This is a genomic window from Mesorhizobium loti CJ3sym (assembly GCF_000472785.1).
In the GTDB taxonomy this organism is placed as follows: Bacteria; Pseudomonadota; Alphaproteobacteria; order Rhizobiales; family Rhizobiaceae; genus Mesorhizobium; species Mesorhizobium loti_E.
In genome coordinates this window covers 113,483-160,060 of the sequence record NZ_AXAL01000018.1, presented here as the reverse complement: position 1 = coordinate 160,060, position 46,578 = coordinate 113,483, and the positions used below count along the sequence as shown (strand labels likewise).

Sequence of the window (46,578 nt, the reverse complement as noted above, 5' to 3'; positions counted from 1 at the left end):
CGGATGAAGCGGTTGTAGATCGTCTTGTGGGGACCATACTCGCTGGGCGCGTCGCGCCACCGAAGGCCGTTCCTGATCACGAAGATGATGCCACTGACGATCCGCCGATCATCGACCCTGGGCACTCCGTGAGACAGCGGGAAATGCCGCTCGATCCGGCGCATCTGCGCCTCCGACAGCCAGATCAAATCACTCATTGCAGCGCCTCCTCGCACCGCCAATGAATCAGCCGTTTGCTGTCTCCGCAAGAACTTTAATAGGTCCTGACCCTAGCTGGACCAGCTAATATCCTGCCTTGCGATCCACCAGATTATCGAGCTTTTCGCCACGCTCGAAGGCGTCCATCTGGCGCAGCATGATCGGCGCCAGGTGCATGGGATCGGAGGTCGCCGCTGCGTGCGGCGTCACGAACACTTTTGGATGGTTCCACAGCGGGCTGGTCTTCGGCAACGGTTCAACCTCGAACACGTCGAGGCTCGCCTCCTTCAACGTGCCGTCATCCAGCGCCCGCACGATGTCGGCGTCCTTCTGCAGGCGGCCGCGTCCGGCATTGATCAGCACCGAGCCGCCGAGGCCGTTGCGCTTCCGCAATTCCTTCAGCACGCCGTAGTTGATGATGCCTTGCGTGTCCGGCGTCAGCGGCAACAGCACGACAAGGATATCGGTCGCCTTGAGGAAGGGGATCAACCCGGCCTCGCCGGCATAGGTCGCAACGCCTTGCATCGGCCGTTCGCTGCGCGACCAGCCATTGACCGCAAAGCCGAGCGACAGCAGCACCGAAGCCGCTGCACGGCCGAGATTGCCAAGCCCCATAATGCCGACGGAAATGTCGCCGGCCGGCCTCTGCGGCGGCTCGTGCCAGGTCTTCTTCGGCTGCTGCTGTCGGTAGAGCAGGCCCTGGCGATGGTGATCGAGCACCCGCCAGACGACATATTCGGTCATGTATTGGGTGAGGTTGTCGGCAACGACCCGGACGATCGGCACGTCAGGCAGGCCAGGGTCGGCGAAGACATGGTCGACGCCGGCGCCGATCGAGAAGATGGCGCGCAGATTGGGCAGCGACGACAACAGGTTCGGCTTCTGCTTCCACACCACCGCATAGGTGATCGACGGATCCTTCGCGCCGTCCGGCTCCAGCACCACCTCGCGCTCGGCCGACAAAAGGTCGCGCCAGCGCTGCGGATGAAAGCCGGTAACGGCAAGCAGGATGCGGCCTTTTTCCATCGCGATGTTCTGGTCCCTCTTTAAATGGATTACTCGCTGACGATGCCGACCGGTGCCGTCTCTATCTTGAACGCGGCCGAGATCAGCGCCCTGGTGTAGTCGGTTTGCGGATTTTCAAAAATCTGCTGGGAAGGCCCGGCTTCGACAATCCTGCCATTGCGCATGACGATGACGTCGTTGGCAAGCGCCCGGATGACCTTGAGGTCATGGCTGATAAAGAGATAGGCGAGGTCGTGCTTGGCCTGCAGACTGCGCAGCAGGTCGACGACCTGCGCCTGCACGCTCATGTCGAGCGCCGATGTCGGCTCGTCCAGCATGACGAAGCGCGGGTTGAGCACCATGGCGCGCGCGATCGCGACACGCTGGCGCTGGCCACCGGAAAACTCGTGCGGATAACGGTTGCGGGTCGCTGGATCAAGACCGACCTCCTTCAGCACGGCGGCCACCTTGTCATCGCGCTCGTCCGGCGACAGCTTCGGCTCGTGAATCTTGAGCCCTTCCTCGATGATCTCGGCAATCGACATGCGCGGGCTGAGCGATCCGAACGGATCCTGGAAGACGATCTGCAATTCGCGCCTGAGCGGCCGCATGGCGTTGAAGGTGAGCTGGTTGATGTCACGCCCATTGAACTGGATGGTTCCGGTCGACGAGATCATGCGCGCCAGCGCCAGGCCGAGTGTCGTCTTGCCGGAACCGGATTCGCCGACCACGCCCAGCGTCTGGCCGGCGCGTACGGTGACATCGATGCCGTCGACCGCCTTCACATTGTCGACGGTGGTTCGGAAAAACCCCTTCTTGATCGGGAACCAGACCTTGATGTCCTTGCCGGTCATGACCGGCTTGGCATCGGCGTTGGCGGCCGGCGGCTTCCCCTTCGGTTCGGCCGCCAGCAGATGCTTGGTATAGGCGTGCTGCGGGTTGGCGAAGATGTCCTTGGTCGGGCCGGTCTCGACGATCTTGCCCTTGGTCATCACGCAGACCCGGTCGGCGATCTTGCGCACGATGCCGAGATCGTGGGTGATGAACAGCATCGACATGCCTTTGCGGCTTTTCAATCCCGCCAGCAGTTCGAGGATCTGCGCCTGCACGGTGACGTCGAGCGCCGTCGTCGGCTCGTCGGCGATCAGCAGTTCAGGTTCGTTGGCCAGCGCCATGGCGATCATCACGCGCTGGCGCTGACCGCCGGAGAGCTGGTGCGGATAGGCATCGAGACGTTTTTCGGGCTCGCGGATACCGACCTCGTTCAGCAGGGCAAGCGTGCGTGCCTTTGCCGGCCGGTCGGCCATGCCCTGATGGAGTTTCAGGATCTCGACGATCTGGTGCTCGATCGTGTGCAGCGGGTTGAGCGAGGTCATCGGCTCCTGGAAGATCATGGTGATCTTGTTGCCGCGCACCTGCCGCAACTGCTTCTCGTTCATGGCCAAGAGGTCGGCGCCCTGGAACAGCATCTTGCCTGAGGGATGGCTGGCGCTGGGATAGGGCAGCAGCTTGAGCACCGACAGCGCCGACACAGATTTGCCGGAACCGGATTCGCCGACCAGCGCCACCGTCTCACCCTTGGCGATATCGAAGGAGATATGGTCGACGGCAATGGACTGGCCGCCGCCCTGGCTGAAGGCGACGCTGAGGTCCTGTACGCTGAGCAGAGGGGCTTCGCTCATCGGAATGTCTTGCGCGGATCGAAGGCGTCGCGCGTCGCCTCGCCGACAAACACCAGCAGCGACAGCATCAGCGAGATGACGATGAAGCCGGAAATGCCGAGCCACGGCGCATTGAGGTTGCGCTGCGCCTGCTTGAGCAGTTCGCCGAGCGAAGCCGAGCCCGGCGGCAGGCCGAAGCCGAGATAGTCGAGCGAGGTCAGTGTCGAGATCGAGCCGCTCAGCAGGAACGGCAGGAAGGTCAATGTCGCCACCATTGCGTTGGGCAGCAAATGCCGGAACATGATGGTGCGGTTGGGCACGCCGAGCGCGCGCGCCGCGTTGACATATTCGAAGTTGCGGGCGCGCAGGAACTCGGCCCGCACGACGCCGACCAGCGCTACCCAGGAGAACAACAGCATCAGGCCGAGCAGGATGAAGAAGCCCGGCGGCAGGATGGCGGCGACGATGAGCAGCAGATAGAGCACCGGGATCGCCGACCAGATTTCGATGAAGCGCTGGAACAAGAGATCGGTCCAGCCGCCGAAATAGCCCTGCAAGGCGCCGGCGCCAACGCCGATCAGGGCCGAGCCGGCGGTCAGGATCAGGCCGAACAGCACCGAAATGCGGAAGCCGTAGATGACGCGCGCCAGCACGTCGCGCGCCTGATCGTCGGTGCCGAGCCAGTTCCAGTTGCCGACGATGCAGGCCGGGTCGGCGGCACCCTGCGGATACTGGTTGCAGCGCTTCGTGGCGTCATACTCCCAGGACGGCCTGGCCGGTGCTGCTTCCGGGATGGCGTTGTTGACGGTCTGGTAGGAGTAGCGCACTGGCGGCCAGATCATCCAGCCATGGGCGTTGATCTCGTCCAGGATCACTGGGTCGCGATAGTCGGTGACGGCGTAGAAGCCGCCGAACTTTTCCTCGGGGTAGGCGACCAGCACCGGAAACAGGATCTCGCCCTTGTAAGAGGCGATGATCGGCTTGTCGTTGGCGATGAATTCGGCAAACAGCGACAGCACGAACAGGACGAGGAAAATCCACAACGACCAGAAACCGCGCCGGTTGGCCCGGAAATTCTGCAGGCGGCGCTTGTTGAGCGGCGACAGAAATGGCCGCGCGATTCGCTCCGGCACCACTCCGGCGGTAACGCTTGCCTCCGACATCAGACGTCTCTCCGCTCGAAATCGATGCGCGGATCGACCCAGGTGTAGATGAGGTCGGACAGCAATCCGACGAACAGCCCAAGCAGCGAGAAGATGTAGAGGTTGGCGAACACGACGGGATAGTCGCGCTCGACCACCGAGCGGAAGCCGAGCAGGCCGAGGCCATCGAGCGAAAAGATGTTCTCGATGAGCAGCGAGCCGGTGAAGAAGGCCGAGATGAACGCGCCGGGAAAACCGGCAATGACGATCAGCATGGCATTGCGGAAGACATGGCCATAGAGCACCTGTCGCTCCGACAGGCCCTTGGCGCGCGCGGTCACCACATACTGTTTGCGGATCTCTTCCAGGAACGAGTTCTTGGTCAAAAGCGTCGTCGTGGCGAAGGCCGACAGCACCAGCGCCGTCAACGGCAGGGCCATGTGCCAGAAATAGTCGACAATCTTGGCCGGCCAGGACAACTGGTCCCAATTGTCCGAGACGATGCCGCGCAACGGGAACCAGTCCCAGAACGAGCCGCCGGCAAACAACACCATCAGCATGATGCCGAACAGGAAGCCCGGAATGGCATAGCCGACAATGACGACGCCGCTGGTCCAGATGTCGAAGGGTGTGCCGTCCTTGACCGCCTTACGGATGCCGAGCGGGATGGAAATCAGATAGGACAAAAGCGTGATCCAAAGCCCGATCGAAATCGAAACGGGCATTTTCTCGAGGATCAGGTCGAGCACCGAGATATCGCGGAAATAGCTGTTGCCGAAATCGAAGCGCGCATAGTTCCACAGCATCATGCCGAAGCGCTCGAGCGGCGGCTTGTCGAAGCCGAACTGCTTCTCCAACTTCTTGATGAATTCCGGATCGAGCCCCTGGGCGCCGCGATATTTCGAGCCGACGTCGCCGGCGGCATCAAAATTGGAGCCGCCCGCATCGCCGCCACCACCTCCGAGCCGGTCGCTGCCACCCTGATTGGTCAGCTTGGCGATGATCTGCTCGACCGGACCTCCCGGCGCGAACTGGATGACGGCGAAGGAGATCGCCATGATGCCGAACAGGGTCGGGATCATCAGCAGAATACGGCGCAGGATATAGGCGCCCATCAGGCTTCATGCCCCCTTTGGACTGCTATCTCAGCCTTTACCAATTTTTGCCGCCTTGCCCTTATCGACCCACCACATCGCTTCGACCGGAAAGCCGAAATCGGGTTTTTGCTCGGGAAAGCCGAACATGTCCCAATAGGCGCTTCGGTGATTCGCCAGGAACCAACTAGGAATCCAATCGCACCGCGCACGCAAGACCCGGTCAAGCGCACGCATTGCGACCGTCAGATTTTCGCGATCTTTTGCGGCCCCCACCGCGTCGATCAGCGTATCGATTGCTGGACTTGCGACGCCCGGCAGGTTGCGCGAGCCGGAGATGTCCGCGGTTCTGGAGTGGAAGAAGACTTCAAGATCGTCGCGTGTCGGGGTCGCCGAAAATGAGAAAGCGGCCGAGATAAGGTCAAAGTCGAACGTGCTCTGGCGAAGCTGATACTGCGCTGAATCCACCAGCCGAATCGTGGCGTCGATGCCGATCGCTTTCATATTGGCGACCCAAGGCGAATAGACCTGTACGAAGGTGTCGTCATCGACCATGAATTCGGCCGAGAGCCTGCCGCCCTTGTCGTTGACGACGAAGTCACCTGACCGTTTCCAGCCTGCCGCGTTGAGCAGCTTCACGGCCTGGCCAAGCAGCTTGCGGTCGCGGCCGGTGCCGTCTGATGCAGGCTGGGCGACAGCCTCGCCAAAGACCTCCGCCGGGATCTGGCCGCGCAGCGGCTCCAGAAGAGCCAGCTCTTGCGGCGATGGCAGTCCTTCGGCACGAAAATCCGATTTCTCGAAACACGATTGCGAGCGCTCGTAGGAACCGTAAAAGAAGTTGCGCCGCGTCCATTCGAAATCGAAGCAGAGCGCGATCGCCTGGCGCACCCGCGCATCGCGAAACTGTTCGCGCCTCTGATTGACCGCTGTTCCCTGCATGGTCGGCCGCTTCTCGGCCGGGAATTCGTGCTTGACCACCTTGCCGGCGGTCAATGCAGGGAAGTCGTAGGCGGTTGCCCAGACGCGCGAGGTGAACTCTTCACGGTAGGTGATTTCGCCCTTTTTGAAGGCTTCGAAGCCGGCAGTGCGGTTCTGGTAGAACTCGATGCGGATAATGTCGAAATTGTTCTGGCCGCGATTGACCGGAAGGTCGCGGCCCCAATAGTCCGTCACCCGGTCGTACTCAATCCAGGCCCCTGCCGAGAAGCGCCCGACCTTGTAGGCACCGGAGCCGAGCGGCGGGTTCAATTGGGAGGAGTCGAACGGGTTGGCCGTGTAGAAGGCCTTCGACAGGATGGGGAATTCCACGACGTTGAGTACGGTGCGGGCCGATTGCTTGCCCGAGAAGGTAAGCCGCAGCGTGTGGTCATCGACAGCCACGGCGTCGGCCATGTGTGTCAGCGACAGCGACAGGTCGGGATGGCCCTTTTCCTTGTAAAGCTTGAAGGTGAAGGCGGCGTCCTGCGCCGTCAGCGAAGAGCCGTCGTGGAAGCGGGCTTCGGGGCGAAGCGAAAAGGTGAAGGAGTTGCGGTCATCCGACAACGTCACCCAGTCGGCGATCTGGCCATAGACCGCATCGGGCTCGTCGAGAGCACGCACCATCAGCCCGTCAAAACACATCTCCATGCGCGGTGGCGCATCGCCCTTGTCGGCGAAGGAGTTCAGCGTGTTGAAGGTTTGCGTGTCCTGATTGTAACCCCAGTTCGGCGGCGAGAAGTTAAAAATCCCGCCGGTTGGCGCATCGACATTCACATAGTCGAAATGGGTGAAATCCGGCTTATATTTGAGGTCGCCGAAGGCGGAGAGCCCATGCAGTTTTGTGCCGGTCGCAATGTCGGCGAAGGCCTTGCCCGGCAACAGGGCGGCGGCAACGGCGGCACCACCCAAGGTCAGGAAATCGCGGCGGCGCGTCATCGTGATCGATTGCCGCCCCATCAATTGCCGCCCTTGTACTTGGCCGCCAGCGCCTTCTCCTTGTCGAGGTTGATCCACCAGGAATCGGGATCGTAGCCGGCATAGGCCGGCTGCTTGTCGGGTATGCCGAATTTATCCCAGTAGGCCAGCCAGACCGCCGAGCGATAATATTGCGGCACGATGTAGAAGTTCCACAGCAGCACCCGGTCGAGCGCATGGGTGGCGGCGACGAGGTCCTCGCGGTCGCTGGCGAAGATGACACGGTCGACGAGCGCATCGACGGTTGGGTCCTTGATACCCATCAGATTGCGCGAGCCGGGTTTGTCGGCGGCTTTCGAACCCCAGAAGTCGCGCTGTTCGTTGCCGGCCGAATCCGACTGCTGGAAGAGCGAGGTCGTCACGTCGAAATCGAAATTGTTGATCCGGTTGATGTACTGGCTCTGGTCGACAATACGCAGCGTCGCGTCGATGCCGATCTTGCGCAGATTGGCGATGTAGGGGCTGGAGATTACTTCGTCGGTATCATACCAGCCGAGAATCTCGAACTTGAACGGCGCGCCGGTCTTGGCATTGACCATCTTGCCGCCCTTGATCACCCAGCCGGCCTTGGCGAAAAGGTCGATGGCCGCCTTCAGGTTCTTGCGCTCGGCCAGTGGCGAATCATAGACCGGCAGCTTGAACTCCCGGTTGAAAAGTTCCGGCGGCAGCTTGTCGCGATACTGGTTCAGGATGCCCAGCTCCTTGCCTTGCGGCAGCCCGCTGGAAGCAAGGTCGGAGCCTTGGAAATAGCTTGATGTGCGGGTGTTGTAGCCGAAGAACAGCGTGCGGTTCATCGACTCGAAATCAAAGGGATAGGTCAGCGCCTCGCGCACCAGCCGGTCTTGGAACAGTGGCCGTCGCTGGTTCAGCACAAACCCTTGCATAGGCACCGGTGAGTGGCTCTCGAAGGTCTTCTTGATGACGTCGCCGGCCTTGATGGCGGGGAAATCATAGCCCGTCGCCCATTTGCGCGAACTGTATTCGCGATTGAGATCCTCCAGGCCGCCCTTAGTGAAGGCAAGCCATGCGGCATTGTTGTCGAGGATGTAGGTGAAGCGCTGCGTGTCGAAATTCTCGCGGCCGATCTTCACCGGCAGCTTGGCTGCCCAATAGTCCGGCACGCGCTGCCACACGATTTCCGAGCCCGGCCTGAAGCTGGCGATCTTGTAGGCCGCCGAGCCGAGTGGAATTTCCAGCGTCGGCTTGGTGATGTCGCGCTTCTTGCCGCTTGCATCCGTGCCTTCCCACCAGTGTTTGGGCAGCACGGCAAGGTCGCCGATGATCTTCGGCAGTTCGCGGTTGCCCTTCTGGTTGAAGTGGAACTCGACCTCACGGTCGGAGATCGCGACCGCATCGGTGACATTCTCGAAATAGCGGCTGTATTGCGGGCTGTTCGCCTTCAGCACCTGGAACGACCAGATCACGTCGTCGACGGTGATCGGCTGGCCATCATGCCATTTCGCGCGTGGATCGAGCCGGTAGGTGGCTGAAGAATAGTCGGCTGGGTATTTGTAGGCAGCGGCAACCAGAGGGTGGCTGGTGCTGCCCTCATCGGTCGCCTGCTCCATCAGCGTGTCATAGAGCAGGCCGCCACCGAAGCCGACGAGGCCCGCCGCCGGCGATCCCTGGACTATGTACGGGTTGAAGCTGTCATAGGTGCCAAGCAGCACGGAATTGAACGTGCCGCCCTTGGGCGCATCCGGGTTGACGTAGTCGTAGTGCTGGAAATTGTCGCCGTATTTGGACTCGCCGATCAGCGATGAGGTGGTGCGCCACTCGTCGGCCCTGGTCGTATGCAGCCCCGCAACCAGCAGGACCGCCGCCAGCAGCGACTTGAGAAGCGTTCGGCCAACCGTCATGCATTATCCTTCGCCATGCGTGCCAGATCATCCACAGGGGCGATCCTAGATGATTTGGCGCTCGTGAAAACCGCAATGCGCCGGCTTTGTCGCCGCACCTCATATTTTCGCAACAAAAAAGCCGGGCTGAACCCGGCTTTTTCAAGATCATCGAGATGATATCTGATTATTTGGCCGGAGCCGCGGGAGCTGGTGCTGCGGGAGCCGCAGGCTTGGCCGGGGCTGCGGCGTCAGCCGGCTTGGCCGGGGCAGCCGGCTTCGCGGGCGCGGAGGCGTCCGCGGCGGCGCCCGGTGCCGGCAGCGGCTTGGGATTGTCGGACAGCGTGCGCAGATAGGCGATGACGTTGGCGCGGTCCTCGTCCTTGGGCAGGCCGGCGAAGCCCATGGCCGTGCCCTTCACGAATTTCTTCGGCGAGGTGATGAAGTGGTCGATGTTGTCGTAGGTCCACTTCTCGGCGCCGCCCTTGGAAAACTCCTTCATGCCGGCCGAATAGGCGAAGCCTTCATGCTCGCCGACGGGGCGATCGACGAGATCCCACAGGTCCGGGCCGACCTTGTTTGGACCGCCCTTTTCGCCGGAGTGGCAGGCCTGACACTTCTTGAAGACGGCAGCACCCTGTTCGACATTGGCGGTGGCCAGACGGTCGGCGATCGGCTTGGCTACGGCGGCCGGCGTGGCCGGGCCGCCCTCGGCTGGCTCCGTGGCCTCGATGATGAACCCGGGCTTTTCCGGGGCCGGAGAGGCAAACAGCGCGTCCGACACCAGGCCAACCGAGAAGACGATGAAAACGGTTCCAAGCAATCCGGCGAGCAGTTTGTTGACTTCGTTGGAATCCATTCGCCCCTTGCTCCCTTTTCCGGCGGACCGAACCGTCCACTCCGTCCGTCGGTATCGTGACCCACCCTGCGAAGGCGGTCAAATCGGGCGGAAACTAGGTCTTTTGCTGCGGCGTTGCAACACCTATAAGGGCGCTGCCAGTGAGACCTTTTGCCACTTTTCCTTGTCCTCTTTTCGAATGCCTTGCCATAGCGATGTCCACCTTGATCCTGATCCCGGCCCGCATGGCCTCCACCCGCCTGCCGGGCAAGCCGCTGGCCGACATTGCCGGCGCGCCGATGATCGTCCATGTCGCGCGCCGCGCGGCCGAGGCCGGCCTTGGCCGGGTTGTGGTGGCGACCGATACGCAAAGCGTCGCCGAAGCGGTGCGCGCGCATGGTTTCGAGGCGGTGATGACGCGGATCGATCACGAATCGGGTTCTGACCGCATCCACGAGGCGCTGGTCGCGCTTGATCCCCAGCGCAAGGTCGAAACGATCGTCAACGTGCAGGGCGACCTGCCGACCATCGATCCCGGCATCATCGCGGCCTCACTCAGGCCTTTCGAGGACGAGGCCGTGGATATCGCCACGCTCGGCGTCGAGATCGTCCGCGACGAGGAAAAGACCAATCCGAACGTCGTCAAGATCGTCGGTTCGCCGCTGTCGGCCACCAGGCAGAGGGCGCTCTATTTCACCCGTGCCACGGCACCTTGGGGTGAGGGGCCACTCTATCACCATGTCGGCCTCTACGCCTATCGCCGTGCCGCGCTGGAGCGCTTCGTCGCGCTGAAGCCGTCGCCGCTGGAACGCCGCGAGCGGCTCGAGCAGCTGCGGGCGCTGGAAGCCGGCATGCGCATCGATGCCGAGATCGTCCAGTCGCTGCCGCTGGGCGTCGACACGCCGGAAGACCTTGAGCGCGCCCGGACAATCCTTTCAAACTGAGAAATTCGAACCGAGACACCCGTGAATCGAGACCTGGCCCATGCCTGAAAAAACCAACAGAATATCCTTCCAGGGCGAGCCGGGTGCCAATTCCGACACTGCCTGCCGCAACGTCTATCCGTCGATGGAGCCGTTGCCGTCTCCGACTTTCGAGGATGCCTTCAACGCGGTCGAGACCGGCAAGGCCGATCTCGCCATGATCCCGATCGAGAACACCATCGCCGGGCGCGTCGCCGACATCCACCACCTGTTGCCGGAATCCAAGCTGAACATCATCGGCGAATATTTCCTGCCGATCCACTTCCAGCTGATGGTGCTGCCCGGCGTCAAGCGCGACGAGATCAAGACAGTTCACACGCACATCCATGCGCTCGGCCAGTGCCGCAAATACATCCGCAAGAATGGCTGGAAGGGCGTGGTCGCGGGGGACACGGCGGGCGCCGCCAGGATGGTCTCCGAGGTCAAGGACCGCACCATGGCCGCGTTGTCGCCGGCGCTGGCCGCGACGCTCTACGGGCTCGATATCATTGAAGAAAATGTCGAGGACACCGATTCCAACGTCACCCGCTTCGTCGTCCTGACCAAGCACAAGCAATGGGCCGAGCGTCCGTCAGCCGACGCCAGGATGATGACGACCTTCATCTTCCGCGTCCGCAACGTGCCGGCCGCACTCTACAAGGCCATGGGCGGCTTCGCCACCAACGGCATCAACATGACCAAGCTGGAGAGCTACCAGCTCGGCGCCTTCACGGCGACGCTGTTCTACGCCGACATAGAGGGCCATCCCGACGATCCGCTGGTCAAGCTGGCGCTGGACGAGCTGCGTTTCTTCTCAAAGGAAGTGCGGATTTTGGGCGTCTATCCCGCCAGCGAGTCGCGTGAGCAGTGGAAGGTGGCGGATTAGATCACCGCGCCTAGCGGTATGTAATCAATCTCGAGAAATTTCACGACCTCCGGCACCCAGCGGTCGCGCACAAAGGCGACGTGGTCCGGGTGGTCGTTGTATCTGTTGTAGGCGGCCTGATCGGCGAATTCCATCGAGAAGCCGAACTGATAATCGTTCTTGGGGCTGATCTGCCGCAGCTGTTCGAAATGTGTGACACCGCGGATCGCGGTGAGGATCTTCTTGGCGTCGACGAGGAACCGCTTTTCGTCCAGCGAGTGCGGCGCATGCTTCAGCGTGAAGATGACGGTGTGACGGATCATTTGTCTCTCCTGCAATAACTGTCAGTATCTATTCGCTGTCGACCCAGGCGCGGATCAGGTGATGCGCGATGGCGCCTTTCGGTGGCGTGATCAGATTGTCGGCATGCTCCCGGGCCAGCATAAGGCGGACCTCGTCGCGGCCAAACCAGCGGCAGTCTTCCAACTCGTTGAGATCGGCCTGGATGTCTTCGTTGAGCGGCTCGCCGAAGCAGCCGATCATCAGCGAATAGGGGAACGGCCAGGGCTGGCTGGCATGGTAGACGACACGGCCGAGCCTGATACCGGCTTCTTCCAGCGTTTCGCGGCGCACCGCCGCCTCGATCGTCTCGCCAGGTTCGATGAAGCCGGCAAGGGCCGAATACATGCCGGGCGCGAAATGCCGGCCGCGCCCAAGCAGGCATTTCTCCCGCGTCGCCGTCAGCATGATCGCCACCGGGTCGGTGCGCGGGAAATGCTCGGTCCCGCAATTCGGGCAATGCCGCTTGTAGCCGCCGGCCCGCATCTGCGATTCGGTGCCGCATTTGCTGCAGAAACGATGGCTGGCATGCCAGGCGAGCAGGGCGGCGCCTTGCGCCATCGCGCCGGCGGCCGCTTCGTCGATCAGCCCTTGCATGTAGACCGACCGGTAGTCGATCGCCTTGACGGTCTCGGGCAGCTGTTCGGCGTCGATTCCGACGGGCATCGCCAGCACCGGTCCCTGCTCGGAAAAGCCGAGCAGGACACCTTGGGCCAAGGAGGGCCTGAAGGGCTCGCTCTCAGCGACGCTAAACCATGGGTCGAGGCCGCCGCTTGTCCCAAGCTTCAGGTGGAGTCGGCCGCCATTCATCAACAGCAGCCGCGTCGTCGGATCCGCCAGCGCCTTGTCGACCGAATCATCGGCACGGTTCTCGGATTGGCGGTCGATCGTGTTGCCGGCAAAGCCGACGAACTGGCTCGGTTCGCGCAAAGGCGCGTCAAACAGGCTAAAGCTCATGCGGACTCTGGTGCTTTGGAATGGACATGTCTGGGGACGAACATGTTTTTAGGATGAATACCGGGGAAGGCTTATAGCGCCGCCCTTACCGTTTCGGCAAACCGGCGCAGGTCGGATCGCTGATAGGGCTCGCGCAGACCGTGTCCCCACACCGGCCCGGGCCAGCCGGGATCGCCTTCGGATCGGGCGATGATATGGATATGCAATTGGCGCACGATGTTGCCGAGCGCGCCGGTGTTGATCTTGGTGCAACCGCTCACTTTCTTCAGCGCCTGCGCCACCATATTGGTCTCGAAGGTCAGCATCGCCTGGTCGAGCGGCGTCATCTCATGAACCTCTTCGGCGCCCGGCCGCTGTGGTACCAAAAGCAGCCACGGCCAGCGGCGGTCATTCATCACCCGCAATTCGCATAGCCCAAGCCACATCAACTGCTCGCTGTCCGCCTCCAGCCGGGCATCCAGCGTGAATCCGGCCTTCAGGCCCGGCAGCATCGGCGTTTCCTTGCTTTTCTTGGTTTCCTCAAACTCATGAACGCTAGAGCGGTGGCACGGGGGCTGCAAGCGAATCATTGTTCCTCTCACGGTTTGGTGCACCAAATCGCCTGCGCACTTGCATTTCATCGCGCAATTGCCGATATGGACGTCGGGAGGTTGGTGGTGGACGATCCACTCGCCAACCGGGTCAGGTCCGGAAGGAAGCAGCCCTAACGAGCCCGGAACGGGTCATTGTTCCAGCCTCCCACCTCTTCGGCCCTTCTCGCCACATTGACGACGCATTGCAGCGCGGGCGAGACTATGCGCAGGAATCGGCGCCTTTGGGCGCGGCCTTTTGGAGCTTAACGGGCGAATGAGCGAAGCCGGAAATTCGGGGCCAAAAAGCCTGGAGAATGGAAAGGCCGCTGCCTACCGCGTGCTGGCGCGCAAATACCGTCCTTCGAATTTTTCCGAGCTCGTCGGCCAGGAGCCGATGGTGCGCACCCTCACCAACGCCTTTGCCACCGGCCGCATCGCGCAGGCTTGGATGCTGACCGGGGTGCGCGGCGTCGGCAAGACCACCACGGCGCGCATCCTTGCCCGTGCCTTGAACTATAAAACCGCGACATCGGACCAGCCCTCGGTCGATCTTGCCGTGCTCGGCGAGCATTGCCAGGCGATCATGGAAGGCCGCCATGTCGACGTCATCGAGATGGACGCCGCCTCGCATACCGGCATCGACGATATCAGGGACATCATCGAGCGCGTGCGCTACGCCCCGGTCTTGGCCCGTTACAAGGTCTACATCATCGACGAAGTGCACATGCTGTCCACGCAGGCCTTCAACGGTCTGCTGAAGACGCTTGAGGAGCCGCCGCCGCATGTGAAATTCATCTTCGCCACCACCGAGATCCGCAAGGTTCCGATCACCGTCCTGTCGCGCTGTCAGCGTTTTGATTTGCGGCGCATCGATGCCGGCGCGCTTGTCGCGCATCTCTCCTCTATCGCTGGCCAGGAAGGCATTTCGGTCGACGACGACGCGCTGGCGATGATCGCGCGCGCGGCGGAAGGCTCGGCTCGTGATTCGCTCTCCATCCTCGACCAGGCGATTGCGCACGGCGCCGGCTCCGTCAGCGCCGAGGCCGTGCGCGCCATGCTGGGCCTGGCTGACCGCGCCCGCATCGTCGACCTGTTCGAACATGTGATGAAGGGCGATGTGGCAGCCGCACTCGCCGAATTCCGTACGCAATACGATACCGGCGCCGATCCGGCCGCAGTGCTGACCGATCTTGCCGAGTTCAACCATCTCGTCACCCGGCTGCGTTTCGTGCCGACCGCAATGGACGACGCTTCGCTGTCGCAGGACGAGCGCGAGCGCGGCGCGGATTTCGCCAGGGCGCTGTCGGTCAGGGTGCTGTCGCGGACCTGGCAGATGCTGCTCAAGGGCATTCCGGAGGTGCAGTCCTCCAATCGGCCGGTCAGTGCCGCCGAAATGGTGCTGATCCGGCTGGCGCACGCCGCCGACCTACCGACGCTGGACGAGGCGTTGCGATCCCTTGAGGGGGCAACACCGGTTCAAAATGGCGCGCCGCGCCCGAATGGAACGCCCTCGGGCCCCGGCAATGGCACCAGCGCGGTGGCGCAGACGCGCATGCCCGGCGGATCGGGCGGCGCGCAGACCATGCGGCTGATCGAGGCCACCCCAGCGCCGGCTGCTTTCGTCGCCCCTCCGCAACCTGTATTGGAAGCGCCGCCGGTACCCTTGAAATCGCTGGCCGACATCGTCGCGCTTGCCGACGCCAAGCGTGACATTGCTTTCAAGGTGCTGATCAAGAGCTGTATCCGTCTGGTGCGCATCGAGCCCGGCCGCATCGATGTTGGTCTGACCGCCGATGCGCCGAAGATGCTGCTCAATGAGTTGACGACCAAGCTGCGCGCCTGGACCGGCCGCAACTGGCTGGTGTCACTGTCGAAGGAAGAGGGTGGCCAGACGCTGGCCGAAATGGAATCGACCAAGCGCGAAAACGCCTTCCTCGATGCCAAGAGCGATCCGACTGTTGCCGCCATCCTGGCGCGCTTCCCCGGCGCCAAGATCATCGACGTGCGCATTCCCGACGCACCGGAAGCGGATGCCGACCAAGCCGAAGTGCCGGTCGACCCGCCAGCGGATGACGACGACAGCTGATAGAACCAAGACAAGGATCGGACCATGAAAGATCTTCTCGGCCTGATGGGCAAGGCGAAGGAAATGCAGGCCAAGTTCCAGGCCATGCAGGACGAGATCGCCACGCTGGAGGCGTCTGGCCAGGCCGGCGGCGGTCTGGTCAACGTGACGCTGACCGGAAAATTCGAGATGAAATCCCTGAAAATCGACCCGTCTCTGTTCAAGGAGGACGATGTCGAGATCCTCGAGGACCTGATTCTCGCTGCCCACAATGACGCCAAGGCCAAGGTCGAGCTGATCATGCAGGAAAAGACCAAGGCGCTGACAACCGGCCTGCCGATCCCGCCGGGAATGAAACTGCCATTCTAGTCTTCAGCGGCGGTGCGCCCATGACCGAAGAGCCGTCCGAAAGACTGATCGAGCAGCGTATCCGCAACCGGATCTACGAGATCCTGGAAATCCTCGCCGATTGCGACGCCGGCGTCGATCTCGTCGGCATCAAGGGCTACTTCCACCTGTTCGAGGATTTCGTGCACCGCCCGTCGATCGAGGCTGGCACGTCGGCGCTTTCGAAGGAGGAGCGAGCGTGCGTGCTGGAAATCGCCGAATTCCTGGAGGCGGCTTCTGAAACAAATCCCGATTTCACCAAGGCCGAATTCATCAACAGTGACTGGCCGGGAAAGATCGCGCCGACGGCCAGGGACGCGCGGGCGCTGTTCCTCAAGCGAGGTCTGTTTTCGGAGAAGGTCGAGGAGCTGGAGCCGGGCCAGCCGGCCGCGATTGCGGCAGGGCGGTAGCGATTCCCGGAAAAACGTGACGTGGTTTCACCCAGGCAATTGTGGCGAAACCACGAAAGAGCGGTCATCGCCTTTGTGAAACGATCGCTCGATCTGTCTGAAAAGCCACGAAATTGTGCCATTTCAGCAACAGTGCATTGTTAATAACGTTTTAGCCATCATTTTGCCTGAAAGTGTCTCATTCTTGCCGCAGCCCGGGGGCGGGTATCGAAGTGAGAGGGTAACCTGTTGATCGTCACGCGATGGAAGGCGCCGCTGTTGCTCGGCGTCATCACGTCTCCCCTGTTTCTGGCTGCCTGCAGCCAGACGACTTCGCACGGCATGTCGGTCGCCAGCCTGACCGATGCCATCACGCCGAGTTTTCTGACGTCGCGCGCCTACAGTCAGACGCCGAAGGAAAGGGAATGCCTGGAAAGGGCGATGTTCTTCGAGTCCAACCGCTCGAGCCGCGACGGCATGATCGCCGTCGGCACGGTGGTGATGAACCGCTTGCGGTCCGGCAATCACGGCACCACCATTTGCCAGGTGGTCGGGGAACCCGGCCAATTCGCGCCGGGCGTCATGACCAGGCCGATGAATTCACGCGCAATGCCCGATGTCGAGGAAGCAGCCGACGCTGTGCTCAAGGGCGAGCGCAAGGCCAGGCTCAAGAACACGATGTATTTCCACACCGCCGGCCTGCGCTTCCCCTACAAGAACATGCACTACACCATGGTTGCCGGCGGCAATGCCTTCTACGAGAAACGCGGCCGCAACTGGCAGCCGCTGCCCGATGAGCCAATGGTTGCCTCGTATGAACCGGAGAGGCCAGCCGCGCCAGTGACGATGGTTGCTTCGGCTGAGCCGGTTCGTCCTGCCAAGACCGCTGTCCGCGCCGCCCCGGCACAACAGGTCTATATGACCGCTGCCGCGGAACCTGCACGCCCGTTCAAGATGGCGACCGCCCCAGCCAAGCAGACCTACATGACAGCAGCAGCAGCGCCGTCGGCGAAGTCCGGGCGTGTCTCGGCTAAGTCCGTGGAAGTCGCCATGCAGGAGCCGATGGAAGAACCGGATGCCGCCCGTTTTGGCGGAACGGTGAACACCCGCGTCATCAGTTCGGTTCAGGGCGAGCCACAAGAGGCATCGATGGGATTCCAGTCGACACCTGAGAACACCGACGCCATCGGTGCGATGATCGTCAGCCAGGGCCGGCCGCTCGAAGCCAACTGATCCGCATCGCCACGCTGCGCGTGGCACCATGCTGGACAGGGATGTTTCAAAGCGCTCTGAAAAATCCTGGAGCGGTTCACCGTTTCGCGGAAACGGTGAACCGCTCCAGCTTTTCGTTTTGACGCAATTCCGGACGGAAAACCGCTTCGCACTTTTCCTGGAATTGCTCTAGATCAGAGCGATGTCGAAGCGAATCGCGGGTCCAGAGATCGAACGCCTGATCCAGCTCCTGGCCAAGGTGCCGGGTTTGGGTCCCCGTTCGGCCAGGCGCGCCGCACTGCATCTGATCAAGAAGAAGGAGCAGCTCCTGTCGCCGCTCGCCGCCGCCATGGGCGAGGCCGCCGACAAGGTGCGTATCTGCACGACCTGCGGCAATGTCGATACGTCGGACCCCTGCATGATCTGCACCGACCCACGCCGCGATGCCACCACGCTGATTATTGTCGAGGACGTCTCCGATCTCTGGGCGCTGGAACGCGCGGCGGCGATGAACGTGCGCTACCATGTGCTCGGCGGCACGCTGTCGCCGCTCGACGGCATCGGCCCCGACCAGCTCAACATCCGCTCGCTGATCGACCGCGTCGCCGGCGGCGAGGTCAAGGAAATCATCCTTGCCGTCAATGCCACCGTCGAGGGCCAGACCACCGCGCACTACCTCACCGATCAATTGTCCGGCCTCGACATCAAGGTGACAAGGCTGGCGCATGGCGTGCCGGTCGGCGGTGAACTCGACTATCTCGACGAGGGCACGCTGGCCGCGGCGCTGCGTTCGCGGACGGCGTTTTGACGCAATTGGCGGGGGTGTTTGCTGAAATGACTGCATTCCGTCGCACAATCACCTTCGCCCTTGTCGCCACGCTTCTCGGCGTCCTGCTCGCGGCCCCCGCCTCCGCCGCCAAGATCGACGACCAGTTCCGCGCCTGGCTGCAGAACGACCTCTGGCCCGAGGCCAAGGCGAAGGGTATTTCCAAAAAAACTTTCGATGCCGCCTTCGACGGCATAAAACCCAACCTGAAGCTGCCCGACCTTGTCATGCCCGGCGAGAAGCCGAAGACGCCGCAGAAGCAGCATCAGGCCGAGTTCGGCTCGCCCGGCGCCTATTTCGCTGAAAAGACGGTTGGTGCGGTGACGGCAGGCGGCCGCGCGCGTGAAGCCACCAATGCCAAGACGCTTGCGGCAATCGAAAAACGCTATGGCGTGCCAGGCGAGATCGTTCTGGCGATCTGGGGTCGCGAGACCGGTTTCGGCGCGGCGAAAATGCCCTATGACGCCTTCGAGGTGCTGGGCACCAAGGCGTTCATGTCGACCAAGAAGGATTTCTTCCGCACCGAACTGCTTGCGGCGCTGGAGATCGTCGAGCGCGGATTGGCCCCGGTCGGCGCCATGAAATCGTCCTGGGCCGGTGCGCTGGGCCAGCCGCAATTCATGCCGACCTCCTTCCTCAAGCATGCCGTTGATTTCGACGGCGATGGACGCGTCGACATCTGGAACTCGACGCCTGACGTGCTGGCCTCGATCGCCAATTATCTCGTCCACTATGGCTGGGTGCGGGGACGAGGCTGGGGGTTCGAGGTGACCGTGCCCGCGAGCGTCTCCTGTTCGCTGGAAGGCCCCGATCAGGGTAAGAAGATCTCGCAATGGGCCGATATGGGCATCAAGCGTGTCGGCGGAAAGCCGTTTCCGGCGAGCGAGCTGAAGGCGGAAGGCTTCCTTTTGATGCCGGCCGGCCGTAGCGGTCCGGCGTTCATCGCCACCCCCAATTTCTACGTGCTGAAGGAATACAACACCAGCGACCTCTACGCGCTGTTCATCGGCCATGGCGCGGACCGCATTGCGCATGGCGATCAGAATTTTTCCGGCAGCTGGGGCCCGGTCGGCGATCTCCACCGTTCCGACATTGCCGCCCTGCAACGGGCGCTGGAAGCCAAGGGCTACGATGTCGGCAGCGCCGACGGCCTGCCTGGCTTCAAGACCCGCCGCTCGATCGGCAAATGGCAAGCCAAGAACGGCCAGGCTGCGACCTGTTTTCCCGACGCCGGCCTGGTTGCCGCGCTGAAATAGCGCCAAAATTAGTAGATTTTTCTCGTTCGGTTGCCCCGATTGGCTGGCCTGTGCGTCGACACGCCGCCCGTCTTTCTGGCCCAATGAGCCGTCGCATAAATGCTCGTTGCCGGCCATGAGGCTGCCGGATATGCTGTTGACCAACTGGACAAAAACCGCAACGGTAAGGGGTCGGAGGGCCGTCCTTAGGCCCCGAAAAGAGTTCTACAATCCTGAGCCGGGAACTCAGGTCAACAAACAACAAAACAGGGAACAATCACCATGATGATGGAAAAGTTTGCTCTACGCTCCCGCATCCTGCTTGCGGGTGCCGCCATGTCCGCTCTGCTTCTGGCCGGGGCGCCGGCTGGTGCGGTCACGCCCGCCGACACGCTGGTCGAAGGCTTCGCGATCGACGACATCATCTCCATGGATCCGGGCGAGGCGTTCGAGCTGTCGACCGCCGAAGTCACCGGCAACACCTATGATCTGCTTGTCCGCCTCGACCTCAGCGATACCTCCAAGGTCAAGCCGGATCTCGCCGCGAGCTGGACCGTTTCTGACGACGGCATGACCTATACATTCAAGCTCAAGCCGGGCCTCAAATTCGCCTCGGGCAACCCGATCACCGCGGCCGATGTCGCCTATTCGTTCGAGCGCGCCGTCAAGCTGGACAAGAGCCCGGCCTTCATCATCGGTCAGTTCGGCATCAGCGGCGACAACGTCACCGAAAAGGCCAAGGCCGTCGACGACGCTACCTTCCAGTTCACCGTCGACAAGGCCTATGCGCCGAGCTTCGTGCTGAACTGCCTCTCGGCAACGGTCGCCTCGGTGGTCGACGCCAAGCTGGTCAAGGAACATGTCGCGGCGGTGACGCCGAGCGCCGACTACAAATGGGACAATGATTTCGGCAATGCCTGGCTGAAGACCGGCTATGCCGGCTCCGGCGTCTACAAGCTGCGCGAATGGCGCGCCAACGAAGCCGTGGTCATGGAGCGCAACGACAATTATTACGGCGAGAAGGCCAAGCTCGCCCGCGTCATCTACCGCAACATGAAGGAAAGCTCGGGCCAGCGCCTGGCGCTCGAAGCCGGCGACATCGACGTTGCCCGCAACCTCGAGCCGAACGATCTCGACGCCATTGCCAAGAACGCCGACCTCACCACCACCAGCGCGCCAAAGGGTACGGTTTATTACATCAGCCTCAACCAGAAGAATCCGAACCTCGCCAAGCCCGAGGTGCGCCAGGCCTTCAAATATCTGGTCGACTACGATGCGCTGAGCACGACCATCCTCAAGGGCATCGGTGAAATCCACCAGTCCTTCCTGCCCAAGGGCGACCTGGGCACCGTGGACGACAACCCGTTCAAGCTCGACGTCGCCAAGGCCAAGGAACTGCTGGCCAAGGCCGGCCTGCCCGACGGTTTCAGCGTCACCATGGACGTGCGAACTGGACAGCCGACGACAGGCATGGCGGAATCGATCCAGCAGACGCTTGGACAGGCCGGCATCAAGCTGGAGATCATTCCTGGCGACGGCAAGCAGACGCTGACCAAATACCGCGCCCGCAATCACGACATCTACATCGGCAATTGGGGCCAGGATTATTTCGATCCGAATTCCAATGCCCAGACCTTTGCGTCGAACCCCGATAATTCGGATGCCGGCAAGTCGCACACGCTCGCCTGGCGCAACAGCTGGGACATTCCGGACCTGACCAAGGAAACGGAAGCGGCCCTGCTGGAGAAGGATTCTGGCAAACGCGCCGACATGTACAAGGATCTGCAAAAGAAGATCCTCGACACCAGCCCCTTCGTCATCATTCACCAGCAACTGGAAGTGGTTGGTCTGCGCAAGAACCTCAAGGGCCTCGTGCTCGGCCCGAGCTTCGACACCAATTTCGTCGGGTCGGTCTCCAAGGAATAATGCGGTCGGACGCGCCGCATGAGTGCGGTTGAAAACGAGAGCGGGCGCGGCAGCGCCCGCGCCGTCGCCCTTGCATCGGCGATAGGCCGCTTCCTGGTCATCGCGGTCACGACCTATCTTGGTCTGCTCGCGGTCACCTTCTTCATTGGCCGGGTCATCCCGATCGATCCGGTGCTGGCGGTGCTCGGTGATCGCGCGCCTCTCAATGTCGTCGAACGCACGCGCCGCGAGATGGGTCTCGATCTGCCGCTGGTCGAGCAGTTCTACATCTATGTGAAGAATGCCCTGAGCGGCGATTTCGGCACGTCGGTGCTGACCACCAATCCGGTCATGACCGACATCCGCCGCGCCTTCCCCGCGACCATCGAACTGGCGACGCTGGGAACGCTGATCGGTTCGGTGCTCGGCGTGCCGCTCGGTGTGCTGGCAGCTGTAAAACGCGGCAGCGTTATCGACCAGATCGTGCGCATTGTCGGCCTTATCGGCTATTCCGTGCCGATCTTCTGGATCGGGCTTTTGGGGCTCGTCCTGTTCTACGCCAAGCTGCAATGGGTGGCGTTTCCCGGCCGCCTCGACGTCGTCTACGAATACACGTTCACACCGATCACCGGCTTTTATCTTCTCGATGCGCTGTGGCAGCGCCAGTGGGATGTCTTCTACGATGCCTTTCGCCACATCATTTTGCCGGCAGGCCTGCTCGGCTATTTCTCGCTGGCTTACATCAGCCGCATGACGCGCTCATTCATGTTGAACGAACTGGCGCAGGAATACATCGTCGCCGCGCGCGCCAAGGGCTTGTCGGAAACCCGCATCATCTGGGGCCACGCGCTTCGCAACGCCGCCGTGCCGATGGTCACCGTGATCGCGCTGTCCTACGCCAATCTGCTGGAGGGCTCGGTGCTGACCGAGGTCGTCTTCTCCTGGCCCGGCATCGGCCTCTACATCACCAATTCGCTGCAGAACGCCGACATGAACGCCGTGCTTGGCGGCACCATCGTCATCGGCTCGGTGTTCATCGGCATCAATCTCCTGTCCGACCTGCTTTACCGTGTGCTTGATCCGAGGACGAAGGTCCGATGAGCGCCGAGGTCGTCCAATCCCGCCGCGACTGGCTGCTCAGCGAGCGCCCGGCCTCGCGCATGCAGGCAAGGCTCGGCCGCGCCTATGTCGCGTGGCGGCGCTTTTCCGCCAACCGGCTGGCTTTTGTCGGCCTGTTGATCATCATCGCCCTGCTGGTCATCGCCGCCCTTGCCGGCGCTCTGGCGCCTTACTCGCCGACATTCGGCGATCTCAAGAATTCACGGCTGCTGGCGCCCAGCGCCGAACACTGGTTCGGCACCGACGACCTCGGACGCGATATCCTGTCGCGCATCCTCTACGGCTCGCGCTGGACGCTTTATGTTGTCATTCTGGTTGCCATCATCGCCGCCCCCATCGGCCTGCTGGTCGGCACCATTGCCGGCTATGCCGGCGGCTGGACTGATGCCATCCTGATGCGCATCACCGACATCGTCCTCGCTTTCCCCAAGCTGATCCTGGCGCTGGCTTTCGTCGCCGCGCTTGGCCCCGGCATCGAGAATGCGGTGCTGGCCATCGCCATCACCTCGTGGCCGCCCTACGCCCGAATTGCCCGCGCGGAAACGCTGACGGTGCGCAATTCCGATTACATCAAGGCGGTGCAATTGATGGGCGCCTCGCCCTTCCGCATCGTGTTGCGCCACATTATGCCGCTCTGCATCTCCTCGCTGATCGTCAGGGTGACGCTCGACATGGCCGGCATCATCCTGACTGCCGCCGGGCTCGGCTTCCTCGGCCTCGGCGCGCAGCCGCCGCTGCCGGAATGGGGCACCATGATCGCTTCCGGTCGCCGCTTCGTGCTCGACCAGTGGTGGGTGGCCGGCGCGCCGGGCTTTGCCATCCTCATCGTCAGCCTCGGCTTCAACCTGCTTGGCGACGGCCTGCGCGATGCACTCGATCCCCGCAGTGGTGACCAATGAACAGGGAGACGAAGACGCTTCTCGACGTCGACGATCTGCGCGTCACCTTCCCGACCCGCACCGGGGTGATCGAGGCGGTGCGCGGTGTCTCCTTTTCGCTCGGACGCGAACGGCTCGGCATCGTCGGCGAGTCCGGCTCCGGCAAGTCGCAGACGGGCCGCGCCATCATGGGCGTGACGCCGTCCCAGGCCCGGATATCTGCCAACAAACTGGCCTTCGATGGCATCGATCTGCTCCGCATCTCGCCGCGCGAACGCCGGGCGCTGCGGGGCAACCGCATCGCCATGATCCTGCAGGATCCGAAATATTCGCTCGACCCGGTGATGAGCATCGGCCGCCAGATCGTCGAGACGCTGCGCACGCATGAGAGGGTCTCCAAGGCCGAGGCGCGCGAGCGCGCGCTCGCCATGCTGGAGGCGGTGCAAATCCGTGACCCCAAACGTGTCTTCGACCTGCATCCGCACGAAGTGTCCGGCGGCATGGGCCAACGCGCCATGATCGCCATGATGCTGATTGCCGGACCGGAAATGATGATTGCCGACGAGCCGACCTCGGCGCTCGACGTCACGGTACAACTCGACGTGCTCGGCATCCTCGACAAATTGGTCAGCGACCGTGGCATGGGGCTGATCTTCATCTCGCATGATCTGCGCCTGGTTTCGTCCTTCTGCGACCGCGTCATCGTCATGTATGCCGGCAAGGTGGTCGAGCAGCTCAAGGCGTCGGAACTGGGCAATGCCCAGCATCCCTACACGCGCGGCCTGCTCAACTGCATGCCCAAGATCGGCGCCGACCGTCACCCGCTGCCGGTGCTCGACCGCAAGCCGGAGTGGGCGGCATGACGTCAGCGATTGCCGTCGACCGGCTGGAAGTCATCTTCGATCGCTTTCGCGCGCTGAAGGGCGTCAGCCTCGACGTACAGCCGGGGGAATCCTTCGGCCTGGTTGGCGAATCCGGGTCCGGAAAATCGACGCTGCTCAGGGCCATCGCCGGCCTTGCGCCCGTCGCCTCGGGTAGTATCGCCGTCAACGGCAAGACGCTCGGCACGCGCCGCGACAAGGCCTTCTATCGCGAAGTGCAGATGGTCTTCCAGGATCCGTATGGCTCTCTGCACCCGCGCCAGACCGTCGACCGCCTGCTGCAGGAGCCGCTGGCCATTCACGGCTTTGCCGATGGCGAAAAACGCATCCAGCAGGCGCTCGACGAAGTCGGCCTTGGCAACGGCTTTCGCTTCCGCTACTCGCATCAATTGTCGGGCGGCCAGCGTCAGCGTGTGGCGATCGCCCGAGCGCTCATTCTCGAACCGTCGATCCTGTTGCTCGACGAGCCGACCTCGGCGCTCGATGCCTCCGTGCAGGCGGAAGTGCTCAATCTGCTGGAAGAAGTCCGCCGGCGGCGCAAGCTGACCTTCCTGATGGTCAGCCACGACCTCGCCATCATTACCCATATGTGCGAGCGGCTGATGGTGATGCAGAGCGGTGAGGCGGTGGAAAATCTGGCGGCGAGCGATCTTGTCGAGCGACGTGTCACGAAGGATTATACACGCAATCTGCTAAGGGCCAGCGACGGTTTTGTAAGAACTGCTTGAGTTCGTTTTCCTAAGTGCAGAACGATCTTCGGGGAATTCCCATAGAGGAATGGAAGTTTGCAGATCCCCCAATGTCGCGGTGTTTGTGGATCGGGGCATAGTTACGCGAGGCGATTGGATCGCCTACGTCTCGCATGACGATGACGACGGCAGCTGGCAATTTCACAACAGCGAAACTGGACCTGTTGACGATGGCGACATAATGATCGTCAGCTTGCAAAACGTTGTGCGGCGCGATGAAAGCATTCTGGCGCTGGCCGACTTGCCCGAAGGCTGGTGCGCCTGGCGCGGCTCAAAATCATCGCCGTGGCAGCGCGCCAAATCACGTCCTCAACCCTCCAACAACAACGAGTGATCCGGCAAAGCCTTAAGTCTGAGCTGGTACGGGCTCGCTGGCCTCCGAAACCGGGGATTCGTCTCGACCTTTCGGCTCCTTGATCCGGAACCACGTCACGTAGAGCGCCGGCAGGAACAGCAGCGTGATCGCCGTGCCGGCGATGATGCCGCCCATCATGGCATAGGCCATTGGCCCCCAGAACACTTCGCGTGCGATCGGGATCAGCGCCAGGCTGGCGGCTGCCGCTGTCAGCGCGATCGGCCGCATGCGGTGTTCGGTTGCCTCGATGACAGCCGCCCACCGGTCCTTGCCCTCGCGGACAAGGTCCTCGATCTGCACGATCAGGATGACCGAGTTGCGGATCAGGATGCCGATCAGCGCCAGCACGCCGAGGATGGCGACGAAGCCGAGCGGTGCGCCGCTCGGCACCAGGGCCGCAACCACGCCGATCAGCCCGAGCGGTGCCACTGCAACCACCAGGAACAGGCGCTGGAAGCTTTGCAGCTGGATCATCAGGATGGTCGCCATGACGAACAGCATCAACGGCACCACGGCGGCGATCGGCCCCTGGCTTTTGCCGCTCTCCTCGACCGAGCCCGCGGTCTCGATCGAATAGCCCGGCGGCAGTTTGGCGATGAAGGCCTCGACCGATGGCTTCAACTCGTTGACGACCGTTGCCGGCAGCACGTCGCCGACCAGGCCTGCGCGCACGGTGATCGTCGGAATGCGGTCACGCCGCCACACCGTCGGTTGCTCCAAATCGTAGCGGAAGTTGGCCACCGCCGCGAGCGGAATGGCCTCGCCGGTGCTGGTCGGCAACTGCATGTTCTGCAACGTCCCGATCGAGCCGCGTTCGGCATCGCGCGAGCGCGCCACGACATTGATCAGATAGGTGGCGTCGCGCACCTGGGTGATGGTGGCGCCGCCGACCGTGCTGTTCAGCGCGCTGGCGATATCGGATGAGGTGATGCCGAGCTGGCGTGCCTTGTCCTGCAGCACCTCGACCCTCAGCACACGCTGCGGCTCGTTCCAGTCGAAGGTCGGCGGGGCCAGCTTCGGATTGGTGGCGATGAGGCCGGCGAATTGCTGCGCCAGTCCGCGCACCGTCTGGATTTCGGGACCGCCGACACGGTACTGCACCGGGCGACCGACCGGCGGGCCAAGCTCCAGCGGCTTGACGAAGGCATCGGTGCCGACGAACTCCGCGCGCAGCAGCTTCTCCAAAGCCGGCTTCACCCGGTTGCGGGCCTCGATGCTCTTGGTGACGATGACCGTCTGGCCGAAATAGGGGTTGGCGGGCTGCACATCATAGGCGAGCACGAAGCGTACCGCGCCCTGGCCGATATAGGACGAGAAATGGTCGATGTCGGGATTGCCGACCAGCGCCCGCTGCTCGAACCGCTCCATCTGGTCGCGCGTCTCGGCGATCGACGAGTTCTGCGGCAGGTTCCAGTCGACGATCAACTCCGGCCGGTCCGACGGCGGGAAGAACTGCTGTTGCACCAGGCCGAAGCCGGCGATCGAGCCGGCAAACAACAACACCGTGACGATGATGGTCAGCCAGTGATGGCGCACCGAGCCGACAAGCACGCGCCGGAACAGCGACGTGAATCGGCCGGGCTGGTCGTGATGCTTTGTCTTCATCGTCGCCGGCAGGATGGTGACGCCAAGCAGCGGCGCAAACAGCACCGCCACGATCCATGACACCAAAAGCGACACGGCGATGACGACGAACAGCGTGAAGGTATATTCGCCCGCAGCACTCGAGTTGAGGCCAATCGGGATGAAGCCGGCGACCGTCACCAGCGTGCCGGTCAGCATCGGGAAGGCGGTCGACGTGTAGACATAGGTCGCCGCCTTGCGGATATTGTCGCCGACCTCCAGCCGCGCCACCATCATCTCGACCGCGATCATGGCGTCGTCGACCAGCAGCCCAAGCGCGATGATCAGCGCGCCCAGCGAAATGCGCTGCAGCGATATGCCGAGATACTCCATCACGGTAAAGGTGATGGCTAGCACCAGCGGGATGGACAGCGCGACGACGAAGCCAGCGCGCATGCCAAGGCTGACGAACGACACCGCGAGCACGATGGCGACCGCTTCGGCCAGTGCCCGGGTGAAGCCCGAAACCGCCTCCTCGACGATGACCGGCTGGTCGGCGACCAGATGCACGCCGACGCCGACCGGAAGGTCAGCCAGTACCTTGTTCATCTCCTTGTGCAGCGCCTCGCCGAATTCGAGCAGATTGGCGTTGGGCTTCATGCCGATGGCGAGCGCGATGGCGTCCTGGCCATTGAAGCGGAACAGCGCCGTCGGCGGATCGGCATAGCCGCGCGTGATCGTCGCCACGTCGCTCAGCCGGAAGAAGCGGTCGTTGACGCGCAGATTGATGGCCCGCAGGCTGTCTTCGGAGGTGAACTGGCCGCCGACGCGCACGCTGATGCGCTCCGGTCCAGACTGGACGACACCGGACGGCGTGATGGCGTTCTGCGCCTGCAGGCTTGCCACGATCGCTTGCTGGTTGAGGCCAAGGGCGGCGATCTGGCGGGTCGAGAATTCGAGATAGATCGCCTCGTCCTGCGCGCCGACCAGGTCGACCTTGCCGGCATTCGGCACGGTCAGGATCTTGGTGCGGGCATCCTCGACATAGTCGCGCAATTGGCGCGGCGTCAGCCCGTCCGATGTGAAGGCGTAGATATTGCCGTAGACATCGCCAAAGCGGTCATTGAAGAACGGTCCCTGCACGCCTTGCGGAAACTGCGCCTTGATGTCTTCCACCATGTTGCGCACCTGAATCCAGTTCGGCACGACATCGCGCGCCTTGGTGGTGTCCTTCAGGTTGACGAAGATGACAGTCTGGCCGGCGGTGGTGACGGATCTGGTGAAGTCGAGACTGTCGAGCTCTTCGAGCTTCTTCTCGATGCGGTCGGTGACCTGCTGCAGGGTCTCCTTGACCGACGCGCCGGGCCAGTTGGCCTGGATGATCATGGTCTTGATGGTGAAGTTGGGGTCTTCCTCACGGCCGAGATTGAGGTAGGAGAACACGCCGGCCACGACGAAGACCAGCATGAAGTACCAGACCATGGAGCGGTGGCTGAGCGCCCACTCGGAGAGATTGAAGCCCTTCATCAGACGCCGCCCTCCGGCACTTTGACCTTCTGGCCTTCGCTCAAGCTGTGGACGCCCGCCGTGACGACGCGCATGCCGGCCTCCAGCCCCTCGGCGACGGTGAAGGTGGCGGCACCCTTGGCGGCCACCTTGATCTCTTTCACGCTCACGCTCGACGTTTGTGGATCGACGATCCACACCTTGTCGACACCGTCCTTTTCAAGCAGTGCCGACATCGGCAATTCGATCGTCGGCATAACCTTGGCCACGCGGGTCGCCGTCACCGTCGAGCCGAGCCGGAAGGCTTGCGGCGGATTGGTGAGCGTCAGCTTGATGCGTCGCGTGCGGGTCGAGCCTTCAGACTGTGGCGCGATCTCGCGCAGCTTGGCCTCGGTCTGGATCGTCGGCAGCGATTGCAGGATGACCTGGAATGGCGTGCCGGCGGTGAGGTCACCGACCAACTGGTCGGGAATGTCGACCACCGCCTCGCGCAGATCCGAGCGAGCCACGGTGACGACAGTCTGGCCGGCCGAGACGGTCTGCCCGACCTCGGCGCCGACGGCGGTGACGACGCCGTCGAAATCCGAGAACAGCCGGGCATAGCCAAGCTGTTCCTGCGATTTGGCAAGCGAAGCCTTGGCCCGTTCGACGCTGGCCTCGGCGGCTTTTCTTACCTGCTGCGCGGCATCGAAGACAGCCTGCGAGGTGTTGGCCGAGGCGAGCAGCTGGCGCTGGCGCTCTTCGCTCGCGGCGGCGTTGGCAAACTGTGCCTCGGCATTGGAAAGCTCGGCCTTGGCCGCCTGGACGGCCAGTTCCAGCGCGGTCGGGTCGAGCGCGGCGATCGTCGTGCCCTTGCTGACGATGTCGCCGACATTGACGTCGCGTGAGACGACGCGGCCAAGCAGGCGGAAGGCGAGGTCGGCGCTGACCTGAGGCTCGACCGAGCCGGCAAAGCCGAAGGTCTGCGAGGTCCGTGGCTCGACCACGACAGACAGCACCGGCCGGATGATCTCCGGCGGCTTTTCATCCGATTTCGAGCAGCCGGCGAACGCGCCAAGCGCGCACAGACCAAACAAGATCCGCGGCAGCCTTCTCATTGGCCCGCTCCCGATATCTCGACCGTTTGCCCGGGACTGAGCAACTGCCCGCCTGCGGTAACGACGCTCTGGCCTTCGTTCAGCCCGCCGGCGACGACGACGGTGCCCGAATCGAAGGCCAGCACCTCGACCGGCGCCGTCGCGACCGCCTTGGTCGAGGGATCGACTACCCAAACCGCCGGTTTGCCGGCGCTGGACGTCAGCGCCTGCCAGGGCAGCAGGACAGCTTTCGCCGGCTTGGCGCTGACCGAGCCGATGACGGCGGCTCCCAGCGGCATGCCGGTGGGAGTATCGGGAATGGCGACCTTGACCCGGATCGAGCCCGAAGCCGGGTCAACCGCCGGCGAGATTTCGCGTACCTTGCCCGTAGCCCGGACCTGCGGATCGGACAACAGCGTGATCGTCACCGCAGGCGATGCAGGCGTCCTGGCGATCAGCGTCTCCTGCACGTTGAACACCGCATCGCGGTCGCCGTCCTCGGCGACGGTGAACACGGTTTGCGCGGCTTGCACCACTTGACCGGTTTCGACCTGCCGGGCGGTGATGACCCCGGCGGCACCGGCCTTGAGTTCGGTGAAGGAGAGGTTCTGCTGGGCATTGGCGAACGCGCTCTGCGCGGCATCGACGCTGCCTTGCGCCACCTTCAGCGCCTGGTCGGCGGCGTCATAATCGCGCCTGGTGGTAAAACCCTGGGCAAGCAGCGTCTTCTGCCGCTCGAAGGCGGCGGCGGACTGGGTCAGCTGCGCCTGCGCTGCGTCAAGATCGGCCTGCGCGGAGCGCAGATCGGATTGCTGTTCCTGCGGATCGATGCGGGCAAGCACCGCACCCTGGTCGATATGCTGGCCGACATCGACAAGCCGCTCGGCGACCCGGCCGCCGACCCGGAACGACAGATTGTTCAGCGTGCGCGCCGCGATAACGCCGGTCAGCGAGGTTCTCGGTGCATAGTCGGCCAAAGCCACCGTTTCGGTACGCACCATGACCGGTAGTTTCTTTTCTGATGCCTCCTGCTTCTGGCAGCCGGTCAGCATCAATGCGGCTGTGCAGACGACAAGCGCCGAAGCGGCTGGAAAAGACAAAAGGCTGGAGGTTTTGACCAATGGCGGCGAGACGGACGATGTCACGTTCCTGCTCATGGGCTCCCCCGGCCGCAGGCGGCTCGCTGATCGCGATGCCTCACGGATATCTGGAGGATAGTCGATCTCCGGAAAAAGGAAACCGGTCTCGTACACGTATCGGACGGCTGCACCGGGATCAGGCCCAATCGCCAGCCGGTGGTGCCGACTTGAGGAAAATGTGAAATAAGGCCAGAAGACACCGAGCAAACAAGAACGGGCGCCGGCCCGATGAGGGATATCATGAAGAATTCAGCCATTTCCGAACGCAAGAACCAGTCGATCTCGCGCGGCGTCGGCATGACCACGCAGATTTACGCCGACAGGGCTGAGAATTCTGAGATCTGGGACGTCGAGGGCCGCCGCTACATCGACTTCTCCTCGGGCATCGCCGTCGTCAACACCGGCCACCGCCATCCCAGGGTGATCGAGGCGGTCAAGGCGCAGCTCGACCGCTTCACCCACACCTGCCATCAGGTCGTGCCTTATGAGAGCTATGTCAGGCTGGCCGAACGGCTGAACGCCATGCTGCCCGGCAAGTTCGAGAAGAAGACGATCTTCGTCACCACTGGCGCCGAGGCGGTCGAGAACGCCATCAAGATCGCCCGCAACGCCACCGGCCGCCAGGCCGTCATCGCCTTTGCAGGCGGCTTCCACGGCCGCACCTTCATGGGCATGGCGCTGACCGGCAAGGTCGTGCCCTACAAGGTCGGCTTCGGCGCCATGCCGGGCGACGTCTACCATGCGCCGTTCCCGGTGCCGCTACACGGTGTTTCGGTCGCCGATTCGCTTGCCGCGCTCGACCGCCTGTTCAAGGCCGATGTCGATCCGGCCCGCGTCGCCGCCATCATCATCGAGCCGGTACAGGGCGAGGGTGGCTTCTACGACGCGCCACGCGATTTCCTGGTTGCACTGCGCAAGCTGTGCGACCAGCACGGTATGCTGCTGATCGCCGACGAGGTGCAGACCGGCTTTGCCCGCACCGGCAAGATGTTTGCCATGGATCACCATGAAGTCGCCGCCGACATCACCACCATGGCCAAGAGCCTGGCCGGCGGCTTCCCGCTGGCGGCGGTCACCGGCCGCGCCGAGATCATGGATGCGCCCGGCCCCGGCGGCCTCGGCGGCACCTATGGCGGCAGCCCGATCGGCGTTGCCGCGGCACATGCGGTGCTCGACGTGATCGAGGACGAGAAGCTGTGCGACCGCGCCAACACGCTGGGCGCGCGGCTGAAGCAGCGCCTGCAATCGATCCGCGACGACGTGCCCGAGATTGTCGACATCAGGGGCCTCGGCTTCATGAACGCGGTCGAGTTCAACGACGTCAAGAAGGGCCTGCCTTCGGCCGAAATCGCCAATGCGATCCGGCTGAAGGCGCTCGACAAGGGTCTGATCCTGCTGACCTGCGGCGTCTACGGCAATGTCATCCGCTTCCTCGCGCCGATCACCATCCAGGACGAGATCATGAACGAAGCGCTCGACATCCTGGAAAGCTCGATCCGCGAAGTCTGCGCTGCCTGAAAGGGGGCGCCGATTTCTCCTGACGGCCTACCCCGAAGCGGGTGAACGTGCCGTCAGGAGTTCGAATTCTGTAACCAGGCTGGAATGTCCATCTTGGCATGCAGCACCCGCCACACATCTATATGGTCGGTCTGTTCAAGGTAGAAAATCAGGTATGGATAACGCTTGAGCTGCACGCTGCGTAGCCCGGGCAATCCTATTTCATAGCCATACCTGAGAGAGCCTGATGCAGGATGGCTGGCTATCAGTTTGTAGGTGTCTTGAAGGTCATCGACATAGCCCAACGCCGTATGCGAACTAACTTCGCGTGCATAATAATCAATGGCGACCTCGATATCCCGCAGCGCGCGGTTTCGAGGAACAATTGCCTTCGGGGTCACTTAACTTATTGGCCTTGCGCTCGTTTTCGCAGCGCGGCGAAATAGTCATCGTCAACGGGGGCGCCCGGCGCGGATGATGCGCCCTCGAGGAGCAGCCCGCGTAGAAGTTGACGATCCTGATCGTGGCGGATCAATTCACGCACATACTCGCTGCTCGTGCCATAGCCGCGATCCGTCACTTGCTGATCGACAAAATGTTTCAAACTGTCGGGCAAGGAGATGTTCATGGTGCTCATTTGGTCATTTTAGAGCTTATGGCAAAAATTGGCAATCTTATGCACGGGCCTTGGCTGGCTCCAGGTTTTGAAACGCGGCCAGCGCCGCCTTCAGCCCATCTGGCCCCATGCCCACCGTTTCCGTCGTCGGCGAGAAGCCGGCGCCCAGCATCTTACGGCCAAGCATATGGTCGCCGGGGCGGTTGACGGATTCGATGCCGAGCAGCCGGTCGCCGGCATAGTGGTAGATCGAGAATTTATTGTCGGGCAGGTCGCCCAGCACGACATGGCTGTCGCCGCCGGCGGTCAGCCCGACCATCTGCAGCTTCATGTCGCCGATGTCGGACCAGAACCAGGGCACCGCCGAGTAAGCATCGGCGTGGCCGGTAATCGTACGCGCCGCAAGCCGGGCCTGGTCGGTGGCGTTCTGCACCGATTCCAGCCGCACATCGCCGCCGGTGAACCAGTGCCGGTAGGAGGCAGCGTCGCCGATGGCGAGAATGTCAGGCACGGAACTGCGCATCTGGTGATCGACGCGGATGCCGTTGGCGATGGTGAGACCGGCTTCCTGCGCCAGCTCGACATTCGGCACGGCGCCGATGCCGACGATGACCATGCGCGCCGGCAATCTCTCGCCTGACGAGGTGATGGCGGCCACGACATGGCCGTTTTCGCCTTTGAGTTTTGAAATCGAGGTGCCGGTCAGGATGCGTACGCCCGTCGCTTCCAGCCTTTGCCGGACATGGCTCGCCACGACTGGAGCCACGGCGCGGCCAAGCAGCCGGTCGACCGCTTCCACCACCGTCACCGTGCGGCCGGCCGCCCGCAGCGTCGCAGCGATTTCCAGCCCGATGAAGCCGCCGCCGAGGATGACGACATCTTCGCTCTGTGCGCTCAACTCCCGGATCAGCCGCGCATCGGCCAGCGAACGCAATGACAAAACGCCGGACAGATCCGCGCCCGGCAGCGGCAGCGTGCGTGGGCGCGAGCCGGTTGCCAGGATCAGGTGGTCGAAGGCAAGCGCGCCGCTGCCGGCGATGTCGAGGCGGCGTCCGCCGGCATCGATGCGCTCAATGCGGATGCCGGGCCGGTAATCGATCGCGTTCCCAGTATAGAACGCTTCGCCGCGTAGCGGTTGCGGTTTGGCCTCGGCGTCCTTGATGAAGGTCTTCGACAGCGGCGGCTTGTGGTAGGGCAGTTCGTTCTCGTCACTGATGAGGATCACCGGTCCGTCATAGCCATCCTCGCGCAGACTGGCGGCCGCTTGCACGCCCGCATGACCCGCACCGACAATGACCACGCCGTTCTTCATCGCGTTCCAATCCTGATTCGATCCTAGGATCTCCGGCCAAGTGGCAATTGTCTGGCGCCGCCGCAAGAGAGCGTTTGCGGGTCGCACCCGGGATGGCGGCTGTCAATCGGACAGTTCGGCCGCAAAGCCGGTGCAGCGAAGGCATAAAGTTGACCGTTGCAGTTTAGAATAATTCTAAACTATTGTTTCAATTGGCTTTTCCCGTCGATTTTCATTGACTTCCACTGATGTCGAAGCTTTATGGGAGCCTGCGCGTTAGCGCATCCCTTTGATGTTTGGGCCTTGAACCCGTTCGATTGGAGGCATTTTGGTGTCTTTCTTCCCTGAACCGCGCGATGGCGCGGCAAGTCTTGGCGCATTTGGCATTGATGTGGTCCGGCGCTGGTCGCCGCACGCGCCGGTTATAGAATTTCCGAGAAACTGGAGAGCGATAATGACAGCACGATATGGCGGCAGGCTTGCGGCGATCGGTGCCACGGCGCTGCTGACGGCGGCGGTATTTGTGCTGCCTGCCAAGGCGGAAACCGACACGAAGGCGGTTATCAAGACCTATGCCGATATCGGGCTCGCCAAATATGAGGATTCACTGACCACGGCTCAGGCACTCGACAAGGCAGTCGACGCGCTGCTTGCCAAACCCTCGGCGGAAACGCTCAATGCTGCCCGCGATGCCTGGAAGGCGGCGCGCGTTCCCTACCAGCAGACCGAAGTCTACCGTTTCGGCAACAAGATCGTCGACGACTGGGAAGGCGAGGTGAATTCCTGGCCGCTGGACGAAGGCCTGATCGATTATGTCGCCAAGAGTTACGGCACAGAATCGGACGCGAATTCGCTCTATACGGCCAATGTGATCGCCAACAAGGAGATCGAGATCAATGGCAAGAAGGTCGACGCATCGAACCTGACACCGGAATTCCTGTCAGGCACGCTGCAGCAGGCTGGCGGCATCGAGGCCAACGTCGCCACCGGTTATCACGCCATCGAATTCCTACTCTGGGGCCAGGATCTGCATGGCACCGGCCCGGGCGCCGGCGAACGTCCCTATACCGACTATGACCTCAAGAACTGCACCGGCGGCAATTGCGACCGCCGTGCGCAATATCTGAAGTCGGCGACCGGCCTTCTGGTTTCCGATCTGCAGAAGATGGTCAATGACTGGAAGGAAGACGGCGCGGCGCGCAAGAACCTCGTCGACGGCGAGCCGGACACCGCCATCTCGACCATCTTCACCGGCATGGGCTCGCTGTCCTACGGTGAACTGGCCGGTGAGCGCATGAAGCTCGGCCTGTTGCTGCATGATCCGGAAGAGGAGCAGGACTGCTTCTCCGACAATACCTACAACTCGCACCTCAATGACGCGATCGGCATCCGCGCCGCCTACCACGCCAACTATACCAGGCTCGATGGCACGGTTGTTTCGGGGCCTTCGGTGGCCGATATGGTGAAGGCTACCGATCCGGCGATCGACAAGGAACTGTCTGATAAGCTCGATGTCACCGTCGCCAAGATGGAGGCGATCAAGGCGCGGGCATTGGCCGGCGAGGCCTATGACCAGCAGATCGCCGAAGGAAACAAGGAAGGCAATGCCACCGTTCAGGCGGCGATCGACGCGCTGATGGACCAGACCAAATCGATCGAACGTGCCGTCGGTTCCTTGAAGCTCAACGCCATCGCCTTCGAAGGGTCCGATAGCCTCGACGCACCCGACAAGGTGTTCAAATAAGGGAAAACCCCCCGGGCATGGTCTTGAAAGGATCATGCCCGATGAAGATTTAAGCCACGCGGCGAGGAGGAAGCGCCGTCAGCCAGAGCCAAGTCAATGCTGATCTGCCATTGCAATATCATTACCGAGAAGGAAATCGAGCAGACGATCATTGGGCTGCTGGATCTGGATCCCTGGCAGCTTATCGTGCCGGCAAAGATTTATCATGCCATGCAAAAGCGCGGTCGCTGTTGCGGCTGCTTCCCAAATGTGGTGGAAACGATCATTCGGGTCACCGAAAATTATCACGCCCGCTCGGAGGCGAGCGGTGTGGATGTAGTTTCACACCTGGATCGCGTCAGAGGCCTGCGCGTCCAATACGGGAGCAGAACCCATGAAAGGCGAAATTCAGATCATCGAGCGGCTTAACGAGGCTCTTTTTCTGGAGCTCGGAGCCGTCAATCAATATTGGGTGCATTTCCGTCTTTTGGAGGATTGGGGATACACCAAGCTGGCAAAGAAGGAGCGGGCCGAATCGATCGAGGAGATGCACCACGCCGACAAGCTCATCGCCCGCATCATCTTTCTCGAAGGCCATCCGAACCTGCAGTCCGTGGCGCCGCTGCGCATCGGGCAGAACGTCAAGGAAGTACTCGAATCCGACCTTGCCGGTGAATATGACGCACGCACCGCCTACAAGCGTTCGCGCGAAATCTGCCACGAGGTGGGCGACTACGTGACGATGAAGCTGTTCGAGGATCTGCTGGCTGACGAGGAAGGTCACATCGACTTTCTCGAGACTCAGCTCGACCTGCTCGCCTCGATCGGCGAGGAAAAGTACGGCCAGCTCAATGCCGACTCGGCCAACGAGGCGGAGTAAAGGCATGCGGGAATGCGGCGCCTCTTAGAATTCTCGCGCCGCTTGCGGCGGGCCGCCGGCTCGCCGCCCCTTCGAAAAACGCCAGCCCTGTCGGCTGCTCGGCGCTGTACCATTCTCGTGCTGGCGCTGACATCGTCCGCGATGGCCGGCGATCTCCAGCCTGCAGGCCTTGCCACCACGCGCACCGACCTCAACGCCGGAGATCAGGCGCGCGTCACCGTCATAACCAGGCCGACCACGGATTTCTCCAAACCCGAGCCGTTCGAGCTGATGCAAGGTGGCGCAGGGACCTCGGAAAAAGAGGTCAGCCGCGATTCCTTTTCGCAATCCTCGGCCAACATCACCTTCGAGGAAGAGGGCACTTTCAAACTCGGCAATGCTTTGTTTCGCAAGAACTGGGTGTCGTCGCCGTCCTCGACGCAGGCGTCGGACGGGCTTGGCCCGCTGTTCAACGAACGCGCCTGCCAGAACTGCCATCTGAAAGACGGCCGCGGCCGTCCGCCGCAAGGCGATACCGGCACCACCTCGATGTTCCTGCGGTTGGCGCGCGATGCCAGCAGCGCCGAAGAGAAGGCGGCCCTCGCCAGCCACCAACTGCTCAATTTCCCCGATCCGGTCTATGGCACGCAGTTGCAGGAGCTGGCGGTGCCCGGCCTGCGCGGCGAAGGCAAGATGCATGTCGACTATCTCGAGCGTAAGGTAAAGCTGACGGACGGCACCATGGTTTCCCTGCGCAAGCCCAGCTACTCGGTCACCGGTCTCGCCTATGGGCCATTCGATCCGCGCACCACGTTGTCGCCGCGCCTGACGCCGCCGATGATCGGCCTGGGCCTGATCGAGCAGATCGCGCCGGCTGACATTCTGGCCCATGCTGATCCGGACGATTTGGATGGTGACGGCATTTCCGGCAGGCCCAACATCGTGCGCGACGGCCGCGGCGGGGAACTGACGCTTGGCCGCTTCGGCTGGAAGGCGCAGACGGCGTCGATCCGCCAGCAGGCGGCGGATGCTTTTGCCGGCGACATCGGCATCTCGACGCCGGAAGAACCCAAACACTGGGGCGATTGCACCGCCGCGCAGGCAAAATGCCTCGCCATGCCGAATGGCGTGCAGGCTCGGCTCGGCGCGGTCGAGGCTCCGCCGCCGGTGATGGGTCTCGTCACCTTCTATTCGCAGAACCTGGCCGTCCCGGCGCGCCGCGATCTCGCTGCGCCTGATGTGCTCGCCGGCAAGAAGGTCTTCTATGAAATCGGCTGCATTGCCTGCCATACGCCGAAATTCGTCACCCGCCGCGACGCACCCAACAAGGCGCAGGCCTTCCAGCTGATTTGGCCCTATTCCGATTTCCTGCTGCACGACATGGGCCCGGATCTGGCTGACGGCCAGGCGGTGGGCGATGCAACGGGCAGCGAATGGCGCACCCCGCCACTCTGGGGCATAGGCCTCACCGAGACCGTCAACGGCAATTCCTTCTTTCTGCACGACGGCCGCGCGCGCAGCTTGACCGAGGCGATCCTGTGGCATGGTGGCGAGGCGCAGAAGGCGCGCGACCGCTTTGCCGCCGCCAACGCGGCCGAGCGTGACGCGCTGCTGAAATTCCTGGAGGCACTGTGATGCTGAAGCGCTCTGTACTGGTTCTCGTTCTTCCGCTGGCCCTACTGGCTGCCTGTCCAGCATCGGCGGCGGTAAGAGCCTCCGACATTATCCAGCGGGCGATCGATGGCTTTGTCCGCCCGGCCTATGCTGGTCTGCGTGTGCATGCGGATCGCCTCGCGGCGGCGATGCACAAGCTCTGCGAAGCGCCGTCGCAAGGGGAACTCGAAGCCGCGCGAGCTGAGTTCTCCGATACGGTGTATGCCTGGTCGTCGGCCGAGATCATCGGATTTGGGCCGATCAAGGAGAACAGTCGGCTGGAGCGCATTCTCTATTGGCCGGATCGCAAGGGCCTCGGCTTGAAACAGGTGCAGGCGGTATTGTCCGCCAAGGACCCGACCGCCGTCAACCCGACACAGCTGGCGGGCAAGAGCATTGCCATGCAAGGGTTTGGCGCGCTGGAATTCGTGCTTTTCGGCGACGGCGCCGATGCACTGGCGGGCAAGGATGATCCCTATCGCTGCGCCTATGGCGCGGCGGTTGCCGGCAATATCGAAACCATGGCCGGCGAAGTCAGCGCAGCCTGGAACAAGTCGGACGGCTTTGCCGCACTGTGGGCCAATCCGGGGCCGCAGAACCCGCTCTACCGCGACGGCAACGAGGCGGTGACCGAACTGGTCGACGTTTTCATCAATGAATTGGAGATGGTAAGGGATGTCCGCTTAAAAGGTTTTCTGGGCGGCAGGCCCGATGCGGACAAGCCGAAACAGGCGATTTATTGGCGTTCGCAAAACACCACCACATCGCTGGCTGGAAATCTCGCCGGCATAGATGCGCTGTTCCAGGCCTCCACGCTTGGCGATGCCTTGCCGCCGGATTCGCGCTGGATGGCGGACTCGATCCATATCCAGCTGGTCAATGGCGTCGCCACCGCGAAATCCGTCCCGGGTCCGATCGACAAGGCGCTTGCGGACCCGGCGCTGCGTGAAAAACTCGAGCATTTCACCCTGATCACCTCCAGCCTGTCGACCCTGATTGGCACCAGGCTGACTGCTGAATTCGGCCTGACCGCCGGCTTCTCGTCGCTGGATGGGGACTGAGCATGCGCACGCCGCTTATTGACCGCCGAGATTTCCTGCGGGCCGCAGGCATTGGCTTTGCCGCTGCGATAGCGACGCCTGCGTGGGCGGCGACGCTTGCGGCGGATGCCGTCTTCGCCACCGCCTTCGTCAAGCGCGACGGCAGCTTTGGCGCCGCTGTCCTGTCCGAGGCCGGCAAGGTTCTGCACACAATCGACCTGCCAGATCGCGGCCATGACGTCACCTTCGATCCCCTGTCGAAGCGTTCGGTGGTCTTCGCCCGCCAGCCCGGCACCTTTGCCATCGTTTTCGATCACACCGGGCACGACGCCCCGCAAACCATCGCCAGCATCACCGGCCGGCATTTCTTCGGCCATGGCGTGTTCTCGCCCGACGGCACCTTGCTCTATGCCACCGAGAACGATTTCGACAACGCCGCCGGCGTCGTCGGCGTCTATGATGCGCGGGCGAAATTCAACCGGATCGGCGAATTCCCGACCTACGGCACGGGTCCGCACGAGCTTCTGCTGCTGGGTGACGGCAGGACGATCGCGGTCGCCAATGGCGGCATCGAGACCCATCCGGATTACGGTCGCGCCGAGCTCAACATCGCGACCATGAAGCCGTCCTATGTGCTGATCGACCGCGTCACCGGCGACCTGATCGAGAAGCACGAACTGCCGGCTTCCCTGCACCAGCTATCGATCCGCCACATGGACACCGACCCATCCGGCACCGTCTGGTTCGGCTGCCAGTATAGGGGGCCGGGCACCGATCGTCCGCTGTTGGTCGGCCGTGCCGCGCGCGGCAAGGAATTGCAGCTGATCGACATGCCGCCGGATGTTTTGTCCGGCTTCCGCAACTATATCGGCTCGGTCGCCGCCAATCCTGGTACCGGCACCGTTGCCGTGTCCTCGCCGGAAGGCAATTCGCTTGTCGTGATCGAAGCGCCCAGCGGCCGGATCGTCTCGACCAGTGCGCTGGTCGAGGTGTGCGGTCTGGCGCCGGACGGACTGGGCTTCATGGCAACAACAGGCGCCGGTGAGATCATCGAGGGCAGCGGCGCAACACGGTCGGAGCCGGATTACGTCTGGGACAATCACATGCTGCGCATCGAGCAGGTCTGACAAAGCGCGAACCGAAGCCGCTTAACAAATTGTGCTTGCCGTGGCGCTCCATGGCGGGCACAGGGAGTTGTTTTTCCAACCGGTCGTCTCATGAAAGTGCTTGCCATCGACTGTGCCGCCAGCCTCTGCGCCGCCTGCGTCTACGATGCGGCGGCCGGACTGGAGCTTGGCCGTTCGGCGCTTGATCTCGGCAAGGGCCATGCCGAGCACCTGATGGCCGTCATTGCCGAGGCGCTGAGGGCCGGCGCGACGGATTATGCCGGTCTCGGTGCCATTGCCGTCTCCGTCGGTCCGGGCTCCTTCACCGGTCTGCGTGTCGGTGTCTCCACGGCGCGTGGCCTGGCTCTGGCGTTGAAAATTCCGGCGATCGGGGTGACGACGCTCGAGGCGCTGGCCGCCGAGGCGGCGATGGCATTTCCCGGCCGCACCGTGTTGGCGGCACTCGATGCAGGCCGCGAGGAAATCCATACCGCGCTGTACGACAAAATGTTAGTTTTGACTTACGGACCAGCGGTGACCACATTGCCAGAAGCCACTGCCTTGGCGATAGACAACTCCGCGGTGCTGGCCGGTACCGGGGTGGCACAGATCGCGGCCTCGGCCAAGCGTGGTTTCGATATTGGGCCTCAGACGGCGACCGCCGACATTTTCACATATGCACGTCTGGCCGCCTCCAAAGGTGAGGGCGAAAGGCCGAAACCACTTTATTTGCGCGGCGCGGATGCCAAGCCGCAAGCCGGATTTATTCTTTCAAGGCAAGAGAAATAATGCGCATACCTTTTCTCCAGCCGCGCCGCCGGGACTATGCGCTTGAGCCGCTCAAGATCAGCGACAGCCCTACGGTCTCGCTGCTGCATCGCGAAGACTTTGTCCGCCCGTGGACTGATGGCGAGTTTGCCGCTTTGCTCGGACAGGACACGGTGTTCGGCTATGCCGCGCGCGAAACCGGGCAGGGCGCCAAGCCGCCGGTCGGCTTCGTGCTGGCCCGGCTGGCGGCCGGCGAGGGCGAGATCCTGACCGTCGCGGTGGCGCGATCCCATCGCCGGCAAGGGCTGGGCTGGCAACTGATGGACGCGGTGCTGCGCGAACTGCATGTGCAACGCGCCGAAGCGCTGTTTCTTGAGGTCGACGAGACCAATGTCGCGGCAATCGCCCTCTATCGGCGGCTGGGGTTCCGTGAGGTCGGCAAGCGTCCGGATTACTACAAGTCGCCCGATCGCGGGCCGACCGGCGCGCTTGTCATGCGCCGCGATCTTCGCTAGCCAGAGACCGGGGTAGGGCGATGATCAAGAAAATCAGGATTTTCCTGGCGCTGGGCCTCGTCGTTGCCGGCTCGCTGGTCCTCGTGCCGTTGCAGATACTGTCGATGAAGACCGGCTGGTGGCCAGAAACCGTCATTCTCAAGATCTGGCACAGGATGATCGTTCGGGCGCTCGGCATCCGCATCCATGTCAAGGGGGCATTGTCCGACAAGCGGCCCCTGCTGGTGGCCTCGAACCACATTTCCTGGACCGACATCATGGTGCTGGGCTCGTTTGCCGATGTGAAATTCATCGCCAGGGCCGATATGGAAGGCTGGCCGCTGATCGGCATGCTGTCGAAACTGCAGCGTACCGTCTTCATCGAGCGCGAGCGCAAGCGCTCCTCGGGCGACCAGGCAAGCGAGATCGCCAATCGCATGGCCAAGGGTGACGCCATGGTGTTGTTTGCCGAGGGCTCGACCGGTGACGGCAATGCCATCTTGCCCTTCAAGAGCACGCTGTTCGGCGCCGCTTCGATGGCGATTTCGGAAGGGGCGGCCGAGCAGGTGTTCATTCAGCCGGTGGCGATCGCCTATACACGCCTGCACGGCGTGCCGCTCGGCCGCCGCCACCGGCCGATCTCGGCCTGGATCGGTGACGAGGATTTGATGCCGCATCTCAAGGTGCTGCTGGCGGAAGGCGCGCTCGATGTCGAAGTGCATTTCGGTGAGCCGATCGCCTTTGCCAAGGGTTCGAACCGCAAGGAAACGGCCAGGCTGATGGAAAGCCAGGTGCGCGAGATGATGCAGGCAGCACTCGCCGACCCGCGCCCGAGCCGCTAGAGCCGGCATGCGCTCGCGGGCGCATGCCGAGAATCGTCTGTTTTTTGTCATCGAAAGGCGTTAGAAGCCGCCGGATGGACTTGAACACGATTGAAAGCGACGACATCGGGACGGCGGCTGGACAGCCCGCGGTGCATGCCACGGCAGCGAAGAAGGTCTTCATCAAGACCTATGGCTGCCAGATGAACGTCTATGATTCACAGCGCATGGGCGATGCGCTGGCCGCCGACGGCTATACCGCGACCGATGTTATCGACGACGCCGATCTGGTGCTGCTCAACACCTGTCACATCAGGGAAAAAGCCGCCGAAAAGGTCTATTCCGAGCTCGGCCGCATCCGCGACATGAAGGCGGAGCGCGCCATTGCGGGTCGCGAGCTGCTGATCGGTGTCGCCGGTTGCGTGGCACAGGCCGAAGGTGCGGAGATCATCCGTCGGTCGCCGGCCGTCGATCTGGTCATCGGCCCGCAGACCTATCACCGCTTGCCCGACGTGCTGGCGAGAGTCCGTGGCGGCGAGAAGATCGTCGAGACCGATTACGCCATCGAGGACAAGTTCGAACATCTGCCGCAGCCCAAGCGCGCCGAGGTGATCAAGCGCGGCGTAACCGCCTTCCTGACCGTTCAGGAAGGCTGCGACAAATTCTGCACCTTCTGCGTCGTGCCTTACACAAGAGGCTCGGAAGTCTCGCGGCCGGTGGCCCAGATTGTCGCCGAGGCTGAGCGGCTGGCCGAAGCCGGCGTGCGCGAGGTGACGCTGCTTGGCCAGAACGTTAATGCCTGGCATGGCAAGGGCGACAATGGCGAGGAATGGGGACTTGGCCGTCTGCTGTTCAGATTGGCCGAGATTCCCGGGCTGGCGCGGCTGCGCTACACCACCAGCCACCCGCGCGACATGGATGATGAGCTGATCGCGGCTCACCGAGATCTCCCGGCGCTGATGCCTTATCTGCATCTGCCAGTGCAATCGGGGTCCGACCGGATCCTGAAGGCGATGAAGCGCAGGCATACGGCGAGAGATTATCTGATGCTGCTCGACCGCATCCGCACTGCCCGGGCCGATATCGCGTTGTCCGGTGACTTCATCGTCGGCTTCCCCGGCGAGACCGAAGCCGATTTCGAGGCGACCATGGAACTGGTGCGCCAGGTGAACTACGCTTCGGCCTTCTCGTTCAAATATTCGCCGCGTCCCGGCACGCCGGGCGCCGACATGCCCGATCACGTGCCGGAAACGGTCAAGGACGAGCGGCTGCAGCGGCTGCAGGCATTGCTCTTGAAACAGCAGCAGGATTTCGGCTTGAGCCTGGTCGGCAGCACCATAGACACGCTGATCGAGAAGCCCGGCCGCCAAGCTGGCCAGAAGGTTGGCCGCTCGCCGTGGCTGCAGCCCGTTATTGTTGATGAAAAGGCCGGCGAAATCGGTGACATTATCCGGGTGCGAATCACGAAGACGGGCTACAATAGCCTGTTCGCCGAGTTGGCCTGATGCATGTCGCTCAAAAGTGGTCCCGGTTTTTTGGGACTACGACATGCATAGCCACAGACCTCGGCAGATGAGGAGAGACGGTTGAGCGCAGCAGAGCTGAAGAACCTGCCCCCGGTACCGGCATCTGGGGCTTCTGACATGGCGCACATCGTTCTGACTTTCGACAACAACAAGCTTGCCAGCGCCCTCTACGGTCAGTTCGACGAGAACCTCGCCCGACTCGAGCAGAAACTCGGTGTCGATATCCGCTCGCGCGGCAACCAGTTGACCATCAAGGGGTCGGCTTCGGCCGCCGAGCAGGCGCGCCGTGCCTTGGACAATCTGTACGGCATTCTGCAGAAGGGCGTTGATATCGGCCAGTCCGACGTCGACGGCGCCGTGCGCATGGCGGTCGCCGCCGACGATCAACTGACGCTGCCGACGCTGGAGCGCAAGGGCAAGGTCTCCGCCGCCCAGATCGCCACCCGCAAGAAGACCATCTATGCCCGTTCGCTCAACCAGGATGCCTATATGCGGGCGTTGGAGCGGTCGGAACTCGTCTTCGGCATCGGTCCGGCCGGCACCGGCAAGACCTATCTGGCTGTCGCGCATGCCGCGATGCTTCTTGAGCGCGGCATGGTTGAACGCATCATTCTGTCGCGGCCGGCGGTCGAGGCCGGCGAGCGGCTGGGCTTCCTGCCTGGCGACATGAAAGAGAAGGTCGATCCCTATCTGCGGCCGCTCTACGACGCGCTCTACGACATGATGCCGGCCGACAAGGTCGAGCGCGCCATTGCCGCCGAAGTTATCGAAATCGCCCCGCTCGCCTTCATGCGCGGCCGTACGCTGGCGCATGCGGCGGTCATCCTCGACGAGGCGCAGAACACCACGCCGATGCAGATGAAGATGTTCCTGACCCGTCTTGGCGAGAACTCGCGCATGATCGTGACCGGCGATCCGACGCAGATCGATCTGCCTTCGAGCACGAAATCCGGCCTGGTCGAAGCCTTGCGTGTCCTCGACGGCGTGGCCGGCGCGGTCACCGTGCGCTTCAACGATATCGACGTCGTTCGCCATCCGCTGGTGGCGGAAATCGTCAGGGCCTATGACCGCGACGCCAAGCTGGCACGCGGCCTCGGCGCCGAGAATTGATTTTTGACGATGCGGCTTCATGCCTGAGGACAAAATATCCGGCGACGGGTATCCCCCCGTCGACATCGATATATCGGTCGAGGCGGGCGACTGGCCTGATGAGGCAAGCCTGACGCGACTGGTCGATCGCGCGGTTGATGCTGCTTTTGCCGAGACCGGCGTGACCGGCCGTTCCGAACTCAGCATCGTCTTTTCCGACGACGCACATATCCGTACCCTCAACGCCGGCTGGCGTGGTAAGGACAAACCCACCAACGTCCTGTCTTTCCCGGCTTTTTCTTTTCCCAAAGGCGGCCCACTGCCGCCGATGCTGGGCGATATCGTGCTCGCCGCCGAAACGGTTTCACGCGAAGCGGTACTGGAAGACAAGCCGGTGCAGAACCATATCACCCATCTCGTTATCCATGGCCTGCTGCATTTGCTGGGCCATGATCACGAGACCGACGCCGAGGCCGAGGAGATGGAGGCCATCGAACGCGCAGCGCTTGCAAGGCTTGCCATTCCCGATCCCTACGCGTAACTACATCTGACAATTGACCGGACGACGATGAACGACAAACCAGAAACTGCCGCCCGCCCCGACGCCGGCAGTCCCCCCGAGGCTTCCGATACGTCGGAAGAGGGATCAAGTCCGAGTACCGTTACCCCTGGTGTTGCCAACACCGGCAGCGCTGCCAGCGAGCCTTCGCCTGCCGGCCCCTCCTTGTTCGACCGCGTAATCGGCCTCTTCAGGCAACGCAACGGAACCAGCTTGCGCGAGGAAATCGCCGGCGCGCTGGCCGAGACCACCAGCGACGCCGAATCCTTTTCGCCCGGCGAGCGCGCCATGCTCAACAACATCCTGCGACTGCGCGAGGTGCGCGTCGAGGACGTCATGGTGCCGCGCGCCGACATCGAGGCGATCGAGATCACCACGACGCTCGGCGACCTCTTGGGCACTTTCGAACAATCCGGCCACTCCCGCATGCCGGTCTATTCCGAGACGCTCGATGATCCGCGTGGCATGGTTCATATCCGCGACGTGCTGGCCCACATCACCAAGCTCGCGCGCGTCAAGAAGGGTCGCACGACCAGGAAAAATCCCGTCGCCACGCAACTGGATCTCGCCCAGGTCGATCTCGCGCGCACCATTGGCGACCTCAACCTGATCCGCCAGGTTCTGTTCGTGCCACCGTCGATGCTTGCCTCCGACCTGATGGGCCGCATGCAGACGACGCGCACGCAGATGGCGCTCGTCATCGATGAATATGGCGGTACGGACGGCCTTGTCTCGCTTGAGGACATTGTCGAGATGGTCGTCGGCGACATCGAGGACGAGCATGATGACGACGAGCCGATGATCACCCAGGCCGGCGACGGCGTGTT

45 protein-coding genes and 1 other RNA gene (1 of these 46 running past the window's edge) are annotated in these 46,578 nt (G+C 62.6%); 29 read left to right on the top strand and 17 right to left on the bottom strand.

What is annotated here, in order from left to right; genetic code table 11:
* From A3A9_RS0124085 to A3A9_RS0124050, 8 genes are all read right to left on the bottom strand, one after another.
* A partial coding sequence (locus tag A3A9_RS0124085; protein WP_027061072.1) for a transposase occupies window positions 1-197 on the bottom strand: 197 nt, incomplete at its 3' end.
* Window positions 198-282: 85 nt separating this feature from the next.
* Window positions 283-1,224 carry a 2-hydroxyacid dehydrogenase gene (locus A3A9_RS0124080; RefSeq protein ID WP_027061071.1) on the bottom strand — a complete coding sequence of 314 codons (942 nt, stop codon included), beginning with the start codon at window positions 1,222-1,224 and terminating at the stop codon, window positions 283-285.
* A gap of 29 nt (window positions 1,225-1,253) precedes the next feature.
* Window positions 1,254-2,885, bottom strand: a complete 1,632-nt coding sequence (locus A3A9_RS0124075; protein ID WP_027061070.1) for an ABC transporter ATP-binding protein — start codon at window positions 2,883-2,885, stop codon at window positions 1,254-1,256.
* Entirely contained in the window at window positions 2,882-4,027 is a 1,146-nt protein-coding gene (locus A3A9_RS0124070) for an ABC transporter permease (protein ID WP_027061069.1), read from the bottom strand. The genes A3A9_RS0124075 and A3A9_RS0124070 overlap by 4 nt, the downstream gene beginning before the upstream one ends.
* Entirely contained in the window at window positions 4,027-5,121 is a 1,095-nt protein-coding gene (locus tag A3A9_RS0124065; protein WP_027032937.1) for a microcin C ABC transporter permease YejB, read from the bottom strand. The genes A3A9_RS0124070 and A3A9_RS0124065 overlap by 1 nt, the downstream gene beginning before the upstream one ends.
* Window positions 5,122-5,151: 30 nt before the next feature.
* Entirely contained in the window at window positions 5,152-7,035 is a 1,884-nt protein-coding gene (locus A3A9_RS0124060; protein ID WP_082222196.1) for an extracellular solute-binding protein, read from the bottom strand.
* Entirely contained in the window at window positions 7,035-8,912 is a 1,878-nt protein-coding gene (locus A3A9_RS0124055) for an extracellular solute-binding protein (RefSeq protein ID WP_027061067.1), read from the bottom strand. The genes A3A9_RS0124060 and A3A9_RS0124055 overlap by 1 nt, the downstream gene beginning before the upstream one ends.
* 166 nt (window positions 8,913-9,078) lie before the next feature.
* Window positions 9,079-9,750 carry a c-type cytochrome gene (locus A3A9_RS0124050; protein WP_027061066.1) on the bottom strand — a complete coding sequence of 224 codons (672 nt, stop codon included), beginning with the start codon at window positions 9,748-9,750 and terminating at the stop codon, window positions 9,079-9,081.
* Between the two features lie 194 nt (window positions 9,751-9,944).
* Here A3A9_RS0124050 and A3A9_RS0124045 point away from each other — a divergent pair, with 194 nt between their 5' ends.
* Together A3A9_RS0124045 and A3A9_RS0124040 are read left to right on the top strand one after the other, a co-directional pair.
* Window positions 9,945-10,673, top strand: a complete 729-nt coding sequence (locus A3A9_RS0124045; RefSeq protein WP_027061065.1) for a 3-deoxy-manno-octulosonate cytidylyltransferase — start codon at window positions 9,945-9,947, stop codon at window positions 10,671-10,673.
* A 40-nt stretch (window positions 10,674-10,713) separates the two neighbouring features.
* On the top strand, window positions 10,714-11,577 hold the full coding sequence (locus tag A3A9_RS0124040) for a prephenate dehydratase (RefSeq protein WP_027061064.1): 864 nt from the start codon (window positions 10,714-10,716) through the stop codon (window positions 11,575-11,577).
* On the opposite strand, the gene A3A9_RS0124035 is transcribed toward A3A9_RS0124040, so the two are convergent.
* The 3 genes from A3A9_RS0124035 to A3A9_RS0124025 all read right to left on the bottom strand — a co-directional run bounded on the left by A3A9_RS0124035 (window position 11,574) and on the right by A3A9_RS0124025 (window position 13,343).
* Window positions 11,574-11,879, bottom strand: coding sequence for a Dabb family protein (locus tag A3A9_RS0124035; protein WP_027061063.1), 306 nt, complete (start codon window positions 11,877-11,879; stop codon window positions 11,574-11,576). The two genes, A3A9_RS0124040 and A3A9_RS0124035, sit on opposite strands and share 4 nt — an antisense overlap.
* Window positions 11,880-11,907: 28 nt before the next feature.
* A complete protein-coding gene (nudC, locus tag A3A9_RS0124030; RefSeq protein ID WP_027061062.1) occupies window positions 11,908-12,852 on the bottom strand; it encodes an NAD(+) diphosphatase in 945 nt (314 codons plus the stop codon).
* 71 nt (window positions 12,853-12,923) lie between these two features.
* Window positions 12,924-13,343: an HIT domain-containing protein gene (locus A3A9_RS0124025; protein WP_027032945.1), complete on the bottom strand. Its 420-nt coding sequence runs from the start codon at window positions 13,341-13,343 to the stop codon at window positions 12,924-12,926.
* A gap of 154 nt (window positions 13,344-13,497) precedes the next feature.
* Between A3A9_RS0124025 and ffs the strand changes: the two genes are divergently transcribed.
* From ffs to A3A9_RS39285, 13 genes are all read left to right on the top strand, one after another.
* Window positions 13,498-13,594, top strand: an RNA gene (gene ffs / locus A3A9_RS42185) — signal recognition particle sRNA small type.
* 104 nt (window positions 13,595-13,698) lie between these two features.
* Window positions 13,699-15,510 carry a DNA polymerase III subunit gamma/tau gene (locus A3A9_RS0124020; protein ID WP_027061061.1) on the top strand — a complete coding sequence of 604 codons (1,812 nt, stop codon included), beginning with the start codon at window positions 13,699-13,701 and terminating at the stop codon, window positions 15,508-15,510.
* 24 nt (window positions 15,511-15,534) lie between these two features.
* Window positions 15,535-15,858, top strand: a complete 324-nt coding sequence (locus A3A9_RS0124015) for a YbaB/EbfC family nucleoid-associated protein (protein WP_027061060.1) — start codon at window positions 15,535-15,537, stop codon at window positions 15,856-15,858.
* A 20-nt stretch (window positions 15,859-15,878) separates the two neighbouring features.
* Window positions 15,879-16,286: a hypothetical protein gene (locus A3A9_RS0124010; RefSeq protein WP_027061059.1), complete on the top strand. Its 408-nt coding sequence runs from the start codon at window positions 15,879-15,881 to the stop codon at window positions 16,284-16,286.
* 228 nt (window positions 16,287-16,514) lie between these two features.
* The gene (locus A3A9_RS0124005; RefSeq protein ID WP_027061058.1) at window positions 16,515-17,498 is read left to right on the top strand and encodes a cell wall hydrolase; all 984 of its coding nucleotides are present in this window, start codon (window positions 16,515-16,517) and stop codon (window positions 17,496-17,498) included.
* A 181-nt stretch (window positions 17,499-17,679) separates the two neighbouring features.
* On the top strand, window positions 17,680-18,285 hold the full coding sequence (gene recR, locus A3A9_RS0124000) for a recombination mediator RecR (protein WP_027061057.1): 606 nt from the start codon (window positions 17,680-17,682) through the stop codon (window positions 18,283-18,285).
* A gap of 26 nt (window positions 18,286-18,311) precedes the next feature.
* Window positions 18,312-19,559 carry a lytic murein transglycosylase gene (locus tag A3A9_RS0123995; protein ID WP_027061056.1) on the top strand — a complete coding sequence of 416 codons (1,248 nt, stop codon included), beginning with the start codon at window positions 18,312-18,314 and terminating at the stop codon, window positions 19,557-19,559.
* A gap of 261 nt (window positions 19,560-19,820) precedes the next feature.
* A complete protein-coding gene (locus A3A9_RS0123990; RefSeq protein ID WP_033838761.1) occupies window positions 19,821-21,464 on the top strand; it encodes an ABC transporter substrate-binding protein in 1,644 nt (547 codons plus the stop codon).
* 18 nt (window positions 21,465-21,482) lie between these two features.
* Window positions 21,483-22,544 (top strand): ABC transporter permease, encoded by a 1,062-nt coding sequence (locus A3A9_RS0123985; protein ID WP_027061054.1) that lies wholly within the window; start codon window positions 21,483-21,485, stop codon window positions 22,542-22,544.
* Window positions 22,541-23,461 carry a nickel transporter permease gene (gene nikC / locus A3A9_RS0123980; protein ID WP_027061053.1) on the top strand — a complete coding sequence of 307 codons (921 nt, stop codon included), beginning with the start codon at window positions 22,541-22,543 and terminating at the stop codon, window positions 23,459-23,461. The genes A3A9_RS0123985 and nikC overlap by 4 nt, the downstream gene beginning before the upstream one ends.
* A complete protein-coding gene (locus A3A9_RS0123975; protein WP_027061052.1) occupies window positions 23,458-24,303 on the top strand; it encodes an ABC transporter ATP-binding protein in 846 nt (281 codons plus the stop codon). The genes nikC and A3A9_RS0123975 overlap by 4 nt, the downstream gene beginning before the upstream one ends.
* A complete protein-coding gene (locus A3A9_RS0123970; protein ID WP_027061051.1) occupies window positions 24,300-25,049 on the top strand; it encodes an ABC transporter ATP-binding protein in 750 nt (249 codons plus the stop codon). Before A3A9_RS0123975 ends, A3A9_RS0123970 begins: the two co-directional genes overlap by 4 nt.
* A gap of 49 nt (window positions 25,050-25,098) precedes the next feature.
* Entirely contained in the window at window positions 25,099-25,404 is a 306-nt protein-coding gene (locus tag A3A9_RS39285) for a hypothetical protein (protein ID WP_063827789.1), read from the top strand.
* Between the two features lie 12 nt (window positions 25,405-25,416).
* On the opposite strand, the gene A3A9_RS0123960 is transcribed toward A3A9_RS39285, so the two are convergent.
* Genes A3A9_RS0123960 through A3A9_RS0123950 form a run of 3 tightly spaced genes read right to left on the bottom strand, consistent with a single transcriptional unit; the run spans window position 25,417 to window position 30,727 of the window.
* Window positions 25,417-28,515 carry an efflux RND transporter permease subunit gene (locus tag A3A9_RS0123960; protein ID WP_082222194.1) on the bottom strand — a complete coding sequence of 1,033 codons (3,099 nt, stop codon included), beginning with the start codon at window positions 28,513-28,515 and terminating at the stop codon, window positions 25,417-25,419.
* The gene (locus tag A3A9_RS0123955) at window positions 28,515-29,591 is read right to left on the bottom strand and encodes an efflux RND transporter periplasmic adaptor subunit (RefSeq protein WP_027061049.1); all 1,077 of its coding nucleotides are present in this window, start codon (window positions 29,589-29,591) and stop codon (window positions 28,515-28,517) included. The genes A3A9_RS0123960 and A3A9_RS0123955 overlap by 1 nt, the downstream gene beginning before the upstream one ends.
* Window positions 29,588-30,727: an efflux RND transporter periplasmic adaptor subunit gene (locus tag A3A9_RS0123950; RefSeq protein ID WP_027061048.1), complete on the bottom strand. Its 1,140-nt coding sequence runs from the start codon at window positions 30,725-30,727 to the stop codon at window positions 29,588-29,590. The genes A3A9_RS0123955 and A3A9_RS0123950 overlap by 4 nt, the downstream gene beginning before the upstream one ends.
* Window positions 30,728-30,949: 222 nt before the next feature.
* Here A3A9_RS0123950 and A3A9_RS0123945 point away from each other — a divergent pair, with 222 nt between their 5' ends.
* Complete coding sequence (locus A3A9_RS0123945; protein WP_027061047.1) at window positions 30,950-32,227, top strand: 4-aminobutyrate--2-oxoglutarate transaminase; 1,278 nt, start codon at window positions 30,950-30,952, stop codon at window positions 32,225-32,227.
* 53 nt (window positions 32,228-32,280) lie between these two features.
* Here A3A9_RS0123945 and A3A9_RS39280 read toward each other — a convergent pair whose 3' ends face one another.
* From A3A9_RS39280 to A3A9_RS0123930, 3 genes are read right to left on the bottom strand one after another with little or no spacing between them, the layout of a single operon-like run.
* Window positions 32,281-32,607, bottom strand: coding sequence for a type II toxin-antitoxin system RelE/ParE family toxin (locus A3A9_RS39280; RefSeq protein WP_033838760.1), 327 nt, complete (start codon window positions 32,605-32,607; stop codon window positions 32,281-32,283).
* A 5-nt stretch (window positions 32,608-32,612) separates the two neighbouring features.
* Entirely contained in the window at window positions 32,613-32,843 is a 231-nt protein-coding gene (locus A3A9_RS0123935; protein WP_027061046.1) for a type II toxin-antitoxin system ParD family antitoxin, read from the bottom strand.
* Window positions 32,844-32,880: 37 nt separating this feature from the next.
* The gene (locus A3A9_RS0123930) at window positions 32,881-34,134 is read right to left on the bottom strand and encodes an NAD(P)/FAD-dependent oxidoreductase (protein WP_027061045.1); all 1,254 of its coding nucleotides are present in this window, start codon (window positions 34,132-34,134) and stop codon (window positions 32,881-32,883) included.
* Window positions 34,135-34,567: 433 nt separating this feature from the next.
* Between A3A9_RS0123930 and A3A9_RS0123925 the strand changes: the two genes are divergently transcribed.
* The 13 genes from A3A9_RS0123925 to A3A9_RS0123870 all read left to right on the top strand — a co-directional run.
* Window positions 34,568-35,857: an imelysin family protein gene (locus A3A9_RS0123925; RefSeq protein WP_027061044.1), complete on the top strand. Its 1,290-nt coding sequence runs from the start codon at window positions 34,568-34,570 to the stop codon at window positions 35,855-35,857.
* A gap of 96 nt (window positions 35,858-35,953) precedes the next feature.
* Window positions 35,954-36,265, top strand: a complete 312-nt coding sequence (locus tag A3A9_RS42855; RefSeq protein WP_027032966.1) for a (2Fe-2S)-binding protein — start codon at window positions 35,954-35,956, stop codon at window positions 36,263-36,265.
* Window positions 36,231-36,716, top strand: coding sequence for a bacterioferritin (gene bfr, locus A3A9_RS0123920; protein ID WP_027061043.1), 486 nt, complete (start codon window positions 36,231-36,233; stop codon window positions 36,714-36,716). Before A3A9_RS42855 ends, bfr begins: the two co-directional genes overlap by 35 nt.
* 12 nt (window positions 36,717-36,728) lie before the next feature.
* The gene (locus A3A9_RS0123915) at window positions 36,729-38,330 is read left to right on the top strand and encodes a di-heme oxidoredictase family protein (protein WP_027061042.1); all 1,602 of its coding nucleotides are present in this window, start codon (window positions 36,729-36,731) and stop codon (window positions 38,328-38,330) included.
* A complete protein-coding gene (locus tag A3A9_RS0123910; RefSeq protein WP_027061041.1) occupies window positions 38,330-39,409 on the top strand; it encodes an imelysin family protein in 1,080 nt (359 codons plus the stop codon). The genes A3A9_RS0123915 and A3A9_RS0123910 overlap by 1 nt, the downstream gene beginning before the upstream one ends.
* A 2-nt stretch (window positions 39,410-39,411) precedes the next feature.
* The gene (locus A3A9_RS0123905; protein WP_027061040.1) at window positions 39,412-40,515 is read left to right on the top strand and encodes a DUF1513 domain-containing protein; all 1,104 of its coding nucleotides are present in this window, start codon (window positions 39,412-39,414) and stop codon (window positions 40,513-40,515) included.
* 90 nt (window positions 40,516-40,605) lie between these two features.
* Window positions 40,606-41,283 (top strand): tRNA (adenosine(37)-N6)-threonylcarbamoyltransferase complex dimerization subunit type 1 TsaB, encoded by a 678-nt coding sequence (tsaB, locus tag A3A9_RS0123900; protein WP_027061039.1) that lies wholly within the window; start codon window positions 40,606-40,608, stop codon window positions 41,281-41,283.
* Entirely contained in the window at window positions 41,283-41,777 is a 495-nt protein-coding gene (locus A3A9_RS0123895) for a GNAT family N-acetyltransferase (RefSeq protein ID WP_027061038.1), read from the top strand. The genes tsaB and A3A9_RS0123895 overlap by 1 nt, the downstream gene beginning before the upstream one ends.
* A gap of 20 nt (window positions 41,778-41,797) precedes the next feature.
* Complete coding sequence (locus tag A3A9_RS0123890) at window positions 41,798-42,598, top strand: lysophospholipid acyltransferase family protein (protein WP_027061037.1); 801 nt, start codon at window positions 41,798-41,800, stop codon at window positions 42,596-42,598.
* 74 nt (window positions 42,599-42,672) lie between these two features.
* Entirely contained in the window at window positions 42,673-44,082 is a 1,410-nt protein-coding gene (gene miaB / locus A3A9_RS0123885) for a tRNA (N6-isopentenyl adenosine(37)-C2)-methylthiotransferase MiaB (protein WP_027061036.1), read from the top strand.
* Window positions 44,083-44,220: 138 nt separating this feature from the next.
* Window positions 44,221-45,213, top strand: coding sequence for a PhoH family protein (locus tag A3A9_RS0123880; RefSeq protein ID WP_027032975.1), 993 nt, complete (start codon window positions 44,221-44,223; stop codon window positions 45,211-45,213).
* A 19-nt stretch (window positions 45,214-45,232) separates the two neighbouring features.
* Window positions 45,233-45,733 (top strand): rRNA maturation RNase YbeY, encoded by a 501-nt coding sequence (gene ybeY / locus A3A9_RS0123875; protein ID WP_027061035.1) that lies wholly within the window; start codon window positions 45,233-45,235, stop codon window positions 45,731-45,733.
* Window positions 45,734-45,760: 27 nt separating this feature from the next.
* A protein-coding gene (locus A3A9_RS0123870; RefSeq protein ID WP_027061034.1) for a hemolysin family protein crosses the window boundary here: on the top strand, window positions 45,761-46,578 show its 5' portion. 277 nt of this gene lie beyond the right edge of the window; only the first 818 of its 1,095 coding nucleotides appear in the window; it begins with the start codon at window positions 45,761-45,763; the stop codon falls past the right edge of the window.

Excerpts from the sequence above, each read along its gene's own strand:
- A3A9_RS0124055 (WP_027061067.1), bottom strand. The coding sequence starts at position 8,912 with ATGACGGTTGGCCGAACGCTTCTCAAGTCGCTGCTGGCGGCGGTCCTG.
- tsaB (WP_027061039.1), top strand. The coding sequence starts at position 40,606 with ATGAAAGTGCTTGCCATCGACTGTGCCGCCAGCCTCTGCGCCGCCTGC.
- miaB (WP_027061036.1), top strand. The coding sequence starts at position 42,673 with ATGGACTTGAACACGATTGAAAGCGACGACATCGGGACGGCGGCTGGA.
- A3A9_RS0124035 (WP_027061063.1), bottom strand. The coding sequence starts at position 11,879 with ATGATCCGTCACACCGTCATCTTCACGCTGAAGCATGCGCCGCACTCG.
- A3A9_RS0123890 (WP_027061037.1), top strand. The coding sequence starts at position 41,798 with ATGATCAAGAAAATCAGGATTTTCCTGGCGCTGGGCCTCGTCGTTGCC.
- recR (WP_027061057.1), top strand. The coding sequence starts at position 17,680 with ATGTCGAAGCGAATCGCGGGTCCAGAGATCGAACGCCTGATCCAGCTC.
- A3A9_RS0124015 (WP_027061060.1), top strand. The coding sequence starts at position 15,535 with ATGAAAGATCTTCTCGGCCTGATGGGCAAGGCGAAGGAAATGCAGGCC.
- A3A9_RS0124025 (WP_027032945.1), bottom strand. The coding sequence starts at position 13,343 with ATGCTGCCGGGCCTGAAGGCCGGATTCACGCTGGATGCCCGGCTGGAG.
- A3A9_RS0124080 (WP_027061071.1), bottom strand. The coding sequence starts at position 1,224 with ATGGAAAAAGGCCGCATCCTGCTTGCCGTTACCGGCTTTCATCCGCAG.
- nudC (WP_027061062.1), bottom strand. The coding sequence starts at position 12,852 with ATGAGCTTTAGCCTGTTTGACGCGCCTTTGCGCGAACCGAGCCAGTTC.
- A3A9_RS39285 (WP_063827789.1), top strand. The coding sequence starts at position 25,099 with ATGGAAGTTTGCAGATCCCCCAATGTCGCGGTGTTTGTGGATCGGGGC.
- A3A9_RS0124045 (WP_027061065.1), top strand. The coding sequence starts at position 9,945 with ATGTCCACCTTGATCCTGATCCCGGCCCGCATGGCCTCCACCCGCCTG.
- A3A9_RS0123905 (WP_027061040.1), top strand. The coding sequence starts at position 39,412 with ATGCGCACGCCGCTTATTGACCGCCGAGATTTCCTGCGGGCCGCAGGC.
- A3A9_RS0124060 (WP_082222196.1), bottom strand. The coding sequence starts at position 7,035 with ATGGGGCGGCAATCGATCACGATGACGCGCCGCCGCGATTTCCTGACC.
- A3A9_RS0123895 (WP_027061038.1), top strand. The coding sequence starts at position 41,283 with ATGCGCATACCTTTTCTCCAGCCGCGCCGCCGGGACTATGCGCTTGAG.
- A3A9_RS0124010 (WP_027061059.1), top strand. The coding sequence starts at position 15,879 with ATGACCGAAGAGCCGTCCGAAAGACTGATCGAGCAGCGTATCCGCAAC.
- nikC (WP_027061053.1), top strand. The coding sequence starts at position 22,541 with ATGAGCGCCGAGGTCGTCCAATCCCGCCGCGACTGGCTGCTCAGCGAG.
- A3A9_RS0123990 (WP_033838761.1), top strand. The coding sequence starts at position 19,821 with ATGATGATGGAAAAGTTTGCTCTACGCTCCCGCATCCTGCTTGCGGGT.
- A3A9_RS0123995 (WP_027061056.1), top strand. The coding sequence starts at position 18,312 with ATGACTGCATTCCGTCGCACAATCACCTTCGCCCTTGTCGCCACGCTT.
- A3A9_RS0123910 (WP_027061041.1), top strand. The coding sequence starts at position 38,330 with ATGCTGAAGCGCTCTGTACTGGTTCTCGTTCTTCCGCTGGCCCTACTG.
- A3A9_RS0123935 (WP_027061046.1), bottom strand. The coding sequence starts at position 32,843 with ATGAGCACCATGAACATCTCCTTGCCCGACAGTTTGAAACATTTTGTC.
- A3A9_RS0124050 (WP_027061066.1), bottom strand. The coding sequence starts at position 9,750 with ATGGATTCCAACGAAGTCAACAAACTGCTCGCCGGATTGCTTGGAACC.
- A3A9_RS0123950 (WP_027061048.1), bottom strand. The coding sequence starts at position 30,727 with ATGAGCAGGAACGTGACATCGTCCGTCTCGCCGCCATTGGTCAAAACC.
- A3A9_RS0123970 (WP_027061051.1), top strand. The coding sequence starts at position 24,300 with ATGACGTCAGCGATTGCCGTCGACCGGCTGGAAGTCATCTTCGATCGC.
- A3A9_RS0124065 (WP_027032937.1), bottom strand. The coding sequence starts at position 5,121 with ATGGGCGCCTATATCCTGCGCCGTATTCTGCTGATGATCCCGACCCTG.
- A3A9_RS0123955 (WP_027061049.1), bottom strand. The coding sequence starts at position 29,591 with ATGAGAAGGCTGCCGCGGATCTTGTTTGGTCTGTGCGCGCTTGGCGCG.
- A3A9_RS0123945 (WP_027061047.1), top strand. The coding sequence starts at position 30,950 with ATGAAGAATTCAGCCATTTCCGAACGCAAGAACCAGTCGATCTCGCGC.
- A3A9_RS0123975 (WP_027061052.1), top strand. The coding sequence starts at position 23,458 with ATGAACAGGGAGACGAAGACGCTTCTCGACGTCGACGATCTGCGCGTC.
- A3A9_RS0123930 (WP_027061045.1), bottom strand. The coding sequence starts at position 34,134 with ATGAAGAACGGCGTGGTCATTGTCGGTGCGGGTCATGCGGGCGTGCAA.
- A3A9_RS0123960 (WP_082222194.1), bottom strand. The coding sequence starts at position 28,515 with ATGAAGGGCTTCAATCTCTCCGAGTGGGCGCTCAGCCACCGCTCCATG.
- A3A9_RS0124070 (WP_027061069.1), bottom strand. The coding sequence starts at position 4,027 with ATGTCGGAGGCAAGCGTTACCGCCGGAGTGGTGCCGGAGCGAATCGCG.
- A3A9_RS0124075 (WP_027061070.1), bottom strand. The coding sequence starts at position 2,885 with ATGAGCGAAGCCCCTCTGCTCAGCGTACAGGACCTCAGCGTCGCCTTC.
- A3A9_RS0123880 (WP_027032975.1), top strand. The coding sequence starts at position 44,221 with ATGGCGCACATCGTTCTGACTTTCGACAACAACAAGCTTGCCAGCGCC.
- A3A9_RS42855 (WP_027032966.1), top strand. The coding sequence starts at position 35,954 with ATGCTGATCTGCCATTGCAATATCATTACCGAGAAGGAAATCGAGCAG.
- A3A9_RS0124020 (WP_027061061.1), top strand. The coding sequence starts at position 13,699 with ATGAGCGAAGCCGGAAATTCGGGGCCAAAAAGCCTGGAGAATGGAAAG.
- A3A9_RS0123915 (WP_027061042.1), top strand. The coding sequence starts at position 36,729 with ATGCGGCGCCTCTTAGAATTCTCGCGCCGCTTGCGGCGGGCCGCCGGC.
- A3A9_RS0123925 (WP_027061044.1), top strand. The coding sequence starts at position 34,568 with ATGACAGCACGATATGGCGGCAGGCTTGCGGCGATCGGTGCCACGGCG.
- A3A9_RS0124040 (WP_027061064.1), top strand. The coding sequence starts at position 10,714 with ATGCCTGAAAAAACCAACAGAATATCCTTCCAGGGCGAGCCGGGTGCC.
- ybeY (WP_027061035.1), top strand. The coding sequence starts at position 45,233 with ATGCCTGAGGACAAAATATCCGGCGACGGGTATCCCCCCGTCGACATC.
- bfr (WP_027061043.1), top strand. The coding sequence starts at position 36,231 with ATGAAAGGCGAAATTCAGATCATCGAGCGGCTTAACGAGGCTCTTTTT.
- A3A9_RS0123985 (WP_027061054.1), top strand. The coding sequence starts at position 21,483 with ATGAGTGCGGTTGAAAACGAGAGCGGGCGCGGCAGCGCCCGCGCCGTC.